The 43,884-nt window shown below is 54.8% G+C and carries 38 protein-coding genes and 6 pseudogenes; 28 read left to right on the top strand and 16 right to left on the bottom strand.

Going from position 1 to position 43,884, the window contains the following annotated elements; genetic code table 11:
• The 6 genes and pseudogenes from stdC to BZK42_RS24860 all read right to left on the bottom strand — a co-directional run.
• Positions 1–355, bottom strand: a pseudogene (gene stdC, locus BZK42_RS24885) (fimbrial biogenesis chaperone StdC); the annotation flags it as partial.
• 40 nt (positions 356–395) lie between these two features.
• The gene (gene stdB / locus BZK42_RS24880) at positions 396–2,885 is read right to left on the bottom strand and encodes a fimbrial outer membrane usher protein StdB (protein ID WP_080860758.1); all 2,490 of its coding nucleotides are present in this window, start codon (positions 2,883–2,885) and stop codon (positions 396–398) included.
• Between the two features lie 152 nt (positions 2,886–3,037).
• Positions 3,038–3,628 (bottom strand): fimbrial protein, encoded by a 591-nt coding sequence (locus BZK42_RS24875; RefSeq protein ID WP_080860756.1) that lies wholly within the window; start codon positions 3,626–3,628, stop codon positions 3,038–3,040.
• Positions 3,629–4,434: 806 nt separating this feature from the next.
• Complete coding sequence (locus BZK42_RS24870; RefSeq protein WP_080860760.1) at positions 4,435–5,553, bottom strand: DUF4056 domain-containing protein; 1,119 nt, start codon at positions 5,551–5,553, stop codon at positions 4,435–4,437.
• 8 nt (positions 5,554–5,561) lie between these two features.
• Positions 5,562–6,683: a BamA/TamA family outer membrane protein gene (locus tag BZK42_RS24865; protein ID WP_428839386.1), complete on the bottom strand. Its 1,122-nt coding sequence runs from the start codon at positions 6,681–6,683 to the stop codon at positions 5,562–5,564.
• 2 nt (positions 6,684–6,685) lie between these two features.
• Positions 6,686–7,693, bottom strand: a complete 1,008-nt coding sequence (locus tag BZK42_RS24860; protein ID WP_080860753.1) for a hypothetical protein — start codon at positions 7,691–7,693, stop codon at positions 6,686–6,688.
• A 394-nt stretch (positions 7,694–8,087) separates the two neighbouring features.
• Here BZK42_RS24860 and BZK42_RS24855 point away from each other — a divergent pair, with 394 nt between their 5' ends.
• The 19 genes and pseudogenes from BZK42_RS24855 to BZK42_RS24760 all read left to right on the top strand — a co-directional run.
• Complete coding sequence (locus BZK42_RS24855) at positions 8,088–8,477, top strand: hypothetical protein (protein WP_080860751.1); 390 nt, start codon at positions 8,088–8,090, stop codon at positions 8,475–8,477.
• 66 nt (positions 8,478–8,543) lie between these two features.
• A complete protein-coding gene (locus BZK42_RS24850) occupies positions 8,544–9,602 on the top strand; it encodes a methyltransferase (protein WP_080860749.1) in 1,059 nt (352 codons plus the stop codon).
• 20 nt (positions 9,603–9,622) lie between these two features.
• Positions 9,623–10,348, top strand: coding sequence for a beta-ketoacyl synthase chain length factor (locus BZK42_RS24845; protein WP_080860747.1), 726 nt, complete (start codon positions 9,623–9,625; stop codon positions 10,346–10,348).
• Positions 10,345–11,158, top strand: a pseudogene (locus BZK42_RS24840) (lysophospholipid acyltransferase family protein). The gene BZK42_RS24845 and the pseudogene BZK42_RS24840 overlap by 4 nt, the downstream one beginning before the upstream one ends.
• Positions 11,139–11,396, top strand: coding sequence for a phosphopantetheine-binding protein (locus BZK42_RS24835; protein ID WP_080860745.1), 258 nt, complete (start codon positions 11,139–11,141; stop codon positions 11,394–11,396). The pseudogene BZK42_RS24840 and the gene BZK42_RS24835 overlap by 20 nt, the downstream one beginning before the upstream one ends.
• A 13-nt stretch (positions 11,397–11,409) precedes the next feature.
• The gene (locus tag BZK42_RS24830) at positions 11,410–11,661 is read left to right on the top strand and encodes an acyl carrier protein (RefSeq protein WP_080860743.1); all 252 of its coding nucleotides are present in this window, start codon (positions 11,410–11,412) and stop codon (positions 11,659–11,661) included.
• A gap of 4 nt (positions 11,662–11,665) precedes the next feature.
• The gene (locus BZK42_RS24825) at positions 11,666–12,247 is read left to right on the top strand and encodes a COG4648 family protein (RefSeq protein WP_080860741.1); all 582 of its coding nucleotides are present in this window, start codon (positions 11,666–11,668) and stop codon (positions 12,245–12,247) included.
• A complete protein-coding gene (locus BZK42_RS24820) occupies positions 12,244–13,602 on the top strand; it encodes an AMP-binding protein (protein ID WP_080860739.1) in 1,359 nt (452 codons plus the stop codon). Before BZK42_RS24825 ends, BZK42_RS24820 begins: the two co-directional genes overlap by 4 nt.
• The gene (locus BZK42_RS24815; protein ID WP_080860737.1) at positions 13,592–13,945 is read left to right on the top strand and encodes an ApeI family dehydratase; all 354 of its coding nucleotides are present in this window, start codon (positions 13,592–13,594) and stop codon (positions 13,943–13,945) included. Before BZK42_RS24820 ends, BZK42_RS24815 begins: the two co-directional genes overlap by 11 nt.
• A complete protein-coding gene (locus BZK42_RS24810) occupies positions 13,936–15,627 on the top strand; it encodes a glycosyltransferase family 2 protein (RefSeq protein ID WP_080860735.1) in 1,692 nt (563 codons plus the stop codon). The genes BZK42_RS24815 and BZK42_RS24810 overlap by 10 nt, the downstream gene beginning before the upstream one ends.
• 3 nt (positions 15,628–15,630) lie before the next feature.
• Positions 15,631–16,053 carry an acyl-CoA thioesterase gene (locus BZK42_RS24805; protein WP_080860734.1) on the top strand — a complete coding sequence of 141 codons (423 nt, stop codon included), beginning with the start codon at positions 15,631–15,633 and terminating at the stop codon, positions 16,051–16,053.
• Entirely contained in the window at positions 16,050–16,655 is a 606-nt protein-coding gene (locus BZK42_RS24800; protein WP_080860733.1) for an outer membrane lipoprotein carrier protein LolA, read from the top strand. Before BZK42_RS24805 ends, BZK42_RS24800 begins: the two co-directional genes overlap by 4 nt.
• Positions 16,624–18,945 (top strand): MMPL family transporter, encoded by a 2,322-nt coding sequence (locus BZK42_RS24795; protein ID WP_080860732.1) that lies wholly within the window; start codon positions 16,624–16,626, stop codon positions 18,943–18,945. Before BZK42_RS24800 ends, BZK42_RS24795 begins: the two co-directional genes overlap by 32 nt.
• The gene (locus tag BZK42_RS24790) at positions 18,942–19,526 is read left to right on the top strand and encodes a DUF3261 domain-containing protein (RefSeq protein ID WP_080860731.1); all 585 of its coding nucleotides are present in this window, start codon (positions 18,942–18,944) and stop codon (positions 19,524–19,526) included. The genes BZK42_RS24795 and BZK42_RS24790 overlap by 4 nt, the downstream gene beginning before the upstream one ends.
• A gap of 1 nt (position 19,527) precedes the next feature.
• The gene (locus tag BZK42_RS24785; RefSeq protein WP_080860729.1) at positions 19,528–20,697 is read left to right on the top strand and encodes a beta-ketoacyl-[acyl-carrier-protein] synthase family protein; all 1,170 of its coding nucleotides are present in this window, start codon (positions 19,528–19,530) and stop codon (positions 20,695–20,697) included.
• Positions 20,694–21,170, top strand: coding sequence for a hotdog family protein (locus tag BZK42_RS24780; RefSeq protein ID WP_080860727.1), 477 nt, complete (start codon positions 20,694–20,696; stop codon positions 21,168–21,170). The genes BZK42_RS24785 and BZK42_RS24780 overlap by 4 nt, the downstream gene beginning before the upstream one ends.
• Entirely contained in the window at positions 21,167–21,898 is a 732-nt protein-coding gene (locus tag BZK42_RS24775; RefSeq protein WP_080860725.1) for a 3-ketoacyl-ACP reductase FabG2, read from the top strand. Before BZK42_RS24780 ends, BZK42_RS24775 begins: the two co-directional genes overlap by 4 nt.
• Positions 21,895–23,124: a beta-ketoacyl-ACP synthase gene (locus BZK42_RS24770; RefSeq protein ID WP_080860723.1), complete on the top strand. Its 1,230-nt coding sequence runs from the start codon at positions 21,895–21,897 to the stop codon at positions 23,122–23,124. Before BZK42_RS24775 ends, BZK42_RS24770 begins: the two co-directional genes overlap by 4 nt.
• A 262-nt stretch (positions 23,125–23,386) precedes the next feature.
• Positions 23,387–23,515, top strand: a pseudogene (locus BZK42_RS24760) (transposase); the annotation flags it as partial.
• Positions 23,516–23,661: 146 nt separating this feature from the next.
• Here the strand turns inward: BZK42_RS24760 and BZK42_RS24755 are convergent.
• Both BZK42_RS24755 and BZK42_RS24750 read right to left on the bottom strand, forming a co-directional pair.
• The gene (locus BZK42_RS24755; protein WP_080860721.1) at positions 23,662–24,462 is read right to left on the bottom strand and encodes a creatininase family protein; all 801 of its coding nucleotides are present in this window, start codon (positions 24,460–24,462) and stop codon (positions 23,662–23,664) included.
• A complete protein-coding gene (locus tag BZK42_RS24750; protein ID WP_080860720.1) occupies positions 24,440–25,804 on the bottom strand; it encodes an amino acid permease in 1,365 nt (454 codons plus the stop codon). Before BZK42_RS24750 ends, BZK42_RS24755 begins: the two co-directional genes overlap by 23 nt.
• A 206-nt stretch (positions 25,805–26,010) precedes the next feature.
• Here BZK42_RS24750 and BZK42_RS24745 point away from each other — a divergent pair, with 206 nt between their 5' ends.
• Entirely contained in the window at positions 26,011–26,250 is a 240-nt protein-coding gene (locus BZK42_RS24745; RefSeq protein ID WP_080860719.1) for a helix-turn-helix domain-containing protein, read from the top strand.
• 60 nt (positions 26,251–26,310) lie between these two features.
• Positions 26,311–26,532: a helix-turn-helix domain-containing protein gene (locus BZK42_RS24740; RefSeq protein ID WP_080860718.1), complete on the top strand. Its 222-nt coding sequence runs from the start codon at positions 26,311–26,313 to the stop codon at positions 26,530–26,532.
• Between the two features lie 130 nt (positions 26,533–26,662).
• On the opposite strand, the pseudogene BZK42_RS24735 reads toward BZK42_RS24740, so the two are convergent.
• A pseudogene (locus BZK42_RS24735) lies at positions 26,663–27,616 on the bottom strand (LysR substrate-binding domain-containing protein).
• Between the two features lie 83 nt (positions 27,617–27,699).
• Here BZK42_RS24735 and BZK42_RS24730 point away from each other — a divergent pair.
• From BZK42_RS24730 to satP, 6 genes are all read left to right on the top strand, one after another.
• Positions 27,700–28,785: a tartrate dehydrogenase gene (locus BZK42_RS24730; RefSeq protein ID WP_080860717.1), complete on the top strand. Its 1,086-nt coding sequence runs from the start codon at positions 27,700–27,702 to the stop codon at positions 28,783–28,785.
• 257 nt (positions 28,786–29,042) lie between these two features.
• A complete protein-coding gene (locus BZK42_RS24725; protein ID WP_080860716.1) occupies positions 29,043–30,650 on the top strand; it encodes a BCCT family transporter in 1,608 nt (535 codons plus the stop codon).
• Positions 30,651–30,686: 36 nt separating this feature from the next.
• Positions 30,687–31,811, top strand: a complete 1,125-nt coding sequence (yeaW, locus tag BZK42_RS24720) for a carnitine monooxygenase, oxygenase subunit YeaW (RefSeq protein ID WP_080860715.1) — start codon at positions 30,687–30,689, stop codon at positions 31,809–31,811.
• 17 nt (positions 31,812–31,828) lie between these two features.
• Complete coding sequence (locus tag BZK42_RS24715; protein ID WP_080860714.1) at positions 31,829–33,277, top strand: NAD-dependent succinate-semialdehyde dehydrogenase; 1,449 nt, start codon at positions 31,829–31,831, stop codon at positions 33,275–33,277.
• Positions 33,278–33,329: 52 nt separating this feature from the next.
• Positions 33,330–34,295, top strand: coding sequence for a PDR/VanB family oxidoreductase (locus BZK42_RS24710; protein WP_080860713.1), 966 nt, complete (start codon positions 33,330–33,332; stop codon positions 34,293–34,295).
• A 301-nt stretch (positions 34,296–34,596) separates the two neighbouring features.
• Positions 34,597–35,169, top strand: a complete 573-nt coding sequence (gene satP, locus BZK42_RS24705; RefSeq protein WP_080860712.1) for an acetate uptake transporter — start codon at positions 34,597–34,599, stop codon at positions 35,167–35,169.
• A 368-nt stretch (positions 35,170–35,537) separates the two neighbouring features.
• On the opposite strand, the gene BZK42_RS28990 is transcribed toward satP, so the two are convergent.
• The 7 genes and pseudogenes from BZK42_RS28990 to BZK42_RS24675 form a co-directional block, all read right to left on the bottom strand.
• Positions 35,538–35,936, bottom strand: coding sequence for a hypothetical protein (locus tag BZK42_RS28990; RefSeq protein ID WP_169922391.1), 399 nt, complete (start codon positions 35,934–35,936; stop codon positions 35,538–35,540).
• 27 nt (positions 35,937–35,963) lie between these two features.
• Positions 35,964–36,071 (bottom strand): annotated as a pseudogene (locus tag BZK42_RS29780) (helix-turn-helix domain-containing protein); the annotation flags it as partial.
• A 186-nt stretch (positions 36,072–36,257) separates the two neighbouring features.
• A pseudogene (locus BZK42_RS29395) lies at positions 36,258–36,485 on the bottom strand (IS481 family transposase); the annotation flags it as partial.
• Between the two features lie 91 nt (positions 36,486–36,576).
• Positions 36,577–37,947, bottom strand: coding sequence for a macrolide efflux RND transporter outer membrane subunit EtsC (gene etsC / locus BZK42_RS24690; RefSeq protein ID WP_080860710.1), 1,371 nt, complete (start codon positions 37,945–37,947; stop codon positions 36,577–36,579).
• A gap of 3 nt (positions 37,948–37,950) precedes the next feature.
• Positions 37,951–39,891 carry a MacB family efflux pump subunit gene (locus BZK42_RS24685; protein WP_080860709.1) on the bottom strand — a complete coding sequence of 647 codons (1,941 nt, stop codon included), beginning with the start codon at positions 39,889–39,891 and terminating at the stop codon, positions 37,951–37,953.
• Positions 39,888–41,075 (bottom strand): macrolide efflux RND transporter periplasmic adaptor subunit EtsA, encoded by a 1,188-nt coding sequence (gene etsA / locus BZK42_RS24680; RefSeq protein ID WP_080860708.1) that lies wholly within the window; start codon positions 41,073–41,075, stop codon positions 39,888–39,890. The genes BZK42_RS24685 and etsA overlap by 4 nt, the downstream gene beginning before the upstream one ends.
• Before the next feature lie 410 nt (positions 41,076–41,485).
• Positions 41,486–42,847 carry a YncE family protein gene (locus BZK42_RS24675; protein WP_080860707.1) on the bottom strand — a complete coding sequence of 454 codons (1,362 nt, stop codon included), beginning with the start codon at positions 42,845–42,847 and terminating at the stop codon, positions 41,486–41,488.
• Positions 42,848–43,583: 736 nt separating this feature from the next.
• On the opposite strand from BZK42_RS24675, the gene BZK42_RS29070 reads away from it, so the two are divergent.
• The coding region (locus BZK42_RS29070) for a hypothetical protein (protein ID WP_211280444.1) at positions 43,584–43,884 on the top strand (301 nt) is incomplete at its 3' end.

Here is a 43,884-nt window from a genome sequence, read left to right as displayed (position 1 = left end):
TCGGGGGAACGCCCCGCACGTTAAACCAGAACAGCGTTTCCCTGTCCTGAGGGAGCTTGTCTGTCAGCCCGCGAACCTGGGTGATACGGACCTGGGATTTCTGTCCGGCATCAATACGCTGCAGCGGCGGCAGCGCCATCAGCGCATCCGTTCTCACCCCGTCAGCATCCGTCACCCAGGACTGCGCCAGGAACGGCGTGGTTTTGTCATCGTTATTCAGCGTGATGGCCACCGTTTTCTGCGGCGCATCCATGATAATACGGGTCCGGTCGACGTTGACGGCCGCCGGGCTGCACTGGCTCCATGCTGCCGCCAGTGCGAGTAAAATCACACGGCTTATTCTGCTGTTTTTCACCTGTTTTCTCCTTTAGTCCTGCTCTGTGACAGGGATATTTTTATCTGCAGGGCAGTAACAGCGGCCCCCGGCTGAGTGTCACCGTTTCCGGCAGGGTGAGCCTGCACTGCACCCGGCCATCCCAGGACACATTCAGGGTCCGGCGGTCTTCCCCGCTGAGTCCGGTCAGGTAAGCCAGACCGTCATCCCCGACCATCCCTGCGGTTCTGCCGGTTTTCCCGGACACCACCAGGGAGCCAAACGGCGGACTGGCGCCGTCCGCCAGCCGGATATGACCGAGCACCTGCTCCCCCTGGCTGGCGTCAATCTTCCGGTAGCCCACCGCGCCTTCCGTCAGCACCTGGCTGATGACGGAGCTGCTGACGTCCACGTCCTCCGGCAGGGCGGCCACATCAACCGAAATATCGCTGCGGCGGTAGCTGCTGCCGGCGCTCACCACGCCCACCCCGAAGCGGTTGGTCACCCCGCTGTTGCCGTTCACCGGCACACCGGCCACGTCTCCGGTATCTATCATCATGCGGGGCTCATTCCCGGCCATCGACTGGCTGAAAGCGGCACCGTGGGCGGTGGCAGTCACCGAGCCGTACCAGCTCAGGCCCAGGCTGCGGTACTGTCCGGGCTGCAGGGTGGCGTCCGCTGCCGCCTGGCCCCACGGCAGACGGCTCTGCACACTGCCGCTGAAGCTGCTGTTGCTGCCGGTGTCATAACGGTTATGGCCGGCGCTGATGTTCCATGTGGTGTCCGGGTTATGGAAATCGCTGTAATTCACGTTCTGCTGCAGGCCGCCCCGGTTATCCTTCTGCACGCTGTAGCTCACCTGGCGACTGTCGCCCCACGGGATACTGATGGTGGCGTAGACCTGGTTCTGGCTGCCCCCGCCGGTGTACTGGTTACGGGCAAATGACACCGAGGCCGAAAGCCCCTGAAGGTCGCCGAGACTGAACACTTTGTTGAGGCTGAGCATGTAGTTATTGTTGGACTGTGCATTCCAGTAATTGAGCCGGCTTACCGAGAGGGCCGCGCTCATGTTGAGTACCGGAACGGACTGGCTGTAAGTCACGGTGTAGCTCTGTTTTTCATGCCATGCATCGCCGCCGTCAGTGGCCCGACGCTGCAGGTACTCCGGCATGGACAGAAAATGGCGGTCCGAGAAGCGGTATCCGACGAACGCCAGGGTACTGCCGGTTTTATCAAACGTTTTGGCATAGTTGATACGGTAGCTGTAACCGGACTGCTTCTGCCCATGCGGCAACCGCGCATCTGAGCGGGTGACGTCCGCAGACAGAGCGCCCAACAGCCCCATATTCTGGCCGATCCCGAGCGCCGCGGACCGGTAGTCGCCGGTGGAGGCAATGAGACCGCCGTACAGCGACGTGTTGTTAAATGCTCCCCAGGTGGCCTCCCCGAGCAGGAAGTCAGGGCTGACCGTACTGTTGTTATGCGTCCCGCCGTACAGCGGACGTCCGCCGGCCACCTTATAGCGAACCTGTCCCTGGCGTGCCATAAAGGGGACGCTGGCCGTGTTGACCTGCCAGGTCCGGACGCTGCCGTCGCTTTCCCGGACGCTGACATCCAGGTTGCCGCTGATATTCTGGCTCAGGTCGGGAAGCTCAAAAGGCCCCGGCGACACCCGGGTCTGGTACAGAATGCGGCCGTTCTGGCTGACGGTGACCTGTGCATTACTGTTCGCAATGCCGCTGATTTTCGGGGCATATCCCTGCAGGGAGGGCGGCAGCATGCGCTCATCGCTGGCTAAAGTGAGCCCGGCAAAGCGGAAGGAGTCAAAAATAGCGGAACTGAGGTACGTCTGTCCCAGCGTCAGTTTTGAACGCAGTGCGGGCAGAGCACGGAACAGATACGTCTGCGGCAGATAAAAATCGGACTGCGATGCCCCATGTCCGCTGTCAAGGCGGCTGTACTGGTAATCACTGCGCAGCCGCCACGGGCCGAGATTAAACCCGGCGGTGCCGTAGAGGCTGTAGCTGTCAGAGGTCTCCCCCTGCTGCGGCATATAGCGGCTGGCCATCAGGCTGTAATCGAGCAGGCCGGCGGTGACGCCGTCGCTCCAGCGTGAAGGGGGGACCCAGTCCGGGTCCTGATAGCGCATCCAGGCCTGGGGGATAATGAAGGTCAGACGCTGCTTTTCAGCGCTGTACCGTACCTGACTGTCAGCGGAGCGCAGCTCAAGGCACTGCCCGTCCGGGATACCGGTAACGGGTTTCAGGCCATGAATAATCTTATCCTTAAGACCCAGCATGGCCACCATATCGGTTGTCACACAGATGACGGCCGCATCGCGTCCGGCAGCCGGTACAACCCTGACCGGATACTGTTCCCGTACCGTCTGGTCATTGAGCCAGATATCGAGAATATAGTTACCGGGCGCCACATACCCCTCGCGGCTGAAGGCCGTGAGGTCCACATTGGACAGGTTCCCGCTGTCCAGCAGGCTGGCATTAAACTCCGTGGCCTGCGACTTCAGGACGGAAAATGTCAGGGTAATCAGAATGGCAAGCCGGGTAATTTTCATGGCATGGCGCTTTCGTGTTGTCGTCCGTGTAACAGACAGCCCGCAGGCGTGGTCAGATATAAAAGCCGTCCGAAACCCTCCGAGGACGGCTTATCCCTGCTGTTATTTACTGCGTAAAAGGGGTTTTCCGCTCCACTGAGCCCCCCCTGAAATCACAGGTATTTCAGGGTGTAGGTGACGGATGCGTTAACGTCACCGGGAGTCACGTCAGCAGCCGTTGCTATCAGGCGGGCAAAGAAATTGAGTTCGTTATTACCGGCCTGCAGTTGCTTAGCATCGGCATCCTGCATCGGGGTGTTGGGCTCGATAATTGTGGTGTTGTCACTTTTTAATAGCTGGACACCAACATGCTGGGCGCTACCGGTGCTGACGTATGCATGATGAGTGGCGTCACCCCCGCCAGAGAAAGAGACAGTTACTTTGGACATTTTCCCGGCAGCGCCGGCTACATTCGTAGTATTCGCATCGAAGGCACAGTTCTGCAGATGAATGGTGAACGGTTTTGAGTCCGTAGTTGCGTCGACGGCATTCAGTCTACGGTAAGAAATCTGTCCGAACGGCACGGTAATAGCATCATCACCCGGCGCAATATCGCAGGGGGAGTTAGTGATGGTACCAGTGAAGGTAATTTTACCTGAGCCGAACGGCCCTGCTGTAGGCGTAGTACCGGCGGCAAATACAGAAGCTCCATACATCATACCGGCCGCAGCCAGGCCAATAGTTAATAATGATTTAGTGCGCATAAGAAATATCCTTTTTGAGTATGAAAAAACAATACACAGACCCCGGTGTGCAAAGCGGCAAATATCAGCCTTAAGTGGTTTCTGAAGGAATCGAAAATGTATTAATTGGCGCTCAGAAACCTGGCGTCATGCGCTTCGTTTGAAGTCTGTGTAGGGGATTTATAAGAAGATTCTCAATCGTTTTACATCAAAAAAAACAGATCGATAAGATCGATACAAGAGATCGTAAATTAGGAATAATCACAAAAAATACCACTTTTCTGCACAATAATAAGCCAGTTAATGGTACCTGGCGGGACTTTTGAAGCGAGGTTTGTAATGTTTTGTAATATACAAAAACACCAAAGAATAAGATTTATCCTCTTTAAATGCATTGCGGTGTTAATTACTGAAAAGCTCAAATAACAGAGTTAATAATTCTGACTTACCATTTTATTTTATAATATTATGGTTTTTTGTTCTTAAGGGTGGCGCTAACAATCGGAATGGCATATAACATGAAAAATATCTTTGATAAGTATAATACTTATTATCATTAAAAGATCCGGATTTTCATAATGTGATTAATTTCACATTATCATTTTATCTCACCTGAACGGGTGGATGTCTGATGTTGCGTATGTGCAAGAGATCAATCGTGAACAAAAAAGTGAATATCCAGTTCCTGTCACTCACCCGCGCGCAGATAGCTTCGAATACTGCAATTAATGAAACCAAGCAAAGCTAAATGTCGAATTTTAACATTCAGTTAATCAGCAGGATAAAGCGTCCTCACACTGTTTATCTCTGAGAGCAGAGAGTGGCTTTCACCACGCGTTCTTGTCATGACGAGCCTGATCCTGTTCAAAAGAAAACCCTGCAAGGACGGGAAAATCAGTTGCTGTATAATATATATATGGTGCCGGCAAACGAGCCATTTCATGCCCCGGCCAGAGCTGTAGCTGCTCCAGCATATCAAACCGGTATGTCTTCCAGTCATGTGGCAGATTCAGGCGCTGTGGTGATGCCTGCTCTCCAGGAACCTTTGTGGGAATGCGATTATCACTGACATCATAATTTCGTCGCAGTACCAGAAATTTTTCCGGTACCCGTCGGTGGCTGTCCCACCAACGCCCATCCAGCATGTCAAAATGAAAACGGGTGATGTTCTCAGGTCTGGCACCGAGTTGATTTAATGCCTGGTTCAGCGCGGTCTGCATTGCTGCATTATACATATCCAGCGTTGCTGTCTGCCCGTCCAGAATCAGTGATACGGCAAGCCTCGTCCCCAGCAGATTCGAATAGAGGTCCTCCGGTGAGAATGCGGAAATGGTTTCCGGAAAACCCGGTACAGATTCAAATCCATACCACTGGGCTATCTCGTGCCATACTGCCAGCTGGAAGGCTATATATGCTGCCATCCATGCAGCCAGTGCATAACGTTCACCGGGGGATGAAGGGGGTGTAAAAGACCTGAATACAATCCGGCGCTGTGCCAGTTCGTCCTCCGGGCGCAACATGAATGCCTGCCCCAGTTCCGGTAACAGGTGAGTGAAGAGCCAGACCGTCATATCGGCACTGTCCCGTACATGCGCGGTATCTATAAATCCCCCATGCGACGTGTAGATTATGCCGTTACGCTCGCTGCCGAACCCGACAAGCGAACCCAGACCGTACAGAAAAGTGTCATTATAGCGGTGTCTGCCCAGGTTACCTGCCGCCACGATATTATCCAGTTTCCAGAATGGCACCGGCATTTTAAGCACCTCCACATGCAGGTTATAGCCAAACGCGCAACAGGGACGCAGACCGGCGGGTTCCGGTAACGGTGGCATGACTGGCCAGGCCCGGACATGAATACTGTCACCACTTCCGGTCAGCATCAGAGGAAGTGGCAATGCAGCCCGGGCTGTTGAAATGAACAGTATCAGGTATATGAACAGCATTTTTTTATTCAAAATGCCTCTCCTGTCTGAAAATAAAAACCGCAGTTGCCTCTGCCCACACCATAATCAAGACGAACGTTCATGCGCGGACTGAACTCAAAACGGTAACCAATCCCGACTGAAGGCGGCCAGTGTCTGTGAGCTGTTTCATGAAGCGAAGGTGCCATGGTTCCGGCTCCCAGCCACCCCACAATACCGTGCCGCCAGGTCAGTCTGTGACGAAGCTCAGCCTGCCCGCTGACGACATTTCTGTCGCGATAACGCCCTTCGTAGTAACCCCGCATCCGGTGGTTGTCCCCGAGTAACGGCAACATATTCCACGGAACATCTCCCCGGCTAAAATCGCCATTCAGTTCCCAGGCCAGCACGGTTTTATTACTGAGGGCATGATAATGGCTGTAGTGCAGTGTGTATTCATCAAAACGCGCGTCACTTCCTGTCTCCGGTGTATACCGGGTAAAATGGATATCTGCCAGTTGTCCTGTACGGGGATTAGGCACAAAATCACAATCATCCAGGGTCAGTGCCATACTGACCCCGGAACTGAATACCGACTTTCCCTGCGGTGTATTTTCAATAAGTAATGGTCCGCTTTTATCCGTTTTTGCTGCATGCTGCAGGTCCAGCGGCCAGCCGAGTCCAAGATATGTGTGCCCGGTCAGTTTCCGGTATATCACAGGATGAAGAGTTAACGCCCGTGACGTGTACTTCTGTTTATGACCGCCGTGTTCTCCGGCATAAAACCCCTGGCCATAATAATAAGTGGGGGTATTGCTCACCGAACCGTCAAGAAAAAAACGCCAGGTATCCTGTGCGAAAAAAGCATAATTGTTGAGATTCATTCCAGCGGCTCCTGTGGCACTCACATAGCCGCTGAACGATAACGTGGAGTTCTGGCTCACCGTATCATCAGACGAGGGATGATACTGACCGGCTACGGCGCCCCCGATCCCCGGACCCAGTTCAGGCGTGTAAAACGGTCCGGGAAGGATATTCCAGCGGGTACCGGACCCGGTACTGCCTCCTGCCCGGGCCAGCCAGCTATCCAGTTGTTCATGTGATGGCAGTGACCATGCCAGGCATACCGACTGTGGTGCCAGAACCAGGAGCAACGCCAGAGAAGACTTCAGCATCAGAACCGGTATTCAGCAGCGACGAGCACACTGTTACGTTCAGCAAATCCCACTTCTGTTGTAACATTAACGTTGCGGGTGATTTCGTAACTGACCCCTGCCAGAAGATTCCAGGGAGAATGCAGGTGCTGTTTAACCTCAAAACGTCCGTTCCCGTTCTGGTCTGCCAGCGTCATCAGTCCCCCGAAACTTGCCGGTATATTCAGGTCACGCAGTTTTCCACGAAAAGTCTGCTGAACATTCTGGTACATGGTACCCACCCACACGCCCAGTTTACCGGCTGGTAATGAAAGACTGTCGACGCCCGGCGTGGTGAAACGATACCCCACCCGGGGGGTGAGCGTGAATGCATCGGTATGCCCGTCAAGAATGTTAAAATCTGTCCGGGTATAGTTGATATCCATCAGACCATACCAGTTACCATACCCGCCAGCCAGCACAGTGCCTGCGCCATATGTGGTACCGTGAAAACGGAGACTGAAATCCAGGTTTTTCAGAGCGCCTGACTCGTTCATTCCGTGGATAATTAAGCCGATGGGCCCATTAGCCGGACTGGCATCCACAGAAACGGTGGAATGCGAACTTCCACGGGTCTTCCCCACAAGGGCGTAAATATTCATAAAAGGAAACAGCCAGGCGTCCAGTTTGACCGTTTTTGTAATGCTGCGCTCCCGCGTATGACTGGCCTGAATATCAAACAGATCTGAAGGGAAGGCGTAACCCGGCCAGCCGAGACCTGAGAACCTGATGCTGTCAACATCAATATTCTGTCGCATATTCATATAATTAATATTAATACCAAAAGGCTCAGGCAGGTCGAAACCATGAGCCTTAGCCTCCTCTCCCAGGAGGGGCAGGAATGAATTGTCATCGGTCGTCAGGGAAGCTGCAGACTCAACAGGAGCAGGGCTGATGATTGCGGTATTTTTTCCCGATAACGCTTTTGCGTATACTGCCGGGGCACATAAAACGAGCAAGCAGGTCAGAAGAAGCTGTACTTTTTTCATTGATACCTCTGAATAAAGGGGGTGATCTGAAATACACTGAGGAACACCGCTGTGTCTGCTGAAATGTGGGCAGAGTGGAAATCAAAATCATATACAGGAAACATCAACGCCGACATAATTAGCAGGCTAATTAGATGATGAGCAGATACCGGATGACAACACCATTAGTGCCAGAAAAGCACTAATGGTTAATGCAGATAGCGAAATCATCTTTGGCCATTTTTGGTTAAAGTAAAACCAAAGTATGTATTTGCCCTGCAGCCAGAAAGTCCTTAAACTTGATGAGTTGAACTGCTCTGAGTCTGCAATAACGTGTAAAGTTGTGTGTATTTATGTTTGCATCAACTTAATGGGAACTGCAGTCTTTACCTTTCTCTTTTGAAATGGAGTGTGTATGAAAAAGTGGATGAAATGGTTAGCCGCCTTTGCGGTCGTGGGTGCGCTGGCAGGCTGTGCGCGTACTGCAACGATTGATAATGTGCAATCAACTGTGAGCGCTGGTCATACCGAAACACAGGTTAAAAATGCCATTCTGAAAGCGGGCGCACAGCGCCAGTGGATCATGAGCGATGTGGGCCCGGGTGTGATTAAAGCGCGTCAACAGAACCGCGACCACGTTGCCGAAGTACGCATTACCTATTCGGCCACTGGCTACAGCATCAAATACGACAGTAGTCTCAACCTGCTGGCTTCCGGCGGTAAAATTCACAAAAACTACAACCGCTGGGTACGTAACCTTGACAAAGACATTCAAATCAATCTGGCCTCCAGCGCGGCACAATAATTCGCGCTAAAGTCGGGCCAGTAATGGCCCGGTAACTCTTCTTTGCCCAGCACAGGTTACCCACGCATGTACGACAAGGACTCTCTCAGCGCGCTAGATGCCATCACGGAAGCACAGCGCATCGCATTTGCCCCTATGCTCTTTCAAACCGCGCTCAGCCTGCGTAACGCCGGGGTGCTGGCTTATCTTGATAAACAAGGCAAACAGGGAGCCACGCTCCAAGAAATCGTCGCTAATGGCGCGTTAAATGAGTATGCCGTAAGCGTGCTGCTCGATATGGGACTCAGCGGTCGCATCGTCACCTGTAAAGATGAACGCTACTGCCTGTCTAAGGTTGGGCACTTCCTGCTTCACGACACGATGACCCGCGTGAATATGGACTTCACCCAGGACGTCTGTTACCAGGGACTCTACTTTCTCGACGATGCGTTAAAGGAGGCGAAACCCGCCGGACTTAAAGTTTTCAGCGATGCCGGGACCATCTACCCGGTGCTGTCTCAGTTGCCATCCCCGGCGCGGGAGAGCTGGTTTGCCTTCGATCACTACTATTCTGACGCCGCGTTTAACGCCGCGCTGCCGCATATTTTCGCAAGCTCGCCTGGAGTCCTGTACGATGTAGGCGGAAATACCGGGAAATGGGCGCTGCGTTGCTGCAAATACGATGAAAATGTCGCGATAACGATCCTCGATCTGCCACAACAAATTGCACTTGCCCGCCAGAATGTCGAAAATGCAGGATTACTTCATCGCATTGGCTTCCATGAGGCGGATATGCTTAGCGATGCGCCGCTACCCGGCGAGGCCGATATCTGGTGGATGAGCCAGTTCCTCGACTGCTTCTCACCTGAACAGATTGTTGCCATGCTGACACGCATTGCCATCGTAATGAAACCCAGTGCCCGGCTTTGCATTATGGAACTCTTCTGGGATGCGCAGAAATTTGAAGCGGCGTCTTTCAGCCTGAACGCCTCATCGCTCTATTTCACCTGTATAGCCAATGGCAATAGCCGTTTTTACAGCATTGAAAAGTTTTACCGCTATCTGGAAATGGCAGGTTTCCGGGTGGAACAGCGCCTCGATAACCTCGGCGTTGGGCATACTTTATTAATATGCGAGAAGTTTTAATATCCAACGGACACACGTTGATGAAATTTGCATTAAACCTTATCGACTGGCAGGCTCGAGCGCCAGGACTAAGCGAAACGTCACAGTGGCAGCAATGGTCACGGCAGCCCTTTGCCATCGATCCCCGCGCCGCGCAGGCAAAACTCACTGAATTGCCGATGATGACCGCCCGACGTCTGAACTCCGGCAGTAAACTCGCCGTCGAGTGTGGGCTGGCCATGCTGCGCCAGCATGCCATCGACGCCGTACTCTACACCAGCCGCCACGGCGAGCTGGAGCGTAACTACCGTATTCTGCAGGCACTGGCGAGCGAACAGGCAGTTTCCCCAACTGACTTCGCCATGTCGGTACACAACTCCGCCGTTGGCAATCTGACCATTGCCGCAAAGCAGCCGGTGGTTTCTTCATCTCTGTCTGCCGGGCGTGACACCTTCCAGCAGGGCTTATGTGAAGTCATCTGCCTGTTACAAGCGGGCTATAAGCGGGTGCTGATGGTGGATTTCGACGGAAGTTTGCCGGAGTTTTACCATTCCGGGCTTCCCGCACAGATGCCAACCTGGGCCTACGCCGTGGCGCTGGTGATTGAAGCCGGTGATGCGTTGCAGTGCACCTCGCAACGCGCCGACGAAAGCGCAGAAGCGCCACTGCCGCAGAGCCTGCAGTTTTTACAGCACGTCCTCAGCGGTGCCCCGGACTTTACCCTTGCGGGTGATAACCTGCAGTGGCACTGGAGCCGCACGCAATGAGCCTGGCTGCTCGCTTCAATCAGTTCTGGCGTCTGCTGATGACCGGAATGTGCTTCGCGCTGTTTGGCGTGTGCGGGTTGCTGTTGTCTCTGATCTGGTTTAATCTTCTGTTACTCACGGTGCGCAATAATAGCCGCCGTCGACGCATTGCCCGACGCAGCATCTCATTCAGCTTCCGCTGTTTCCTGAAAATGGCGAAACTGACCGGAACGCTGGATTATCACATTGAAGGTGCCGGAATTTTGTGTCAGGAGCGAGGCTGTCTGGTGGTTGCCAACCACCCGACGCTTATTGATTACGTGCTTATCGCTTCCGTGATGCCGGAAACCGATTGTCTGGTTAAGAGTGCCTTGCTGAAGAACCCTTTCATGAGTGGCGTTATCCGCGCCGCAGATTACCTGGTTAACAGTCAGGCCGATGCCCTGCTGCCGCAAAGCCAGCAGCGACTGGCGCAAGGTGACACCATTCTGATTTTCCCGGAGGGTACCCGCACCCGTCCGGGAGAAAAAATGTCGCTCCGGCGCGGCGCGGCCAATATCGCCGTGCGCTGCGAGAGTGACCTGCGCATTGTGGCAATTCGCTGTAGTGAACACCTGCTCGATAAACAGAGCAAATGGTATAACGTGCCACCCGCCAAACCGCGCTTTACCGTCACTGTGGGTGAACGGGTACGTATTACCGATTATTATGATGCTAAAACACAAGAACCGGCGCTGGCGGCAAGGCAGCTTAACCGGCATCTTTTAGAGCAATTACAGATTAGTTGAAACTCCTTTTTCAGGACTTAATGATGCAAGCGCTTTATTTTGAAATCAAAAACCTCATTATTGACACGTTAAATCTGGACGAACTGAGCGCCGATGACATCGACACCGATGCCGCGCTGTTCGGGGATGGATTAGGTCTGGACTCTATCGACGCATTAGAGCTGGGTCTGGCAGTGAAAAATCAGTACGGCATTGTCCTGTCTGCTGAGAGTGAAGAGATGCGTCAGCACTTTTACTCCGTGGCGACCCTGGCCGCATTTATTCATTCACAACGCGTCTGATAACGAGCCTGCTATGACAGAACAACACGCTATTTACCAGGAAGTCTCCGCACTTCTGTGCAAACTGTTTGAAATCGCCCCGGAAGACATCACCCCCGAGGCACGCCTTTACGAAGATCTGGAGTTAGACAGCATCGACGCCGTCGACATGATAGTCCACCTGCAGAAGAAAACAGGCATCAAGATCAAGCCAGAAGAGTTCAAAGCCGTGCGTACGGTACAGGATGTCGTCGACGCCGTAGAACGTCTGATGCAAGACGCCTGATCCGATGCGAGGCTTAAGAACGCAGCCTGTCGTTCAGGTAGCGACCGGGGCGCTGCTGCTGGCCTGGCCGTTTGTCATCTGGTTTGGTCTGGAGCACAACAGTTTGCCATGGCTGCTACCGCTAATGGCGCTGCTGCTGGTTTTACGCTTACGCCAGGCGCGGCGAAATGTCGGGCTGATGCGCTTTGTCATGCAGAGCGTGGCGCTGGCGGGGATCGCGCTGTGCGTGGCAAGCGTACTGCTAAAAACCCACCAGTTGCTGCTATTTTATCCTGTGGTGGTGAATGCGATAATGCTCAGCGTTTTTGGCGGTTCCCTGTGGAGCGCCATGCCGCTCGTCGAGAGACTGGCGCGTCTGCATACCCCTGCTCTCCCACCGCAGGGCGTACGCTACACCCGCCGCGTGACGCAAACCTGGTGCCTTTTCTTCATTTTTAACGGAACGATTGCGCTCTTTACCGCCCTCCACGGCGATGTGCAGATGTGGACCACCTGGAACGGGATGGTGTCCTATTTGCTGATGGGCGCACTGATGGCAGGCGAATGGCTGGTTCGCCGCCAGGTCATGAAACGAGACACACCATGAATCAGACGCTTCCCCTGTCGCAGTGGCTTTGCGCCTCGCGCAATGATGAAACCGTTATAGCCTGGCTTGGCGATCACAGTTGGACACTGGCTCAGTTACGCTACGACGTGGCGACACAGTTCGCTACCCTGCGCGATCGGGAAGGTGACCGCTGGGCGTTGTGCTTTGAGAACAGCTATCTGTTTATCGTCGCGTTGCTGGCGACGCTGCACGCGGGTAAAACGCCGGTTATCCCGGGTCACTGCCGCGCCTCGCTGCTGGATGAGCAGCGTGCGCTGTTCAACGGCGTATTGAGTGACAGCCCGCTGGCCTGGCACGGCCCACAGTTACTGGTAGATTCCGCAAAATGCAGTGGGACACCGGCAACCACGCTGCCCTCTATTGCCGCCGATGCTTTTGTCGAGCTGTTCACCTCTGGCTCAACCGGACAACCGAAACGGGTGGTAAAAACCATCGCGACCCTCGATGCTGAAGCCGCCATGCTGGGCGCGCGTTTCGCCGTACGTCTGGTGGGCTGCCGGGTGGTGGCCTCCGTGGTGCCGCAGCATCTCTATGGCCTGACCTTCCGTATTTTCCTGCCGATGGCGCTGGGGCTCCCGCTGCACGCTGCCATGCTCTATTACGCCGAACAACTGGCAGCTATCAGCCCACAGCACCGCTATCTGTTTGTCAGCAGTCCTGCGTTTCTCAAACGCCTTGACCACAATCTTGCGCCGCCGCCAATAGAGATGATCCTCTCGGCAGGCGGTATGCTGCCCTGGCAGGACGTGACCGATTCACAAGCCTGGTCTGGTATCTGGCCGGACGAAATCTACGGCAGCACCGAAACAGGTATCCTCGCCTGGCGTCACCGCCAGCAGGATGATCTTCCATGGATCCCCTTCCCCGGCGTGCAGATAACCCCGGAGGGCGATGCTTTTCGCGCACGATCTTCGCTTATCGCCGATGCCGACGGTCTGCTGCTCGATGACGTGCTGCACTTCAACGACGACGGACGTTTCCGCCTTGCCGGGCGTCGTGGGCGGGTGGTGAAAATTGAAGATAAACGTATTTCACTGAGCGAAGTGGAACGGCGTTTGACCGATCTCGACGGCATTCGCGAGGCAGCGGCTATCCCTGTCGTCCGTGGTGGCCGTCAGGGGATTGGCGTACTGCTGGTACTTGACGACGCACTGCGCCACAGCTGGCAGGAAACGCATAACAAAGCGCTGGAGCTGTCCTGGCGACGGGCGCTGCTGCCGTGGCTTGATCCTGTGGCCATCCCCCGCTACTGGCGGGTGCTGGATGAGATCCCGGTCAACAGCATGAATAAGCGCGTTTATGCTCAGTTACAGGAGTTATTTGATGAAACCTGATGAAATTCATCGCCAACAGTCGCCGGGCGGAGAGACGACGATCGTGCTGCATCTCGATCCAGCCCTGATCTGGTTTCAGGGCCATTTTGCCGTTCAACCGCTGCTGCCCGGCGTCGCCCAACTGGAGTGGGTAATGCACTATGCCACCACCCTGCTGGCACCCGGTTTTCGTTTTCACAGCATTCAGAACGTGAAGTTTCAGGCACCGCTGCTACCTGACACCACCGTCACCCTGACGCTGAACTGGCTGGAAGCAAAGCAGATGTTGACCTTCAGCTTCCAGCGCCACGAAGGTGACGCGCGCCACACCGCCAGCAGCGGGAAGATCCGTCTATGTCAGTAGCGTTCTCCCCCTGCGTGCTGATCCCCTGTTACAACCACGGTGTGATGATGCCGAAGGTTCTGGAGCGCCTCGCGCCGTTCGACCTGCCGTGCATTATTGTTGATGACGGTAGCGACGACGCTACCCGCACAGTGCTGGAAACACTGGTTGCAGAGCAGCCCGGCGTCACGCTGTTGCGTCTGGCGCAAAACGCCGGTAAAGGTGCTGCGGTGATACGCGGTCTGCAGGCGGCTCAACAACGGGGTTTCAGCCATGCAGTGCAGGTAGATGCCGACGGTCAGCATGCTATCGAAGATATTCCGCAAATGCTGGCCCTGGCTGAGCATCACCCAAAGGTGTTGATTTCCGGTCAGCCCATCTACGATGAGTCAATTCCCCGTTCGCGGCTGTATGGCCGCTGGGTCACTCACATTTGGGTATGGATTGAAACCCTGTCCTTAGAGTTGAAAGACAGCATGTGCGGCTTTCGCGTATATCCGGTTGCCCCAACGTTGCGACTGGCAAGCCGGGTAAAGATCGGCAGGCGGATGGATTTCGATACCGAGGTGATGGTTCGCCTCTACTGGCAGGGTAACACCAGCTATTTTGTCCCCACCCGGGTTATCTACCCCGTCGATGGGCTGTCACATTTCGACGCCCTGAAGGACAACGTGCGTATCTCATTGATGCATACCAGGCTGTTCTTCGGCATGTTGCCGCGTATTCCTTCCCTGTTACTGCGCCACCGTTCGTCACACTGGGCGAAGCAGAAGGAGGTCAAGGGGCTGTGGGGCATGCGCTTTATGCTCACTGTCTGGCGACTGTTTGGCCGCAACGTCTTTACTGTGCTGCTCTGGCCGGTGGTTGCCGTTTACTGGTTGAGTGCCACCCGTGCTCGTCATGCCTCACAGAACTGGCTGTCGCGGGTACGCCTGCAGCTCGCCGCCCGGCAGATGCCGGTGCCAAAGCCTCTCAACAGCTATCACCATTTCCTGCGCTTTGCTAACGCGATGCTGGATAAAATCGCCAGCTGGCGCGGCGAGCTGCACTTCAGCCGCGACGTGGTTTTCGCTCCGGGTGCCGAAGCGGCGCTGGCGCTCGATAAACCGCAGGGCAAACTACTGCTGGCCTCGCATCTTGGCGATGTCGAAGCGTGCCGGGCGCTGGCAAGCCTGAAAGGGACCAGCCCCATCAACGCGCTGGTGTTCAGCGAAAACGCGCAGCGCTTTAAGCAAATCATGGAAGAGATGGCGCCGGAGGCCGGGGTCAACCTGCTACCAGTGAACGACATCGGCCCGGAAACCGCCATCATGCTGAAAGAGAAACTCGATCGCGGCGAATGGGTGGCCATCGTCGGTGATCGTATTGCTGTCAATCGGCAGCGCGGCGGCGATTTCCGCGTCACCTGGAGCCCGTTTATGGGCCAGCCGGCGCCGTTCGCCCAGGGGCCATTTATTCTCGCATCGATTCTGCGCTGCCCTGTGCTGCTGATTTTTGCGCTGCGCCAGCAGGGCAAATTGAACATTCACTGCGAGACCTTTGCCGACCCGCTCCTGCTGCCGCGCACCGAACGCCAGGCCGCGCTGGAGCAGGCCATCCACCGCTATGCAGAGCGTCTTGAACACTACGCCCTGCTGTCGCCGCTGGACTGGTTTAACTTTTTTGATTTCTGGCAGTTGCCAGACGCCGCCAATAAGGAGTAAAGGGTGCTGACCGATCCCCACTTTACCGCCGAGGTTGAACTGACCGTACCGTTTCACGACGTCGATATGATGGGCGTGGTGTGGCACGGCAACTATTTCCGTTATTTTGAAATCGCCCGCGAGGCACTGCTGAACCAGTTTGATTATGGTTATCGGCAAATGAAAGCCTCCGGCTACGTCTGGCCGGTAGTGGATACCCGGGTGAAGTATCGCGACGTGCTGACCTTCGAACAGCGTTTTCGCGTGCGCGCGAAGCTTGAAGAGTACGAGAACCGCCTGCGCATCAGCTATCAGATTTTCGACGCTGTCAGCGGCAAGCGCACCACTACCGGCTACACCGTCCAGGTGGCGGTGGAAGAGCAAAGCCGGGAGATGTGCTTCGTCAGTCCGGCAGTCCTGCTTGAACGTATGGGAGTCACACCATGAAATTCTGGCCCGTTGTTCTGCTGCTACTGAGCCCGCTCGTCAGCGCCGTAACCCTGGACGAGTTGCAACAGCGCTTTACCGAGCAGCCGATGGTGCGCGCTCATTTTGAACAGACCCGGACGATTAAAGATCTGCCACAGCCGCTCAGATCACAGGGTGAGATGTTGATCGCCCGCGATACCGGCCTGCTGTGGGATCAGAAAACGCCGTTCCCGATGCTGCTGATTCTCAACGACAAGCGGATGGCGCAGGTGATAAACCACCAGCCGGCGCAGGTGATCACCGCAGAAAATAACCCGCAGATGTTCCAGTTTAACCATCTGCTGCGCGCGCTGTTCCAGGCCGACAGGAAGGTGCTGGAGCAGAACTTCCGTATTGATTTCCAGGATAAGGGACTGGGCCGCTGGACGCTGCGTCTTACGCCAACGACCACACCACTGGATAAGATCTTCGCCACGATCAGTCTGGCAGGACAAACTTATCTGGAAAGTATTCAACTGAACGATAAACAGGGCGATCGTACCGATATCGCGCTTTCTCAACATCAACTGACGCCCGCCACGCTGACCCATGACGAACGCCAACGCTTTGCCACCCAGTAATTCCCGCCGCCCGGCGTTGCTGTGGGGCATTTTGTGTCTGGCGCTTTTGAGCGTGCTACTCGTGCTGCTGCCGCAGTCGCGAATGAACAGCAGCGTGCTGGCGATACTGCCAAAACAGGCGCTGGGGGCTATCCCCCCCGCGCTGAACGACGGCTTTATGCAGCGTCTCGACCGCCAACTGGTGTGGCTGGTAAGTCCGGGGAAAACCGCCGATCTGAAGGTCGCGCAGGCGTGGCTCACCGCGCTGCAAAAATTCCCGGCGCTCAGCGAGGTGAAAGGCCCGATGGATGCGAACGGTCAGCAGGCCTGGGGCACGTTCTTCTGGGAGCATCGCAACGCGCTTATCGACAGCGCTACCCGCGCGCGCCTGCAAAACGGTGGCGAAGCGCAGGCGCAGTGGATCCTCTCCCAGATGTATTCGGCGTTTTCCGGCGTCAGCGGTAAAGAGCTTAAAAACGATCCGCTGATGTTGATGCGCGGCTCGCAGTTGGCGTTAGCGCAGAACAGCCAGCGCCTGCAGCTCAAAGACGGCTGGCTGGTGACTCAGGATGAGCAGGGTAACTACTGGTATCTGCTGCACGGCGAGCTTGCTGGCAATTCCTTCGATATGCAGCAAACCCACCAGTTGATCACCACGCTTGCCGGGCTTGAAAACGTGCTGAAAGCGCAGTATCCACAGGCGCAGTTGCTGTCACGCGGCACGGTGTTCTACAGCGATTACGCCAGCCAGCAGGCCAAACGCGATATTTCGACCCTCGGCGTGGTCACCATTTTTGGGGTGGTTCTGCTAATTGTGCTTACCTTCCGTTCCCTGCGCCCGTTGCTGCTATGCCTGATTTCTATTGGCATCGGCGCGCTGGCGGGGACAGTGGTGACGCTGCTGCTGTTTGGTGAACTACATCTGATGACGCTGGTAATGAGCATGAGCATCATCGGTATTTCGGCTGACTATACGCTCTACTACCTCACCGAACGAATGGTGCATGGCGCGGAGCATTCGCCGTGGCAAAGCCTGCTGAAGGTGCGTAATGCTCTGCTGCTGGCGCTGCTCACCACCGTGGCCGCCTACATGATTATGATGCTGGCCCCCTTCCCCGGCATTCGCCAGATGGCAGTGTTCGCGGCTGTGGGCCTGAGTGCATCCTGTCTGACGGTGCTGTTCTGGCACCCGTGGCTGTGCCGTGGTTTACCGGTGCGCCCTGTTCCCGCTATGGTACCGATGCTGCGCTGGCTGGAGGCCTGGAGTCGCGACAAGCGGCTGCGTATTGGTCTGCCTGTGACACTAACGCTGCTGTCGCTTACCGGTCTGGCGCTGTTAAAAGTCAATGACGATATCTCGCAGCTGCAGGCGCTGCCGCCGTCGATTCTGACGCAGGAGAAAGCCATCACCCACCTGACCGGCCAGAGCATGGATCAGAAGTGGTTTGTGGTGTATGGCGATACGCCGGAGCAGACCCTGACGCGTATGGAAGCCTTTACGCCTGCGCTCGATGCGGCACTCAGAGACGGCGTACTGAAGAGTTACCGCACGATCCCGTTAAACTCGCAGGCGCGCCAGCAGCAGGATCTACAGTTGCTGCGCGCAGCGACGCCCGCGATTGAGCGCACGCTGCAAAGCGCCGGACTCAGCGCCGTCACGCCCGATCTCAGCCCGATGACCGTCACCGTCGACGCCTGGCTGCAAAGCCCGGTCAGCGAAGGCTGGCGCTTGATGTGGTTGACGCTGCCAAACGGTGCCAGCGGGGTGCTGATTCCGGCTGATGGTGTCACCGACAGCCACGCTCTGGCGGTGCTGGCGGCGAAACAGCCGGGTATTGCGTGGGTCGATCGTAAGCTGACCTTCGATGCGCTGTTTGCTGAGTACAGGATCCTGCTGACCGGCCTGCTTGCCGTGGCGCTGGCGATAATTGCCTGCAGCGCGGTTGCCCGCCAGGGATTACGCAAGGGGCTGATAAGCCTGGTGCCGTCGGTGCTGTCGCTCGGCTGCGGGCTGGCAGCATTGTCGCTTAGCGGTCATTCGGTGAACCTGTTTTCACTGCTGGCGCTGGTGCTGGTTCTCGGTATCGGCATCAACTACACCCTGTTTTTCAGTAATCCGCGCGGCACGCCGCTGACCTCGCTGCTGGCAATAACCCTCGCGATGCTGACCACATTATTAACCCTTGGCATGCTGGTCTTCAGCACCACCCAGGCTATCAGTAGTTTCGGCATTGTGCTGGTGAGCGGTATTTTCACCGCGTATCTGCTTTCGCCATTAGCCATGCCGGACAAAAAGCGAGAAAAACGATGATAAAACACGCCTTCTGGCGCGCTGTCGCCCTGCTGGCTGCGCTCACCCTCGCGGGCTGTAGCCATTCTAATCAGGATAATAATGGTCGCCCGCAGGCCTGGCTGGAGCCGGGCGCGCACGTGACATTGCCGAAGCCGGGAATAAGCCCGGCGGTTAACTCGCAGCAGTTGCTGACCGGCAGCTTCAACGGCCAGATCCAGTCGCTGCTGGTGATGCTCAACGCCGACGACAAAAAGCTGACCCTGGCGGGGCTCTCTTCTGTCGGGATCCGTCTGTTCCTTGTGACCTATGATGAAAAAGGGTTACATACCGAGCAGTCGATTGTCGTGCCGCAACTGCCACCAGCAAGCCAGGTGCTGGCTGACGTGATGCTGAGTCACTGGCCGATTAGCAGGTGGCAGCCGCTGCTGCCAAAAGGCTGGACCCTCATCGACAAGGGTGATAAACGTGAACTACGCAATGCCCGCGGCGCGCTGGTGACGGAAATCACCTATCTGCAACGCAAGGGCAAACGCGAACCTGTCAGCATTGAGCAGCACGCCTTTAAATACCACATCACCATTCAATATCTGGGTGACTGAGATGATCTATATTTCTGCCATCGGCATGATTAATGCGCTGGGCAACAACGCTGCTGAAGTTGCGGAAAACCTGACCCGTGGCGTGGCTCCGGGGATGCGTCCTCGAGCAGGCTGGCTGCAGGGTTTTCCGGATGCGGTACTGGGCGGCGTCGACGGCGAACTACCGCCAATTCCCGACCCTTTCTCCGCACATCGCACGCGCAACAATCAGTTGCTACTCGCGGCGCTGGCGCAGATCCAGCCGCAAGTGGATGACGCGATTGCGCGCTATGGGCGAGACCGCGTCGCCGTGGTGATGGGCACCAGCACTTCAGGGCTTAACGAAGGTGACGCGCACGTTAATCTTTCGCTTAACCAGCAGCCAAGCCCGCACTGGCAGTACACGCAGCAAGAGCCTGGCGATCCGTCACGCTTCCTCACTCGCTGGCTGGGGCTTAGCGGCCCGGCGTTCACCCTTTCCACCGCCTGTTCGTCAAGCGCCAGAGCTATCATCAGCGGCCGCCGCCTGATTGAGGCCGCGCTTGTCGATGTGGCTATTGTCGGCGGTTCTGACACGCTGAGCCGGATGCCGGTTAACGGTTTTAACAGCCTGGAATCCCTCTCCCCCACGCTCTGCCAGCCGTTTGGCCGCGACCGAAGCGGCATTACAATTGGTGAAGGTGCCGCGCTGATGGTGCTCACCCGCGAGCCGCAACCGATAGCGCTGCTGGGTGTAGGAGAATCCAGCGACGCATGGCATATTTCTGCGCCACATCCGCAGGGCGAAGGCGCCATTCGGGCAATTACGCAGGCGCTCAACGACGCCGGGCTACAGCCGGACGACATCGGCTACATCAACCTGCACGGCACCGCCACACCGCTCAACGATCAGATTGAATCCAGGGTGGTACATGACCTCTTTGGTGAACGCGTTCCATGTAGCTCAACCAAACACCTGACCGGCCATACGCTGGGTGCCGCAGGGGTAACCGAAGCGGCGATCGCTACGCTTATCCTGCAAATGCAGCTACCGCTGCCACCGCAGGACTTCAGCCGCAGCGAGATTGACCCGGCGCTGCCCGCCTGCGGAGTTCTGCGTGAAACACAGCTGCTGTCCCGCCCGTTTATCCTCTCCAACTCATTTGCCTTTGGCGGTAACAACGCCAGCATTCTGCTGGGGAGAGTGTCATGAGCCACTATTTAGCCCCTTCCAGCTACCTGCCGCACGAGGCGCCGATGCTGTTGCTGGAAGAGGTGGTGAACGTCACCGACACTACTGCCCATTGCCGGGTAACCGTCAACCGCCACGGCGTGCTGGCGCCGTTTATCGATACCCACGGTCATCTGCCCGGCTGGTATGCGCTGGAGCTGATGGCGCAGACCGTTGGCGTGTGGTCGGGCTGGCACCGTCAGCAGGAAGGTAAAGAGTACATTGCGCTCGGTATGGTGCTTGGCGCGCGCGAGCTGGTGTGCGCCGAAGGCCCTTTCCCGGCAGGAACGGCGCTCGACATTAAGGTGAAACTGCTGATGCAGGATGAGCGTTTTGGCAGCTTTGAGTGCCTCATCAACGCGGACGAGACTCCGCTTGCCAGCGGCCGCGTTAACACCTTCCAGCCGACAAACGAAGAATTAACCACGCTTTTTAATCAGGGAGATAGCGCATGAGTCGCTCAGTGCTGGTCACCGGAGCCAGTAAAGGAATTGGACGCGCAATTGCCCGTCAACTTGCCGCCGACGGATTTACGGTTGGCGTTCACTACCACCTCGATGAAGCGGGAGCCAAAGAAACGCTGACAGCCATTCTGCAGGCGGGCGGCACGGGCCGCATACTCAGTTTTGACGTTGGCAACCGCGAGCAGTGCCGCGAGGTACTGGAGCAGGAAATGGCCCAACATGGCGCCTGGTACGGCGTGGTCAGTAACGCGGGCATAACCCGCGACGGCGCGTTTCCGGCCCTGAGCGAAGACGACTGGGACCGCGTTATCCATACCAATCTCGACAGCTTTTACAACGTCATTCAGCCGTGCATTATGCCGATGATTGGCCTGCGTAAGGGTGGGCGGATAATCACCCTGTCGTCGGTATCCGGTGTCATGGGTAACCGTGGTCAGGTGAACTACAGCGCGGCAAAGGCCGGGATCATCGGCGCGACCAAAGCGCTGGCGATTGAGCTCGCGAAACGCAAAATCACCGTCAACTGTATCGCGCCAGGCCTGATTGACACCGGGATGATAGAAATGGAAGAGGCGGCACTGAAAGAGGCGATGGCGATTATCCCGATGAAGCGCATAGGCCAGGCCGGGGAAGTGGCTGGACTTGCCAGCTATTTAATGTCCGACATTGCGGGCTACGTGACCCGACAGGTCATTTCCATCAACGGAGGAATGCTATGACACATCGTGTTGTGATCACCGGGATGGGCGGCGTCACCGCCTTCGGCGAGAGCTGGGAGGCGGTTTCCCGCCGCCTGCTCGGCTACGAAAACGCCGTACGCAAAATGCCGGAGTGGCAGGTCTATGACGGACTTAATACCCTGCTCGGCGCGCCGATCGACGATTTCATCCTTCCGGAGCACTATACCCGCAAGCGTATCCGCGCGATGGGCCGCGTTTCGCTGCTCTCAACCCGTGCCAGCGAGCTGGCGCTGGAGCAGGCCGGGCTGATTGATGACCCGGTACTCACCAACGGTGAAACCGGAATTGCCTACGGCTCTTCCACCGGTAGCACAGGTCCGGTGAGTGAGTTTGCCACTATGCTGACCGAGAAGCACACCAACAACATCACCGGCACCACCTACGTACAGATGATGCCGCACACTACGGCGGTGAATACCGGGCTGTTCTTCGGCCTGCGCGGACGGGTGATCCCGACCTCCAGCGCCTGTACCTCCGGCAGCCAGGCCATCGGCTACGCCTGGGAAGCCATCCGCCACGGCTACCAGACCGTGATGGTGGCAGGCGGCGCGGAAGAACTCTGCCCTTCTGAAGCGGCGGTATTTGATACCTTGTTCGCCACCAGCCAACGCAACGACGCCCCCAAAACCACGCCCTCACCATTCGACCAGAAGCGCGACGGGCTGGTGATTGGCGAAGGCGCAGGGACACTGGTGCTGGAAGAGTTAGAGCACGCCAAAGCGCGCGGGGCCACCATCTACGGGGAGATCGTCAGCTTTGTCACCAACTGCGACGCGGCGCACATCACCCAGCCCCAGAGCCAGACTATGCAGGTTTGCATGCAGAAAGCGCTGAATATGGCAGGTCTTGGTCCACGCGATATTGGCTACCTCTCGGCACACGGCACAGCGACCGATCGTGGTGATCTTGCCGAGAGCCTGGCGACTGCAGCGATTTACGGCAATAACGTGCCTGTCTCCTCGCTGAAAAGCTATTTTGGCCACACCCTGGGTGCCTGCGGCGCGCTGGAGGCGTGGATGAGTCTGCAGATGATGCGCGAAGGCTGGTTTGCGCCCACCATTAACCTGAAACAGCCTGACGAGCAGTGTGGCGCGCTGGATTACATCATGGGAGAAGCCCGCCGCATCGACTGCGAATATCTGCAAAGTAACAACTTTGCTTTCGGCGGGATCAATACCTCCATCATCATTAAACGCTGGGCATAACATGGAACGTGTCTGCCCCTGGAAACATCTCGCAGCGGTGCCTGATTCACTGAGTGTATTACAGGACTGGCAGGCGAATAAAGTTGCTGAACTGATATGACTTTTCGTGTCAAACCGGAACTTCTGGTTTTTACTAATTTCTTTTTGGGTCTAATTCCCGGAGGGCGACGTAGCAGTAGATCCCAAGGTGAATCACGCTGATATTAGCAGGCTGGATACCGCATTACAGAGGTCTTCAACATACCGAGGTTGAGAAACAGTTCTCAGTAAGAGATCTGTTATTGAAACCGTTTTTGATGAACTTAAAAAATTGTGTCAGATTGAGTATAGTCGGCACCGTTCAATTAATAACTTCATCGTCAACTTATGATCAAGACTGATTGCTTATTGAACGATGAACAAGAAACTCTGTTTGTCGGTAAGTACATCAGTTCCTGTGTTGGCAGCATGATCGTTTACCCCGAACTCAGGCTGCATCCTGAACAGCAGGAAACAGGGGTATACACTCCCTTTTTCCTGCAACGGGGTTGACCAGCATCAGTACCCAGACAATGTCTTTTTACTACGCAGACCATACTGCCAGTTATCTACTTCAAGCCGGGTCAGCAAGGCACAAAGTTTATCTTCCAGACAAGAGAGAAGCTTTTCACCTTTTTCTGCTGAAGCACAACGCGGATCGCCGGTTGCTCCGGTAGCACTGATGTCTGATATATCCCAGATCCGGTTAACGCCATAATCGCAGAAAACATCTTCTGGTATTTGTTTTTGTGCATATTCCAGCTCCACCAGTTCCGGTCGCAAAGCCATCATGGCCGAAGTTTCTCCCTCTCCTCCGTGCCCCAGTCCGGTATTATTCCATGAGGCAAAGAAATCTCCACCAAGATAGTGTCCGACCATCTCCCACCATGCAGGAATTACCACGATATTAGCCTGATGGTAACGTGACCGGATATTACGGGATGCTATTTCAATCGCCGGTATGTTGCCATCATGCCCATTGAGAACCAGCATCCGATTAATACCATGGTTCAACAGGCTGGTAAAGATATCCTCCGCCAGTGCAATATTGGTCTCATAGCGCAAAGTGACAGCAAGAGGATAGGCATTGTAATGTATGGAGGTACCAAATGGCGTACAGGGTAGTACCACGGTATTCTTCACCCGCCGGGCCACCCGGCAGGCTACCGCTTCCGGCACAAAAGTATCAGGTCCCAGCGGCAGGTGGTCAGCATGATTTTCACAACTGCCAAAACTGACGATAGCAGTGACAGCCTCACCGGACTGCAACAACTCCCGGATTTCCCTGCCGGTAAATTCATTCAGCATGACTTTTTTCATCGGTATGTCTCCTTTGCAGTTTTTTACGGACAACGAAGCAGTAATACGCACTGGCTATGGACAGCCAGGCCAGTACGGTCAGCAGGGTGATATCACCTCCATCAGTGAAAAACTGTCCGGCCATCACCAGAACAATCAACACTACTGTAACAGGCTGGATAATGTGTGCCGCAGGAGCCCGGTACAACAATGTTCCATCGCGCAGGGCAAGCTGTCGCATTGCAGGCTGGCTCAGCGCAATCATCAGCCAGGTAAACAGGAATCCAAAACCGGAAATTCCTGCGAGGATGACATAGGCATCCGGCGAGAGAATAGCAATGATCACCCCAGTAAATAACACCAGGCTACTGGCAAGAATGGCATTATTCGGGGTTTTGTGCGCCGGATGTAAACGGGCAAACCAGGCAGGAAAATACCCTTCAGTGGCCATGGCATGTAACATTCTGGAGGTGGCGTAGACCCCTGTATCAATACAGGAGAGCGCGGCAGTCAGTACCACAAAATTCATCATGTTTCGTGCTATATCCCCACCAAGAATACCTGTGGCCTCCACATACGGGCTACTACTGATACCCGCCTGCTGCCAGGGCAGAATGAACAATAAAACCGTCAGTGAACCCACATACAACAACAGAATACGCACTACAGTCCCCCGCAGGGTTTTTGGGATATCACGTTGCGGATCCTCACTTTCCCCGGCAGCGGTACCAATGGCCTCAGTCCCGCCAAAAGAAAATATCACCATCAGCATCGCCCCCAGAAAACCGGGAATACCGGCGGCAAAAAAACTGCCGTTATCCGTGAAATTGCTGATTCTGGCCGGTGAAGCAGTATCCAGTCCCAGGCTGTAACAGCCTGCAACGATAAAAGCCAGAAGAGCAACCACTTTGACGAGACTCAGCCAAAATTCAACCTCCCCAAAAAAGTGGACGCCCACCATGTTGATGACAGTCATGGATGAAGCAATAACCAGGCAAAACAACCAAACTGGCACGCCAGGAAACCACATGTTCAGAAAGGTCCCCGCCGCAATAGCCTCTGATGCCGGACCAATCAGAAACGCCAGCCAGTAGGTCCAGCCAGTCATGAAACCACACCACGGTCCGAAAGCGATACGGGCATAATGCTCAAAAGAACCGGAAACAGGTTTTGCCACTGCCATCTCAGCGAGTAACACCATAATAAACAGGGTGATGATACCACCAGCCAGATAAGCCAATACTACCGACGGACCGGTACGTGCAATGGCTGCTCCTGCACCAAGGAAAAATCCGGCACCAATAACACCGCCGACAGAAATCATCGTCAGGTGGCGTGCTTTCAGGCTTCTGTCGAGTTCCATAGCATTTTCTCTTGTTGTGATTTGGGTATTCATACCCGGGAAAATAAAAACTAAAGGCCCTGTTTCTGGCCTTTTCAGGCGCCCCTATAAACACAATTCATGTCCATCCCAAATCGTTGACTATAAGTCACAAAAGGATATTAGCACATCTTTAATGTGACTCATAGTCCGTGGATTAATAATCATCGAAGAATGATGCTGACAGGATGGAAAAGACACGATCAATCAAAAAAATACTGGGCCGTCGGATCAGAGAACTTCGCCTTGAAATGGGGCTATCGCAAGAGGTATTTGCGGATAAATGTGGAATCGATCGGACATATATAAGTGGAATTGAGCGTGGCGTGAGAAACCCGACTCTTGTCGTTCTCTGTGTGATTTCGTGTGGTCTCGGTACCGAACTTAGTCAGTTATTTATGTTCAGTGACGAAGAGGAAAGGAGTTAATCAGTATAATGTGACTGATAGTCCGTGGCCTGAAAGACAACAAAGCGCCATGTTACCTGAATGAAAAATTCATCAGGTATAAAAACACGTTTTGGTGGGCATCTGAAAAAACTCAGAGTACAGGCCGGGTTTTCCCAGGAGGCATTTGCGGATAAATGTGGTCTTGATCGCACTTATATAAGTGGCATTGAGCGAGGAGTCAGGAACCCAACTCTGGAAGTGATTAATGTTCTTGCAAAAGGACTGGAAATAAATATTAAAACATTATTCGAATTTGAATAGCAGACGTGTTTGATCTGGCATCATAAAGCGGCTTTCCCAGCAAAACTACAGGCTCAGTTCCTGGCCGCTGACGATTCTGCAGAATAGTGACGTACCTGTAATACTCTCCGCAGCATACATCCGTCGTTGACTATTTCACTTCTCCGCTCACGATACACTGCTGTGGATAGTGCTGCTGAAAATAGTGTCGCAGAAACTCCACTGTGGTCCGGATTCTGGCTGAGGTCGCCAGCCGCGATACGTACACCGCCCAGACATCTGCGGACTGATAATAGTCCGGCAGCACACGAATCAAACGACCGCTGGCGATATTCTCACTGACATCCCACCATGAACGCAGCGCAATCCCCTGTCCATCGAGACACCACTGATGAACGATTTCTCCATGGTTGGAAGAGAGCGGCCCGGTCACCTTGACAGTCTGTTCCCCCTCTTTATTCTGCAACTGCCAGACGCCGAACGGATGATCACGTTCTTTGATAACCAGACACGGTAAAGTGGTGAGATCGCTGAGCTGCCGGGGAACCGGATAACGGGATAAAAACGCCGGCGACGCACAGAGGACACGCTGATTGCTCGCCAGCCTGCGGGCGATAAGATCAGGTGCAATATCATCGCCGACCCGAATATCCAAATCGACGCTTTCATTCACCAGATCGATCAGCCTGTCTTCAACGTCAAAGCGTATCTCCAGCTGCGGATATTCCCGCGACAGTGCCGACAGTGCCGGCGCCACCACCCGCCGGCCAAAGCCAAAGCTGCTGATAATGCGCAGCGCTCCCTGCGGCACCTGCCGGACATCGGAAAGCTCGTCCATCATCTATCCGATATCCTGTAAAATACGCTGCGCCCATTCGTAAATCCGCTCGCCCTCTTCAGTGATAACCACCCGCCGGGTGGTACGGCGCAGAAGCACCACATGGAGCGTCTGCTCCAGCAGCGAGACCCGCTTGCTGACAAAGGCCGGTGAAACGCCCAGTTCTTCAGCGGCAGCGGCGAACCCGGCCCGACGGGCAACCAGCATAAACACGCGTAAATCATTCAGCAGCGGCAGATTATTCATGAACTGTGTTTTGTGTTTCACCAGTTAGCAGAATTAAAGAGTAACCAGTCAATTATAGGATAAGGGGAGAAGTCAATTTTCATTGTTAATAAGTGAGAGCCGGAATGAAAAAAACCTGTCGTATCGCCGCTATCCCGGGTGACGGTATTGGTAAAGAAGTGCTGCCTGAAGGTGTTCGCGTACTGCAGGCTGCAGCGGAACGCTGGGATCTGTCACTCAGTTTTGAACAAATCGAATGGGCGAGCTGCGAATATTATACCCACCACGGGAAAATGATGCCGGACGACTGGCATGAACAGTTAAAAGAGTTCGATGCCATCTACTTCGGTGCCGTCGGCTGGCCGGATACGGTCCCGGACCATATCTCGCTGTGGGGGTCTCTGCTGAAATTCCGCCGCGGGTTCGATCAGTACGTCAACCTGCGTCCGGTACGTCTGTTCCCGGGGGTTCCCTGTCCGCTGGCAGGCAAACAGGCCGGCGATATTGATTTTTACGTGGTACGTGAGAATACCGAAGGCGAATATTCCTCTCTCGGTGGACGCTTCAATGAAGGTACCGGACACGAAGTGGTGATTCAGGAGTCCGTCTTCACCCGCCGTGGCGTTGACCGCATCCTGCGCTACGCCTTTGAACTGGCGCAAAGTCGCCCGCGCAGGACGCTCACCTCGGCCACCAAGTCCAACGGTCTGGCCATCAGCATGCCTTACTGGGACGAGCGTGTGGAGGCCATGGCACAACAATATCCTGAGATCCGCTGGGATAAGCAACATATCGATATCCTCTGTGCCCGTTTTGTGCTGCAGCCGGAGCGCTTTGACGTGGTGGTCGGTTCAAACCTGTTCGGCGATATTCTCTCCGACCTCGGTCCGGCCTGTACCGGTACCATCGGCATCGCACCGTCGGCAAACCTTAACCCGGAACGTACGTTCCCGTCGCTGTTTGAGCCGGTTCACGGCTCAGCTCCGGATATTTATGGAAAGAATATCGCCAACCCTGTCGCCACCATCTGGGCCGGCGCGATGATGCTCGACTTCCTCGGCAATGGTGATGAACGTTACAAAGCGGCGCATGACGGTATTCTGGCCGCGATTGAGAAAACCCTTACCGGCGGCCCGAAAACTGCCGACCTGAAAGGTACCGCCTCAACGCAACAGGCTGGCGAAGCCATTTGCCGGGAGATTCTGCGTTAAGGTCAGACCATAAAACAGGAGCCGCGTCACTGACGCGGTTTTTTTTATTGCTTCAGGACAGGAAATAACCTGAGCAACCTCATGTTTTATTATTTCCGTTCTGTGTTTTATATCTTCACAGACAGGCGGTTGTTTAATTTATGTGACAGACAAATAATTTAATTGTTAACAGAAAATATAATGAACCCTGACACTGCAGAGTGATAACAACGACAGGCTAAAGCCGGAAACCGGCGTTTATGCCCGGGAGATCACCCATGTTGAGCAATGTAAAGAAAAAAGATGTACCGCTGATCGCCATCAGTCTGGTGGTCATTCTTCTTATCGCAACCGTATTAAGCCTCTTCCCGCAACAATCCGCTCAGGCGGCAGACACCCTTTTTAACGGTATTACCCGCCTGCTTGGCTCTGCCGTCCAGCTACTGGTTCTGCTGATCCTGGGCCTGGTGATCTGGCTGGCCACAGGCAGGTACGGCAATATCCGCCTGGGCGAGGGTAAAGCCGAATACAGTACCCTCTCGTGGCTGTTTATGTTTATCTGCGCCGGGCTCGGCTCCTCCACACTGTACTGGGGCGTGGTGGAGTGGGCTTATTACTACCAGACGCCGGGCCTGAATATCGCGCCGCTGACACCGAAAGCGCTGGAATACAGTCTTCCCTACTCTTTTTTTCACTGGGGGGTCAGCGCCTGGGCCACCTACACTCTGGCCTCGCTGATCATGGCCTACCACTTCCATGTACGGAAAAACAACGGTCTCAGCCTCTCCGGCATTATCTCGGCGATTACCGGCGTGAATCCGCAGGGTTTCTGGGGCCGGCTGGTTGACCTGATGTTTCTGATCGCGACCGTCGGCGCATTAACCATTTCTCTGGTCGTGACGGCCGCCACTTTCACCCGGGGCCTGTCGGCGCTGACCGGCCTGCCGGATAATTTCACGGTACAGGCATGTGTTATTCTGCTTTCCGGTGGCATTTTCTGCATAAGTTCATGGACTGGCATCAACAACGGTATGAAGCGCCTGAGCAACATAGCGGGCTGGGGTGCATTCCTGCTGCCACTGATTGTACTGATCGCCGGGCCGACTGAGTTCATCACCAATAACATCATCAACTCTGTTGGCCTGACGGCACAGAACTTCCTGCAGATGAGCCTGTTCACCGACCCTCTGGGGGATGGTGCCTTTACCCGCAACTGGACCGTCTTCTACTGGCTGTGGTGGATTTCCTACACCCCCGGCGTGGCGATGTTTGTTACCCGCGTTTCCCGCGGGCGAAAAATAAAGGAAGTGGTCTGGGCGCTGCTCCTCGGAAGCACTGCTGGCTGCTGGTTTTTCTTCGGGGTAATGGAAAGCTACGCCATGCACCAGTTTGTTAACGACGTGATTAACGTTCCTCACGTTATGCAGACCCTCGGTGGTGAAACAGTCATTTCTCAGGTACTGATGTCGCTGCCGGCCGGCAGACTGTTTCTCGCCGCTTATCTGCTTGTGATGATTATTTTCCTTGCCTCGCATATGGATGCGGTGGCTTACACCATGGCCGCCACCAGTACCCGGAACCTGCGGGAAGGGGAAGAGCCGGAACGCGGTCTGCGCCTGTTCTGGTGCGTGGTCATTACACTCATCCCGCTGTCGATCCTGTTTACCGGCGCCTCGCTGGAAACCATGAAAACCACCGTGGTGCTGACCGCCCTGCCGTTCCTCGCCATCCTGCTGGTGAAAACTGCTGGCTTCCTGCGCTGGTTAAGGCAGGACTACGCCCACGTGCCGGTTCATCTGATTGAAACACATGTTCCTGAACCTGCCGGCCTGTCCGGACAGTTGCCGCCCGGCGCGGTACTAAAAAGCGACGGTCAGTCGCTGTAAAAAACCGCTTACTCACAATAATCAAAGGTGACTCACATGAGCAATCTCAGTCCTGAACTTACCCTCCCGGAAAACTTTTGCGCAAACCCGCAGGATGCCTGGACCATTCCGGCGCGTTTCTATACCGACAGCGAGGTCTTCGCGTACGAAAAAGAGCGTATTTTTGCCAACAGCTGGATCTGCGTGGCCCACAGCAGTGAACTGGCGAAGCCGAATGACTACATTACCCGGGAAATTATCGGCGAAAGTATTGTTGTCGTCCGCGGACGTGACAATATCCTGCGGGCCTTCTATAACGTCTGCCCGCACCGTGGACATCAGTTGCTGAGCGGCGAAGGCAAAGCCAGAAATGTGATTACCTGCCCGTATCATGCCTGGGCTTTCAGACTTGACGGCACCCTCGCCCATGCCCGTAACTGCGAGAACGTGGCGAATTTCGACAGTGAGAAGGCTCAGCTGACACCGGTACGTCTCGAAGAGTACGCCGGGTTCGTTTTTATCAATATGAACCCGGAGGCTGACAGCGTTGAAGCACAACTGCCGGGCCTGCAGGACAAGGTACTGAAAGCCTGCCCGGAGGTTCATGACCTGAAGCTGGCGGCACGCTTTACCACACTTACGCCGGCAAACTGGAAGAACATCGTCGATAACTATATGGAATGCTACCACTGCGGTCCGGCACATCCTGGCTTCTCCGACTCCGTTCAGGTTGATCGTTACTGGCACACCATGCACGGCAACTGGACGCTGCAGTATGGTTTCGCCAGGCCATCCGAACAGTCGTTTAAGTTCGAAGAAGGTACCGATGCCGCATTCCACGGTTTCTGGCTGTGGCCGTGCACCATGTTTAACGTCCCGCCGATCAAAGGCATGATGACCGTCATCTATGAGTTCCCTGTGAATGAAGAGACCACCCTGCAGAACTACGACATCTACTTCACCAGTGACGAACTGACCAGTGAGCAGAAATCGCTGATTGAGTGGTACCGTGACGTTTTCCGGCCGGAAGACTTACGGCTGGTAGAGAGTGTACAGAAGGGGCTGAAATCCCGCGGTTATCGCGGTCAGGGACGCATTATGGCCGACAGCAGCGGCAGCGGGATCTCCGAGCACGGTATTGCCCATTTCCATCATCTTGTGGCTCAGGTATTCCGGCCGTAATCACTACAGGAGTCTGTATGTCCGTGTTCCACACTACCCTTTTCCGCCAGCAGGCGCTGATTGCCGGAGTCTGGCGCGATGCCGCCGACGGTACCACGCTTGCCGTCAGCAATCCGTCAACCGGCATGACGGTAGGCCTGATCCCCAATATGGGCCGCACGGAAGCGCAACAGGCTGTGGATGCCGCCACCACGGCACTCCCGGCGTGGCGGGCACTCACCGCAGCACAACGTGCCGCATTACTGAAGAACTGGCACCGTTTAATCCTCGAAAATAAAACCGCTCTGGCGCAGATAATGACCGCCGAACAGGGGAAACCACTGGCAGAAGCAGAAGGTGAAATCGCCTATGCCGCCTCGTTTATCGAGTGGTTTGCCGAGCAGGGTAAACGCGTCAACGGCGAGATTATCCCCTCACCAGATGCCGACAGACGCCTGATGGTGATCCGCCAGGGCGTCGGCGTCTGCGCGGCAATCACCCCGTGGAACTTCCCGGCGGCGATGATCACCCGTAAAGCCGGGCCGGCGCTCGCCGCCGGCTGTACGATGGTTATCAAGCCGGCGAACGAAACGCCGTATACCGCGCTGGCGATGGCGGAGCTGGCGATTCAGGCCGGGTTCCCGCCGGGCGTCATTAACATCGTCACCGGCCAGTCGCACGAGATTGGCGCGGTATTCACCGGCGATGAACGGGTACGTAAGCTCTCCTTTACCGGGTCGACTGAGGTGGGCCGCGTGCTGATGCGCCAGTGCGCCGGGTCGGTTAAAAAAATCTCTCTGGAGCTCGGCGGTAACGCGCCGTTTATCGTCTTCGACGATGCCGATATCGATAAAGCCGTCGGGGGGGCGCTGGCAGCCAAGTTCCGCAACGCCGGGCAGACCTGCGTCTGCGTCAATCGCTTCTATATTCACCGCGCCGTCTACGACCAGTTCTGCGATAAATTCATCGCCCGCGTCGCCGCCCTGAAAGTCGGCGACGGCTGCGAAGAGGGAGTGCAGGTTGGCCCGCTGATTAACGCCGACGCCGGACACAAAGTGCAGTCCCTGCTTGACGATGCCCTGAACCGCGGCGCCACGCTGTTAACCGGAGGTACAGCGCATGCGCCGGGCGGGAATTTCTTCACGCCAACGGTTATCGGTGACGTACAGCCGGGGTCGCTGCTGCTGCAGGAAGAGATTTTCGGCCCTGTGGCCGCGCTGGTGAAATTTGAGGATGAGCAGCAGGTCATCAGACAGGCCAATGACACCCTCTACGGCCTTGCCGCCTATTTCTACAGCAACGATGCCGCCCGCATCTGGCGCGTGTCTGAGCAACTGGAGTACGGCATGGTTGGTATCAATACCGGGCTGATTTCCAGCGAAGTGGTGCCATTTGGCGGGGTGAAACAGTCCGGCCTAGGTCGCGAGGGCTCAGAACACGGAATCGAGGATTACCTGGAGATGAAGTATCTCTGCCAGGGATTGTAAATGCGCGCTCCCGGCGGTGCCTGCAGCGCCGGGATTTTTACGGAGTTCAGCGATGTCTGATTATCACATGTCTGAGGTTATCGTTCGCGATGTTGAACAGGTAACCCCCCGGGTTAAGCGTTTTACGCTGGTATCACCAGGCGGCGGGCCGCTGCCATCATTCAGCGGTGGCAGCCATATTATTGTCAGGATGCAGGACGGCGGTCAGTGCTACAGTAACGCCTACTCGCTGATGAGCTCGCCACTGGATACCACAAGCTGGCAGATTGCCGTCCGTCTCGAATCGCCGTCAAAAGGCGGCTCGCGCTTTATGCATCAGCAGGTGCGGCCGGGCGATACCCTGACGGTATCGACACCCAACAATCTGTTCGCCATCGACCCGCAGGCGCGTAAGCATCTGCTGATCGCCGGCGGCATCGGCATTACACCATTTCTCTCATATATTCCACAACTGGAACAGCGTCAGGCCGACTGGCAGCTGCACTACTGTTTCCACGATGCCGACAGTAACGCATTTGTCGACGAGCTCAGCGCCTCCCCGTGGCGCGAGCGGGTCACTATTCACGTATCCGCCCTCGGCAGCCGCCTCGACCTCCCGCGTCTGTTCGCCGACCTCGCCCCTGACACTCACGTTTATACCTGCGGCCCGGCCGCGCTTAGCGGCGCGGTGAAAACCGCTGCCGGACGGCATAAAGTGCCGGCCAGTCAGCTACACTTTGAACAATTTATTGTTGAGGATAAAGACGGCGATGAATTTACCCTAGTGCTGGCGCGTTCCGGACACGAGTTTATAGTGCCCCGGGACATGACCATTTTGCAGGTGATTGAGAATAACAACGCCACGAAGGTCGAATGTCTGTGCCGTGAAGGCGTATGCGGTACCTGCGAAACCATGATTCTGGAAGGGGAAGCCGACCACCGCGACCAGTATTTCAGTGATGAAGAAAAAGCCTGCCAGAAAAGCCTGCTGATTTGTTGCTCGCGTGCAAAGGGAAAACGTCTGGTTCTGGATCTGTAAACACATTTTCCGGATCGCTGCCGGGGAACATGAAAACCCCCGCAGTAATCCGTACAGACACGTTTATAAACAGAAACGTTTATATAAATAAACGGACCCGGGCAGTATGCAACCGACAGGGATAGTGGCTGATCTTCTAATTAAAAAAACTGCAGTCTCCCCCTACTGAGCTTTCCTTCAGTCATTAAGAATTAATTGTGATCAACCGCACCATCCTGAAAAATAAAAGGATATGGGAAAAACCATATAATTTTCCGGACTATTCTTATTAAGCCAATAATAAATTCATCTGCGAGGAACCATGAACAATACTGAGCTGGCTAACCCGGCCCCGCTGGGCCTGGCTGCATTCGGCATGACAACTATTCTGCTTAATCTGCATAACGCAGGTTTTTTCGCCATGGACGATATTATTCTGTCAATGGGTATCTTTTACGGTGGTATTGCCCAGATTCTTGCAGGAATTCTGGAATACAAAAAAGGAAACACTTTTGGTTTAACCGCATTTGCCTCTTATGGCTCTTTCTGGCTGACGCTGGTCGCTGTTTTGTTAATGCCAAAGATGGGGTTGGCAGATGCGCCAGATCCCGGATTCCTGGGTTTTTATCTGGGGCTGTGGGGAGTATTCACGCTGTTAATGTTTTTTGGCACACTGAAATCAGCCCGGATGCTGCAGTTTGTTTTCCTGAGTCTGGCTGTGCTGTTTATTCTGCTGTCTGTCGGGAACATTATTTCCAGCGTATTAGTGATCCACATCGCGGGGTGGACAGGATTAGTCTGCGGGGCCAGCGCTGTTTACCTGGCAATGGGGGAAGTGCTTAACGGCCAGTTCGGTCGTACTGTTTTGCCAGTTGGTGAACCCCGGACACCGTAGCTATTTTTACTACTGTCTCCGGTTCGGATATTAATCAGGGAAATGCCGGCGTCCGCAACGCATCCGGCGAACGTAATATCCGGCCCGGCAAAAACAGTCCCGGGCATTTCCCTCAACACGTGGCCCGGGCATAATGTTTTTCGGTATAGCGTTTGAGCCTGTAAAAGTTCTGTTCATCCCCGCCGATAAAAATCCCGTTATCCTTTCTGCCAACTGCTGTGTGGGGTTATATGCGAGCCCCGTTACCTTATTCGTACCCCTTATAATGGGGTGTTAGCCAGCCCCCCTTATAGCAAGAACGTCCATGGTGCTGTTCAGGAGGGTAGAGAGGTCCTCCTCCGCTGATATTCCTATGCCACAGTGTCTCATCAACGGTGGCTATCCCGGCTACGCAATACAACGCGGATCTGGAGTGCTCCGACATCGCAACAGGTACGTTTGGCGAGAAGAGCGGCGAACATATCCACATAACTCGTAGTCTGTTCGGCCACGCGATCACGGATTACCGAAACCTCACGAGTCAGGAGCATGCGCTGAACCAGTTCTGTACGATCCGAGCTTGCCTGATGGCAGAGAATGTCGATACAGACGAGACTCAACGATCCGTTCGCCAGCCGGGGGGGGCTATTAGCGGTTACCAGCGCCCCACCAGACCCGGTGACATCCCCCCGGATCATGGACGACTGGGGGCAGTAATCATGCCGGGTCTGGCTGGCTAACACCCCATTATAAGGGGTACGAATAAGGTAACGGGGCACGCAGACCATCTTCGGCTCGTCAGTAAGCACAATGTCTTCCTTTGTGATGAAGTAGCGAAAAACGGTACTAGATGAGACATTGGCGGCGGCAACGATGTCCTCAACGCTGGTAGCGTCGTAGCCTTGTTGTTCGAACAGTGCCATAACCGAACGAACTGGTGCTGAGCGACGCTGTTAACTACCATTAGTGACGGCATTATTCAGCAACCGTATTACTGATTTACGATGGTACCTGCTAATCAGTATGAACTCTTCGAGAGTCCGGGTTTTCTCTGCTTTACTGGCTACCTGATAGCGTGTTTTCAGCGCCCGTAATGTCCGAACACAGATCTTTAGTGAGTGCCTGTTTTTTGGTCTGTGATGACTGGTTGAGCGCTTTTTTACGAGCAGGGCTTTGCCCCGGGGCCCCGGGACGTACCGGTATCTGTCGCATTTTATTGTGCGCAACTGCGATCATCCTGCCGATGGTGGAAATACCCGGGCAGATCAGATAGCGCTGTTCACACCAGGGTTCAGTCGGACGTAAATTTGTTCTTTCCCGGGACTGGAAAGCCCAGTTGTGGCGTCCTGTTCACCATGATGCGTGAAGATACTTTTATACCCCTGCGACGCCATAAACATGCCTGACAACTTGACAGAACCTCCTGGTTCAGGGGAACGTCGCCGAACCACCAAATTCCAGATAGATTTTTGCCAGATTCCGGAACTGATTAAAGCGGTTTTCATCCAGTAATAACCCGGCCTGACGGCGTTTCTCCTGCGCATCAAGCCAGAACGATATACGCACAGCACCCTGCCGGTAGCGTATTTCATTCAGTCGTTCTGACCTCCTCGCCAGCTCAAGCCCCTCCCGGAGCCTTGTCTCCTGAATCAGCAGTTGATTACGCAGGGATAGTTCATCTTCGATACTGCTCATTACTTTATAAAGCGACTGTTTAAACTCCAGCAATCGCTGCTCGTATTCATTGCGGGCTATCTTTACTTCCACGCCCCGTTGCCGCCACTCAAGGAATGGCAGCGTCAGGCTGGCACCTAAGGAACCTGCAGGATTTTGCAGGAACGTGAGCAACGAATTGCTGCTGGTACCCAGGGAGCCAGTCAGGCTGAATGCGGGATAGTATTCGGTACGTCTGATATCAACGCTGGCCAGAGCTTCACGTACCCGCCACTCTTTAGCGCTGATATCGGGCCGGTGTCTCAACACGCTGACCGGTATGTTGGCATTCACCTGCGGCATGGTCCCTTCTGGCAACGCCATCGGTTCAACCACCGGGCTGCCCGGAGCAGTACCCAGCAATACCGCCTGCTGATTAAGTACCTGCAGACGCTCATGCTGCAACCCTGTCAGTCGGTTCTCCTGACTCAACAGGCTTTGTTGAGCGTCCACCACATCCAGCGATGAAGCACCGCCCGCGCGGTAGCGGACGTCAGCCAGGCGTAACGTCTCTTTTGCGTAGTCAATGCCCTGCTGCAGCACGGCTATCTGTTGGTTAACAAAACCGATACGCCAGTAGTTATTACTGGCCTCTGAGAGCAGGGTAAGTCGGGCAGCGCGCAAATCATCTTCCGTAGCCTGACGAGCCCACAAAGCGACATCCTGCTGACGGGCTATTTTGCCCCAGAGATCCAGTTCATAGCTGGTGCTTATGCTGGCAGAACTGCTTTTTGCCCAGTCGGATGAGCTGCCAGGCTGTTTTCTGCCGTCCACGCCCAGCGTACCTGTCAGCCCGGGAGCGCTGGTTATGCCAGCCCTCTCCTCGTCAAGCCTTGCCCGGTATACCCGTAGTATGGCTATAGCCACATCACTATTGTTTGCTGTAACCTGGCGTAGCCAGCTATCCAGCCGGGGATCGTTAAACGCTTTCCAGTCAAACGGTGCCAGGTCTCCGGCAACATCGTCCTGATACCAGTTCGCGGGATAAACCACCGCAGGAGCGTGATACTCGCTTTTCAGCGTATTTGCGCAGCCTGTGCTGAATGCAACGGTAAGACATAAAGTCAGGGATGATAAAATTTTCACAGGTTACTCGCTGGCCAGAGAAACAACCGGATCCATCCTTGCCGCCTTGCGGGCGGGGAGATAACCGAAGATCATGCCGATTAATGTTGAACAGAAAAATGCGGCGGTCGCGGCCTGCCATGAATAGATAGCGGTAAAAATTCCGCCTGCCAGCGCGGTAAACAGCGAGCCTGCGGCATACGACAGCGCGATACCTGACGCACCACCAGTCAGACACACCAGGACGGCTTCAGTCATAAACTGCTGCATGATATCGCTACGCCGCGCTCCTACCGCCATGCGCACGCCGATTTCATGGGTACGTTCGGTAACAGAGACCAGCATAATGTTCATCACGCCAATACTTCCGATCATCAGCGAAATACAGGCAACCATCAGAATCAGAATACTGAAGGTCATTGAGGTACGTTCGACAGATTTTCTGATCTGTTCGAAATTATAGAGCCTGAAGTCTTTTACGCCGTGGCGCCGGGTCAACAGTTCGGAGATAGCGCTTAGCGCCGCCTCATTAGACACATTATCCTTCAGCCGGACGCTGATGCTGCTCAGAACGGGTTTGCCTGTCATGCGATACATCACTGTGCTGTAGGGCATCCATACGGTAATGCGGTCTGGCGCATAGCTACGATGGTTACTTCTGGCTATACCCACGACCCGCGCAGGTATGGAGCCGAGGAATACAATTTGTCCGAGCGCCTGTAGTCCCTCCTCATCAAATAACGCCCTTCGGGCGTTTTCATCAACGATGACTTCCTGAAGAGCATTGCGATCGTCTCTGAAGGTGGCTCCCTGCAAAATCTCAATGCCGTTAACGCGGAAATGATCGCGCCCGACACCATTGACAGAAGCGGTTGCGGATTTACCGGGAAAACGAATGTTGTCTGACGCGGTAACTTCCGGACTCACACTGTCAATAAACCCCTGCTTTGCCAGCGCTTCAGCATCTGCCGGAACCAGCGTACGAATACTTTCAGCGCTGTCGTCGAAGAAATCTCTCCCGGGATAAATACTCACCACGTTGGTGCCCAGATCTTTAATACTATCCAGAGTCCGCTGCTTCGCGCCCTCACCGAGCGCCACTACCGTCACCACGGCCGCGATGCCAAAAATAATTCCGCTCATGGTTAACGTGGTACGTAAACGGTGTGTGTTCATCGCTTTCAGCGCCATTTTCAGGGATTCGCGCGTACGGTCAAACAAAATCTGCCAGCGGTTTTGTTGGTTTCGACCGGGCGGCGGCAGTGTTTCCCCGGTGGTTACACGGCTGCCAGTGTCGGAGATAATTTCTCCGTCGCGCAGTTCGATAATTCGATGAGCATGCTGCGCCACTGCCATATCGTGGGTCACTATCACCACCGTATGACCGCGCTGGTTAAGTTCGCTGAGAATGGTCAGTACTTCCTGCCCGGACCGTGAGTCCAGCGCCCCGGTCGGCTCGTCTGCAAGAATGATCTCCCCACCGTTAATCAGCGCGCGGGCAATACTGACTCGCTGCTGCTGACCGCCGGAAAGCTCGCCGGGTTTATGGTGCTCACGCCCTTCCAGCCCCAGCCTTCCCAGCAGCGCAGACGCCCGTAGCTGACGCTGGCCACGCCCGATGTTGGCGTAAATGGCGGGGATCTCAACATTGCCCAGTGCGCTGAGATCCGGCATCAGATGATAACGCTGGAAGATGAAACCAATGTGTTCCCGCCGGACTGTTGCAAGCTCATCCGGTGACAGCCGGGCGGCATTTTTCCCGTCGATGTAATACTCTCCGCTGTCGGGGACGTCAAGACAACCCATGATGTTCATCAGGGTCGATTTACCCGAACCTGAAGCGCCAGTAATCGCCACCAGTTCACCTGCCGCGATAGTCAGGTTCACCTCTCTCAGGACAGTAAGATTCTGACCGCAGCTGCGGTAAGTTCGGGTAATGTTCTTCAGCTCAATGATATTTCTCACAACACAGCCCCTTCTCCGGGTACTTTTTCACCCGGCTGCGACAGCACCACCATTTCCCCGACTTTTAAGCCCCCAAGGATCTGAATATCCACGCTGTTGGTTATTCCGGTTTTTACCTCGCGGGTTTCCAGCATGCCGTTACCTGTCAGAACCCGCACCAGTTGTTTATTTCCGTCAGCGTTATACACTGCCTGAATCGGTACCAGCAGCGTATTTTTAGCTTCGCCTATAATAAGTGTAACCTGTGCGGTCATGGCAATACGCAGCCGGTTTTCCGGGTTGGGTACGTCCAGCAGTGCGTTGTAATAAACGGAAGCATTCGGGGTGCCGGAGCCTGAAGCAGAACTGCTGCCGGCAAGAGAGTCGTCTTTCATCACCGACTCAGGTGCCATCTCAACTGCCCGAAGCGTCGCGTCATAGTGTCTGTCCGGCTCCGGGAAAATAGTGAAGCGCGCTTTTTGCCCCGGAGCAATACGGGTAATATCGGCCTCAGAAATCTGCGCTTTGATGGTCATGACATCCAGCCGGGCCAGCTTGATAATGGTCGGCGCGCTCTGGCTGGAGTTAACCGTTTGCCCCTGCTGTGTGACAACCGCAATAACAATACCATCCATCGGCGCGATAACCCTGGTATAGCCCAGTTCGACCTTTTTTTTGTCCATTTCAATCTGCGCTTTAACGAGACGCGCGTTCAGTGACAGCAACTCCGCGCGGGTCGTGGCAAGCGTCGCCTCTGCTGCCTCAAAATCTTCACGCGAGCTGGCATCTTCTCTCAGCATCTGCCGCTGCCGTTTAAATCGCAGTTCAGCCTGTTTTAATAGTGCCTGCTTAGCCTGTAGCTCGGCTTTAACCTCATTAAGTGCGGCTTCGGCATTACGCAAATCATTACGCTGCGGCACATCGTCAATACAGGCAATCAGTTGCCCTTTCGTGACACGCTCACCCACCTTCACGTTCAGCGACTTAACCTGACCCGAAACCTGCGCCCCTACGTTAACGCGCTCAATCGCGTCGATTCGGCCGGTAGCCAGTACCGAATTTTCAATATCACCCTTACGTGCAGGGGCTGTGACATACTCCGGAATCTGTGGACTGCGCAGGAAGAACAGCAACGCGATGATAAGGACAATAAGCAACACTGCAGAAAGGGCAACGACATGACGTGAAGGGGATTTCGTTAACATTGTACTGGTTTTCCATAACGATAAAAGGCAGTGATTTCAGGTAGTCATAGTGGGGTGGTTTTAATATGGGAAAATTGTAAGCCTGTTTTTTAAACAGGCTATATTATAGCAACAGAGAACTCCGGGGCTACAGGGCATTTGACGGTGATTTTAATTAACGCCATAACCTGCATGCGACAAGCCAGATGCAATAACTTAAAAGTGATAGTCACTGGCAATAAATCAACCCGATTGGTTAAATAATGCTCCCACTTGTCCCTTTATATATCAAACTCAACCAACCGGAGACATTACCCGATAAACAGTGCACTGACAGGTGGACTAATCCCCGAACCATGGACGGCCAGGGTGAGATAATGGTGCCAGACCCGGCCTGACTGATCCACGAATAATATAGCGGATTAATGCCATCATTTTCCGGGCGTGATCTTCGTCACCGAGCCTGTTTGTGCTTTATCCCCGGCGGTGCCATACATAGACACCAGATAAACGGCACCATCAGGCGCGACGGTCAGGTGGTTTGGCGTAGCATCCATCGGGATATTGGCAACGAGCTTGCCGTCCCGATCCAGAACAGCAACGGTTCCACCCGCGCGAGTCGCGGCGAAAACCTGCGACGTCACCGCATCCCAGACGACAGATACGCCCCCGGCACCAATATAAGTATCAGCGAGAACCTTACCGTTCACATCAAGAACCACAACATTGTTCGTCTCCTGGGAAGCAACATAGAGACGGCCGGTCGCCGGATCGCGGGCGATGTCGGTTGCGCCCTGCGCCTGAGGTATTTTCACCGTCGTGCTCTTGCCCGTTTTAAGGTCAATCCAGCCCACCCATGGCGTATCACGGCTGACTCCATAGAGTTTCCCGCCGGCGCTGTCAAGGGCAAGATCTGTACTGTAAAACTGGTCGCGGCCACGGTCCGCCACGAACTCCATCTGACCAATATGTTCAAGCGTTCTGGTATCATACATTTCGATAAAACCGGTCAACGCAGCGCTGACATAGGCCCGATTGTGGGCTTCATCAATAATTACATCGCGCGGATGCACAACCGAACCCTCCGGAAAAACTTTCACGACAGAAAGGGTTTTCGCGTCATACACTGTCACCGTCCCGGCAAGGGTGTTCGTAGTCCAGACGTGCTCATGGGAATTGTCAACACCGATGCCGAACACGCCAATTTGCTCACCCTTTTCATCTTTGGGCAGAACGGCCTCTGCTTCGACAGCCAGCGTTCCGGCGTTCAGACGCAGCAGACGGCTACCATCCTTCGGTCCGCGTGCAGAGGTAACGAACAGCTTCCCGTCAGCCGAAACAGCCGACTGGTACGCCCGCTCGCCGACCGGAACCGTCAGCAGCCTGAAAGCATCGGTGTTTTTCGGGGGAACAATTCTGGACAGTTTCAACATGACCTGCGAAACACTCGCGGGATTTTGCGTGATAACCGTGAGTGGATGAAGACCTGTCGCGGCTTCGGCGGGAACCGTCAGCGGAATCGTGAGGTTTCCCTTTCCGTCGGCAGTCAGTGGTTGAGGAGTCAGGGTTTCGGCACCATTCAGCATGGTGACGGTCGCGCCCGCTGGAAGATTCTTAATCGTTATAGCGGTTTTATCTCCGGGCTTAACAGGAATTTCCCGTGACCCGGCCCGGATATTGCCAGGAAAGGTCGTGGCGGCGGTTTCCCACTGGCTATCGGCGAATGCGGTTGTGGCGGTTGATATTACAATAGCTGAGGCCAGCAGTACTGAACGGACTGAAATTCTTCTCATCTTATCCCCATAAATTATATTGATAAAGAAGCTCAACGCAGACAACGTCTTTATCTCCGGCAACGACCTGTTATCGCCCACGCGCAGGGGCTTACTTCCCACCATGAAAGATATTTCTCCATATGGGCGAGTTCAATATACCATATTTAATGTAAATAATTATTATTACTGTTTTCGTTAATATCTCCGGTTGGTTGAGTCAGATGTATAAAAGGGTGAGCCAGCGCCACCGGATACGAGCCTTGCGCCGTCCCGGGCAACCTGGAGGGTGAAACGCAGACAACGAAGTATCCGGGACGAAACCGAATGGTGAACGTGATACTTCCGAAATGGAACTGAATATGGGAACCGACAGGTTGCTCAACAGGCAGGCAACAGATTTCCGGAAGCCACACTGGTGAAATGCCAAAGGAAACCAAACCATCAGGGGCACAGGCGTCAGCAAGTTTACTGAGATAAGTGACGGAACACAGGAGATCCGTAAATTTTCCACAGGAACAGGATATTTGCTCGTGTGACAAAAGCCATCTGGGGTGAGCAACTGGACGAGAACACAGATGGCGTACAAAAATGGAGGAAGTGTGACGCCCGGTACCACAACATGGAGAATTGCCGGGACAGCCTGATACAATCAACAAAATAAAGAGAGCATTTTTTATTCCCTGAGATGCCCGGCGACATCAACGGGAAACCGCAACGGGTAAAAACAAACAACCACCGGATGCCACGATGACGTATGCTGATTCAAAGAGTCAATAAATTGCTGCGCCAGACCGTATGCAGGAGCCGGGCGCAGTTGGCTGACAGTTGTTCATGCCTGAATCAGCCAGTGGCGCATTCTACCTTTGCCTTGTGGCAACTCAACACTTTTCGTCAGCTACCGGATTCTTCCGATACCTGTGCAACATCGCGGGGCTTGATTATTTACCGCAGCAGGACATACGCTGATTCATCTTTCACCAACAACCCGTTACAGCTTATGACATCAATGAAACCACAATTTCTCAGGGTCACCGTTCTGGCAGGACTGCTGTATT

Origin of the sequence: Citrobacter braakii (assembly GCF_002075345.1) — a bacterium.
Lineage (GTDB): Bacteria > Pseudomonadota > Gammaproteobacteria > Enterobacterales > Enterobacteriaceae > Citrobacter > Citrobacter braakii.
Note: the sequence above shows the minus strand (reverse complement) of the source record. Positions and strands in the feature narration are given on the sequence as shown.

What these genes read in the sequence shown, in the direction of transcription:
- stdB (WP_080860758.1), bottom strand. Translation starts at nt 2,885, where the DNA reads ATGAAAATTACCCGGCTTGCCATTCTGATTACCCTGACATTTTCCGTC.
- BZK42_RS24875 (WP_080860756.1), bottom strand. Translation starts at nt 3,628, where the DNA reads ATGCGCACTAAATCATTATTAACTATTGGCCTGGCTGCGGCCGGTATG.
- BZK42_RS24870 (WP_080860760.1), bottom strand. Translation starts at nt 5,553, where the DNA reads ATGCTGTTCATATACCTGATACTGTTCATTTCAACAGCCCGGGCTGCA.
- BZK42_RS24860 (WP_080860753.1), bottom strand. Translation starts at nt 7,693, where the DNA reads ATGAAAAAAGTACAGCTTCTTCTGACCTGCTTGCTCGTTTTATGTGCC.
- BZK42_RS24855 (WP_080860751.1), top strand. Translation starts at nt 8,088, where the DNA reads ATGAAAAAGTGGATGAAATGGTTAGCCGCCTTTGCGGTCGTGGGTGCG.
- BZK42_RS24850 (WP_080860749.1), top strand. Translation starts at nt 8,544, where the DNA reads ATGTACGACAAGGACTCTCTCAGCGCGCTAGATGCCATCACGGAAGCA.
- BZK42_RS24845 (WP_080860747.1), top strand. Translation starts at nt 9,623, where the DNA reads ATGAAATTTGCATTAAACCTTATCGACTGGCAGGCTCGAGCGCCAGGA.
- BZK42_RS24835 (WP_080860745.1), top strand. Translation starts at nt 11,139, where the DNA reads ATGCAAGCGCTTTATTTTGAAATCAAAAACCTCATTATTGACACGTTA.
- BZK42_RS24830 (WP_080860743.1), top strand. Translation starts at nt 11,410, where the DNA reads ATGACAGAACAACACGCTATTTACCAGGAAGTCTCCGCACTTCTGTGC.
- BZK42_RS24825 (WP_080860741.1), top strand. Translation starts at nt 11,666, where the DNA reads ATGCGAGGCTTAAGAACGCAGCCTGTCGTTCAGGTAGCGACCGGGGCG.
- BZK42_RS24820 (WP_080860739.1), top strand. Translation starts at nt 12,244, where the DNA reads ATGAATCAGACGCTTCCCCTGTCGCAGTGGCTTTGCGCCTCGCGCAAT.
- BZK42_RS24815 (WP_080860737.1), top strand. Translation starts at nt 13,592, where the DNA reads ATGAAACCTGATGAAATTCATCGCCAACAGTCGCCGGGCGGAGAGACG.
- BZK42_RS24810 (WP_080860735.1), top strand. Translation starts at nt 13,936, where the DNA reads ATGTCAGTAGCGTTCTCCCCCTGCGTGCTGATCCCCTGTTACAACCAC.
- BZK42_RS24800 (WP_080860733.1), top strand. Translation starts at nt 16,050, where the DNA reads ATGAAATTCTGGCCCGTTGTTCTGCTGCTACTGAGCCCGCTCGTCAGC.
- BZK42_RS24795 (WP_080860732.1), top strand. Translation starts at nt 16,624, where the DNA reads ATGACGAACGCCAACGCTTTGCCACCCAGTAATTCCCGCCGCCCGGCG.
- BZK42_RS24790 (WP_080860731.1), top strand. Translation starts at nt 18,942, where the DNA reads ATGATAAAACACGCCTTCTGGCGCGCTGTCGCCCTGCTGGCTGCGCTC.
- BZK42_RS24785 (WP_080860729.1), top strand. Translation starts at nt 19,528, where the DNA reads ATGATCTATATTTCTGCCATCGGCATGATTAATGCGCTGGGCAACAAC.
- BZK42_RS24780 (WP_080860727.1), top strand. Translation starts at nt 20,694, where the DNA reads ATGAGCCACTATTTAGCCCCTTCCAGCTACCTGCCGCACGAGGCGCCG.
- BZK42_RS24775 (WP_080860725.1), top strand. Translation starts at nt 21,167, where the DNA reads ATGAGTCGCTCAGTGCTGGTCACCGGAGCCAGTAAAGGAATTGGACGC.
- BZK42_RS24770 (WP_080860723.1), top strand. Translation starts at nt 21,895, where the DNA reads ATGACACATCGTGTTGTGATCACCGGGATGGGCGGCGTCACCGCCTTC.
- BZK42_RS24755 (WP_080860721.1), bottom strand. Translation starts at nt 24,462, where the DNA reads ATGAAAAAAGTCATGCTGAATGAATTTACCGGCAGGGAAATCCGGGAG.
- BZK42_RS24750 (WP_080860720.1), bottom strand. Translation starts at nt 25,804, where the DNA reads ATGGAACTCGACAGAAGCCTGAAAGCACGCCACCTGACGATGATTTCT.
- BZK42_RS24745 (WP_080860719.1), top strand. Translation starts at nt 26,011, where the DNA reads ATGGAAAAGACACGATCAATCAAAAAAATACTGGGCCGTCGGATCAGA.
- BZK42_RS24740 (WP_080860718.1), top strand. Translation starts at nt 26,311, where the DNA reads ATGAAAAATTCATCAGGTATAAAAACACGTTTTGGTGGGCATCTGAAA.
- BZK42_RS24730 (WP_080860717.1), top strand. Translation starts at nt 27,700, where the DNA reads ATGAAAAAAACCTGTCGTATCGCCGCTATCCCGGGTGACGGTATTGGT.
- BZK42_RS24725 (WP_080860716.1), top strand. Translation starts at nt 29,043, where the DNA reads ATGTTGAGCAATGTAAAGAAAAAAGATGTACCGCTGATCGCCATCAGT.
- yeaW (WP_080860715.1), top strand. Translation starts at nt 30,687, where the DNA reads ATGAGCAATCTCAGTCCTGAACTTACCCTCCCGGAAAACTTTTGCGCA.
- BZK42_RS24715 (WP_080860714.1), top strand. Translation starts at nt 31,829, where the DNA reads ATGTCCGTGTTCCACACTACCCTTTTCCGCCAGCAGGCGCTGATTGCC.
- BZK42_RS24710 (WP_080860713.1), top strand. Translation starts at nt 33,330, where the DNA reads ATGTCTGATTATCACATGTCTGAGGTTATCGTTCGCGATGTTGAACAG.
- satP (WP_080860712.1), top strand. Translation starts at nt 34,597, where the DNA reads ATGAACAATACTGAGCTGGCTAACCCGGCCCCGCTGGGCCTGGCTGCA.
- BZK42_RS28990 (WP_169922391.1), bottom strand. Translation starts at nt 35,936, where the DNA reads ATGGTCTGCGTGCCCCGTTACCTTATTCGTACCCCTTATAATGGGGTG.
- etsA (WP_080860708.1), bottom strand. Translation starts at nt 41,075, where the DNA reads ATGTTAACGAAATCCCCTTCACGTCATGTCGTTGCCCTTTCTGCAGTG.
- BZK42_RS24675 (WP_080860707.1), bottom strand. Translation starts at nt 42,847, where the DNA reads ATGAGAAGAATTTCAGTCCGTTCAGTACTGCTGGCCTCAGCTATTGTA.